At 74.9% G+C, this 57,671-nt stretch carries 54 protein-coding genes (1 of these 54 running past the window's edge); 41 read left to right on the top strand and 13 right to left on the bottom strand.

Annotated features, from left to right (window positions below):
* Both ACRYM6_RS03895 and ACRYM6_RS03890 read right to left on the bottom strand, forming a co-directional pair.
* Positions 1–432: the 5' portion of a carbohydrate ABC transporter permease gene (locus ACRYM6_RS03895; protein ID WP_432541313.1), read on the bottom strand. 489 nt of this gene lie to the left of the window's left edge; 432 of the gene's 921 nt are visible here — the first part of the coding sequence; it begins with the start codon at positions 430–432; its stop codon lies beyond the left edge, outside the window.
* 22 nt (positions 433–454) lie between these two features.
* The gene (locus ACRYM6_RS03890; protein ID WP_432541312.1) at positions 455–1,819 is read right to left on the bottom strand and encodes an extracellular solute-binding protein; all 1,365 of its coding nucleotides are present in this window, start codon (positions 1,817–1,819) and stop codon (positions 455–457) included.
* Between the two features lie 179 nt (positions 1,820–1,998).
* On the opposite strand from ACRYM6_RS03890, the gene ACRYM6_RS03885 reads away from it, so the two are divergent.
* From ACRYM6_RS03885 to ACRYM6_RS03870, 4 genes are all read left to right on the top strand, one after another.
* Positions 1,999–3,276, top strand: a complete 1,278-nt coding sequence (locus ACRYM6_RS03885) for an ROK family transcriptional regulator (RefSeq protein ID WP_432541311.1) — start codon at positions 1,999–2,001, stop codon at positions 3,274–3,276.
* A gap of 90 nt (positions 3,277–3,366) precedes the next feature.
* Entirely contained in the window at positions 3,367–4,833 is a 1,467-nt protein-coding gene (locus tag ACRYM6_RS03880) for an NCS2 family permease (protein WP_432541309.1), read from the top strand.
* Positions 4,834–4,893: 60 nt separating this feature from the next.
* The gene (locus tag ACRYM6_RS03875; RefSeq protein ID WP_432541307.1) at positions 4,894–5,751 is read left to right on the top strand and encodes a M15 family metallopeptidase; all 858 of its coding nucleotides are present in this window, start codon (positions 4,894–4,896) and stop codon (positions 5,749–5,751) included.
* A gap of 90 nt (positions 5,752–5,841) precedes the next feature.
* On the top strand, positions 5,842–6,120 hold the full coding sequence (locus ACRYM6_RS03870) for an acylphosphatase (protein WP_432541305.1): 279 nt from the start codon (positions 5,842–5,844) through the stop codon (positions 6,118–6,120).
* Here ACRYM6_RS03870 and ACRYM6_RS03865 read toward each other — a convergent pair.
* Positions 6,107–7,441, bottom strand: a complete 1,335-nt coding sequence (locus tag ACRYM6_RS03865; RefSeq protein ID WP_432541303.1) for a multidrug effflux MFS transporter — start codon at positions 7,439–7,441, stop codon at positions 6,107–6,109. The two genes, ACRYM6_RS03870 and ACRYM6_RS03865, sit on opposite strands and share 14 nt — an antisense overlap.
* A gap of 182 nt (positions 7,442–7,623) precedes the next feature.
* Between ACRYM6_RS03865 and smc the strand changes: the two genes are divergently transcribed.
* The 23 genes from smc (at position 7,624) to whiG (ending at position 31,727) form a co-directional block, all read left to right on the top strand.
* Entirely contained in the window at positions 7,624–11,190 is a 3,567-nt protein-coding gene (gene smc / locus ACRYM6_RS03860) for a chromosome segregation protein SMC (RefSeq protein WP_432541302.1), read from the top strand.
* Positions 11,191–11,343: 153 nt separating this feature from the next.
* The gene (locus ACRYM6_RS03855) at positions 11,344–11,604 is read left to right on the top strand and encodes a hypothetical protein (RefSeq protein WP_432541301.1); all 261 of its coding nucleotides are present in this window, start codon (positions 11,344–11,346) and stop codon (positions 11,602–11,604) included.
* A gap of 37 nt (positions 11,605–11,641) precedes the next feature.
* Positions 11,642–12,817: a signal recognition particle-docking protein FtsY gene (ftsY, locus tag ACRYM6_RS03850; protein WP_432541299.1), complete on the top strand. Its 1,176-nt coding sequence runs from the start codon at positions 11,642–11,644 to the stop codon at positions 12,815–12,817.
* Between the two features lie 150 nt (positions 12,818–12,967).
* A complete protein-coding gene (locus ACRYM6_RS03845) occupies positions 12,968–14,305 on the top strand; it encodes an ammonium transporter (protein WP_432541297.1) in 1,338 nt (445 codons plus the stop codon).
* On the top strand, positions 14,302–14,640 hold the full coding sequence (locus tag ACRYM6_RS03840) for a P-II family nitrogen regulator (protein ID WP_432511723.1): 339 nt from the start codon (positions 14,302–14,304) through the stop codon (positions 14,638–14,640). The genes ACRYM6_RS03845 and ACRYM6_RS03840 overlap by 4 nt, the downstream gene beginning before the upstream one ends.
* 93 nt (positions 14,641–14,733) lie before the next feature.
* Positions 14,734–17,052, top strand: a complete 2,319-nt coding sequence (locus ACRYM6_RS03835; protein ID WP_432541296.1) for a [protein-PII] uridylyltransferase — start codon at positions 14,734–14,736, stop codon at positions 17,050–17,052.
* Between the two features lie 20 nt (positions 17,053–17,072).
* Positions 17,073–18,644, top strand: coding sequence for a signal recognition particle protein (ffh, locus tag ACRYM6_RS03830; protein WP_432541295.1), 1,572 nt, complete (start codon positions 17,073–17,075; stop codon positions 18,642–18,644).
* A gap of 7 nt (positions 18,645–18,651) precedes the next feature.
* Positions 18,652–19,743 (top strand): amidohydrolase family protein, encoded by a 1,092-nt coding sequence (locus ACRYM6_RS03825; RefSeq protein WP_432541293.1) that lies wholly within the window; start codon positions 18,652–18,654, stop codon positions 19,741–19,743.
* A gap of 127 nt (positions 19,744–19,870) precedes the next feature.
* Positions 19,871–20,269: a 30S ribosomal protein S16 gene (rpsP, locus tag ACRYM6_RS03820; RefSeq protein WP_432541291.1), complete on the top strand. Its 399-nt coding sequence runs from the start codon at positions 19,871–19,873 to the stop codon at positions 20,267–20,269.
* A gap of 4 nt (positions 20,270–20,273) precedes the next feature.
* Positions 20,274–20,513, top strand: a complete 240-nt coding sequence (locus ACRYM6_RS03815; protein ID WP_432511718.1) for an RNA-binding protein — start codon at positions 20,274–20,276, stop codon at positions 20,511–20,513.
* Positions 20,514–20,590: 77 nt separating this feature from the next.
* Positions 20,591–21,112, top strand: coding sequence for a ribosome maturation factor RimM (gene rimM / locus ACRYM6_RS03810; RefSeq protein WP_432541289.1), 522 nt, complete (start codon positions 20,591–20,593; stop codon positions 21,110–21,112).
* Positions 21,112–21,954, top strand: a complete 843-nt coding sequence (trmD, locus tag ACRYM6_RS03805) for a tRNA (guanosine(37)-N1)-methyltransferase TrmD (protein ID WP_432541288.1) — start codon at positions 21,112–21,114, stop codon at positions 21,952–21,954. Before rimM ends, trmD begins: the two co-directional genes overlap by 1 nt.
* Positions 21,955–22,086: 132 nt before the next feature.
* Positions 22,087–22,449: a 50S ribosomal protein L19 gene (gene rplS, locus ACRYM6_RS03800; protein WP_432541287.1), complete on the top strand. Its 363-nt coding sequence runs from the start codon at positions 22,087–22,089 to the stop codon at positions 22,447–22,449.
* A 138-nt stretch (positions 22,450–22,587) separates the two neighbouring features.
* Positions 22,588–23,244, top strand: coding sequence for a signal peptidase I (gene lepB, locus ACRYM6_RS03795; RefSeq protein ID WP_432541285.1), 657 nt, complete (start codon positions 22,588–22,590; stop codon positions 23,242–23,244).
* Complete coding sequence (gene lepB / locus ACRYM6_RS03790; protein WP_432541283.1) at positions 23,241–23,996, top strand: signal peptidase I; 756 nt, start codon at positions 23,241–23,243, stop codon at positions 23,994–23,996. Before lepB (ACRYM6_RS03795) ends, lepB (ACRYM6_RS03790) begins: the two co-directional genes overlap by 4 nt.
* Positions 23,993–24,802 carry a ribonuclease HII gene (locus ACRYM6_RS03785; protein WP_432541282.1) on the top strand — a complete coding sequence of 270 codons (810 nt, stop codon included), beginning with the start codon at positions 23,993–23,995 and terminating at the stop codon, positions 24,800–24,802. The genes lepB (ACRYM6_RS03790) and ACRYM6_RS03785 overlap by 4 nt, the downstream gene beginning before the upstream one ends.
* A gap of 7 nt (positions 24,803–24,809) precedes the next feature.
* Entirely contained in the window at positions 24,810–25,136 is a 327-nt protein-coding gene (locus ACRYM6_RS03780) for a DUF2469 domain-containing protein (protein ID WP_432541280.1), read from the top strand.
* Between the two features lie 239 nt (positions 25,137–25,375).
* Positions 25,376–25,744 (top strand): YraN family protein, encoded by a 369-nt coding sequence (locus ACRYM6_RS03775; protein WP_432541279.1) that lies wholly within the window; start codon positions 25,376–25,378, stop codon positions 25,742–25,744.
* Positions 25,744–27,297: a YifB family Mg chelatase-like AAA ATPase gene (locus ACRYM6_RS03770; protein WP_432541277.1), complete on the top strand. Its 1,554-nt coding sequence runs from the start codon at positions 25,744–25,746 to the stop codon at positions 27,295–27,297. Before ACRYM6_RS03775 ends, ACRYM6_RS03770 begins: the two co-directional genes overlap by 1 nt.
* Entirely contained in the window at positions 27,294–28,475 is a 1,182-nt protein-coding gene (gene dprA / locus ACRYM6_RS03765; RefSeq protein ID WP_432541275.1) for a DNA-processing protein DprA, read from the top strand. Before ACRYM6_RS03770 ends, dprA begins: the two co-directional genes overlap by 4 nt.
* Before the next feature lie 97 nt (positions 28,476–28,572).
* On the top strand, positions 28,573–29,742 hold the full coding sequence (locus tag ACRYM6_RS03760) for an RtcB family protein (protein WP_432541274.1): 1,170 nt from the start codon (positions 28,573–28,575) through the stop codon (positions 29,740–29,742).
* Between the two features lie 58 nt (positions 29,743–29,800).
* Entirely contained in the window at positions 29,801–30,730 is a 930-nt protein-coding gene (locus ACRYM6_RS03755) for a tyrosine recombinase XerC (RefSeq protein WP_432541273.1), read from the top strand.
* Positions 30,731–30,881: 151 nt separating this feature from the next.
* Entirely contained in the window at positions 30,882–31,727 is an 846-nt protein-coding gene (whiG, locus tag ACRYM6_RS03750) for an RNA polymerase sigma factor WhiG (protein WP_432541429.1), read from the top strand.
* Positions 31,728–31,759: 32 nt separating this feature from the next.
* Here whiG and ACRYM6_RS03745 read toward each other — a convergent pair whose 3' ends face one another.
* From ACRYM6_RS03745 to ACRYM6_RS03715, 7 genes are all read right to left on the bottom strand, one after another.
* A complete protein-coding gene (locus ACRYM6_RS03745; protein WP_432541271.1) occupies positions 31,760–32,290 on the bottom strand; it encodes a murein hydrolase activator EnvC family protein in 531 nt (176 codons plus the stop codon).
* Between the two features lie 90 nt (positions 32,291–32,380).
* Positions 32,381–33,616, bottom strand: a complete 1,236-nt coding sequence (locus tag ACRYM6_RS03740; protein ID WP_432541270.1) for an alpha-hydroxy acid oxidase — start codon at positions 33,614–33,616, stop codon at positions 32,381–32,383.
* A gap of 23 nt (positions 33,617–33,639) precedes the next feature.
* On the bottom strand, positions 33,640–35,085 hold the full coding sequence (locus ACRYM6_RS03735; protein WP_432541268.1) for a rhamnulokinase: 1,446 nt from the start codon (positions 35,083–35,085) through the stop codon (positions 33,640–33,642).
* The gene (locus ACRYM6_RS03730) at positions 35,082–37,121 is read right to left on the bottom strand and encodes a bifunctional aldolase/short-chain dehydrogenase (protein WP_432541267.1); all 2,040 of its coding nucleotides are present in this window, start codon (positions 37,119–37,121) and stop codon (positions 35,082–35,084) included. The genes ACRYM6_RS03735 and ACRYM6_RS03730 overlap by 4 nt, the downstream gene beginning before the upstream one ends.
* Entirely contained in the window at positions 37,109–38,353 is a 1,245-nt protein-coding gene (rhaI, locus tag ACRYM6_RS03725; protein ID WP_432541266.1) for an L-rhamnose isomerase, read from the bottom strand. Before rhaI ends, ACRYM6_RS03730 begins: the two co-directional genes overlap by 13 nt.
* Positions 38,354–38,479: 126 nt before the next feature.
* Positions 38,480–38,845 (bottom strand): TraR/DksA family transcriptional regulator, encoded by a 366-nt coding sequence (locus ACRYM6_RS03720; protein WP_432541265.1) that lies wholly within the window; start codon positions 38,843–38,845, stop codon positions 38,480–38,482.
* A gap of 18 nt (positions 38,846–38,863) precedes the next feature.
* The gene (locus ACRYM6_RS03715) at positions 38,864–40,018 is read right to left on the bottom strand and encodes a pyridoxal phosphate-dependent aminotransferase (protein ID WP_432541427.1); all 1,155 of its coding nucleotides are present in this window, start codon (positions 40,016–40,018) and stop codon (positions 38,864–38,866) included.
* Positions 40,019–40,315: 297 nt separating this feature from the next.
* Here ACRYM6_RS03715 and rpsB point away from each other — a divergent pair, with 297 nt between their 5' ends.
* The 7 genes from rpsB to ACRYM6_RS03680 all read left to right on the top strand — a co-directional run bounded on the left by rpsB (position 40,316) and on the right by ACRYM6_RS03680 (position 46,388).
* Positions 40,316–41,218, top strand: coding sequence for a 30S ribosomal protein S2 (rpsB, locus tag ACRYM6_RS03710; protein ID WP_432541263.1), 903 nt, complete (start codon positions 40,316–40,318; stop codon positions 41,216–41,218).
* A 135-nt stretch (positions 41,219–41,353) separates the two neighbouring features.
* On the top strand, positions 41,354–42,181 hold the full coding sequence (gene tsf / locus ACRYM6_RS03705) for a translation elongation factor Ts (protein ID WP_432541262.1): 828 nt from the start codon (positions 41,354–41,356) through the stop codon (positions 42,179–42,181).
* 155 nt (positions 42,182–42,336) lie between these two features.
* On the top strand, positions 42,337–43,098 hold the full coding sequence (gene pyrH, locus ACRYM6_RS03700; protein WP_432541260.1) for a UMP kinase: 762 nt from the start codon (positions 42,337–42,339) through the stop codon (positions 43,096–43,098).
* Positions 43,099–43,159: 61 nt separating this feature from the next.
* Complete coding sequence (frr, locus tag ACRYM6_RS03695) at positions 43,160–43,717, top strand: ribosome recycling factor (RefSeq protein ID WP_432541258.1); 558 nt, start codon at positions 43,160–43,162, stop codon at positions 43,715–43,717.
* A gap of 7 nt (positions 43,718–43,724) precedes the next feature.
* Positions 43,725–44,594, top strand: coding sequence for a phosphatidate cytidylyltransferase (locus tag ACRYM6_RS03690; protein ID WP_432541257.1), 870 nt, complete (start codon positions 43,725–43,727; stop codon positions 44,592–44,594).
* A gap of 31 nt (positions 44,595–44,625) precedes the next feature.
* A complete protein-coding gene (gene rlmN / locus ACRYM6_RS03685) occupies positions 44,626–45,807 on the top strand; it encodes a dual-specificity RNA methyltransferase RlmN (RefSeq protein ID WP_432541255.1) in 1,182 nt (393 codons plus the stop codon).
* Positions 45,804–46,388, top strand: a complete 585-nt coding sequence (locus tag ACRYM6_RS03680; RefSeq protein WP_432541254.1) for a DivIVA domain-containing protein — start codon at positions 45,804–45,806, stop codon at positions 46,386–46,388. The genes rlmN and ACRYM6_RS03680 overlap by 4 nt, the downstream gene beginning before the upstream one ends.
* Positions 46,389–46,397: 9 nt before the next feature.
* Here ACRYM6_RS03680 and ACRYM6_RS03675 read toward each other — a convergent pair whose 3' ends face one another.
* Both ACRYM6_RS03675 and ACRYM6_RS03670 read right to left on the bottom strand, forming a co-directional pair.
* Positions 46,398–46,799 carry a pyridoxamine 5'-phosphate oxidase family protein gene (locus ACRYM6_RS03675; RefSeq protein ID WP_432541252.1) on the bottom strand — a complete coding sequence of 134 codons (402 nt, stop codon included), beginning with the start codon at positions 46,797–46,799 and terminating at the stop codon, positions 46,398–46,400.
* 23 nt (positions 46,800–46,822) lie between these two features.
* Entirely contained in the window at positions 46,823–48,205 is a 1,383-nt protein-coding gene (locus tag ACRYM6_RS03670) for a helix-turn-helix domain-containing protein (protein WP_432541250.1), read from the bottom strand.
* Positions 48,206–48,289: 84 nt separating this feature from the next.
* On the opposite strand from ACRYM6_RS03670, the gene gabT reads away from it, so the two are divergent.
* Together gabT and ACRYM6_RS03660 are read left to right on the top strand one after the other, a co-directional pair.
* Positions 48,290–49,660, top strand: a complete 1,371-nt coding sequence (gabT, locus tag ACRYM6_RS03665; RefSeq protein ID WP_432541248.1) for a 4-aminobutyrate--2-oxoglutarate transaminase — start codon at positions 48,290–48,292, stop codon at positions 49,658–49,660.
* Between the two features lie 31 nt (positions 49,661–49,691).
* Positions 49,692–51,158 carry an NAD-dependent succinate-semialdehyde dehydrogenase gene (locus ACRYM6_RS03660; RefSeq protein ID WP_432541247.1) on the top strand — a complete coding sequence of 489 codons (1,467 nt, stop codon included), beginning with the start codon at positions 49,692–49,694 and terminating at the stop codon, positions 51,156–51,158.
* Between the two features lie 67 nt (positions 51,159–51,225).
* Here ACRYM6_RS03660 and ACRYM6_RS03655 read toward each other — a convergent pair whose 3' ends face one another.
* Complete coding sequence (locus ACRYM6_RS03655; RefSeq protein ID WP_432541245.1) at positions 51,226–52,323, bottom strand: trypsin-like serine peptidase; 1,098 nt, start codon at positions 52,321–52,323, stop codon at positions 51,226–51,228.
* A 120-nt stretch (positions 52,324–52,443) separates the two neighbouring features.
* Here ACRYM6_RS03655 and dxr point away from each other — a divergent pair, with 120 nt between their 5' ends.
* From dxr to ACRYM6_RS03630, 5 genes are all read left to right on the top strand, one after another.
* The gene (dxr, locus tag ACRYM6_RS03650; RefSeq protein ID WP_432541244.1) at positions 52,444–53,619 is read left to right on the top strand and encodes a 1-deoxy-D-xylulose-5-phosphate reductoisomerase; all 1,176 of its coding nucleotides are present in this window, start codon (positions 52,444–52,446) and stop codon (positions 53,617–53,619) included.
* Complete coding sequence (locus tag ACRYM6_RS03645) at positions 53,616–54,938, top strand: M50 family metallopeptidase (RefSeq protein ID WP_432541243.1); 1,323 nt, start codon at positions 53,616–53,618, stop codon at positions 54,936–54,938. Before dxr ends, ACRYM6_RS03645 begins: the two co-directional genes overlap by 4 nt.
* Before the next feature lie 63 nt (positions 54,939–55,001).
* Positions 55,002–56,162: a flavodoxin-dependent (E)-4-hydroxy-3-methylbut-2-enyl-diphosphate synthase gene (gene ispG / locus ACRYM6_RS03640; RefSeq protein WP_432513653.1), complete on the top strand. Its 1,161-nt coding sequence runs from the start codon at positions 55,002–55,004 to the stop codon at positions 56,160–56,162.
* Between the two features lie 79 nt (positions 56,163–56,241).
* Positions 56,242–57,129, top strand: a complete 888-nt coding sequence (locus ACRYM6_RS03635) for a GNAT family N-acetyltransferase (protein ID WP_432541241.1) — start codon at positions 56,242–56,244, stop codon at positions 57,127–57,129.
* Between the two features lie 108 nt (positions 57,130–57,237).
* Complete coding sequence (locus ACRYM6_RS03630) at positions 57,238–57,591, top strand: VOC family protein (RefSeq protein ID WP_432541239.1); 354 nt, start codon at positions 57,238–57,240, stop codon at positions 57,589–57,591.
* Positions 57,592–57,671 lie beyond the last annotated feature (80 nt).

Below are 57,671 nucleotides of genomic sequence, written 5' to 3'. Positions count from 1 at the left end.
GAGGTAGCCGGCGACGACCTCGGGGATGACCCAGGCCCCGATGACGGTGATGCCGACGAGGGTGCGCACGACCTTCGCCGCGCGCTTCTGCAGCAGCGCCAGCGCCAGCCCCAGGAGGTTCTGCCCGACGACGGCGGACAGGACGGTGAAGACCAGGGTGAGGACGACGGAGTTGCGGAAGGTGTCGCTGCTGAAGGCGGCCCGGAAGTTGTCCAGGCCGACGAACTGGGTGTTGCCCGATCCCGCGCCGGTGAGCGCCGTGTTGGTGAACGCGGCGTAGATGCACCACAGGATCGGGCCGGCCAGGAACACCAGCAGCAGCAGCACCGCCGGGGTGAGGGGCAGGGCCCGGGCGATGTCGACCTTGACCGGGTGCGTGCGGCGGCGCAGTTCCGGTCTGGTGGGCGGGCCGGGGCGGGTCAGCGTGGCCACGGGTGCTCCTTCCCTCTGCGACTCAGAACGTCGCGGTCTTGTCCTCGCCGACGATGCCCTTCACGGCCTCGTCGTAGGCGTCGGCGGCTTCGGACGGGGTGGCCTGGCCGGTGACGACGGCCTCCATGGCGACCTGGATCTCGTTGGAGACGCGTGGGTACTCGGTGTTCTGCGGCCGGTACTGGGTCACCGGGACGAGGCTGGAGAAGAACTCCAGGGTCGGGTTGGACCCGGTGTACTCGGGGTCCTCGGCGACGTCCTTGCGGACGGCCACGGCGGCGGCGTTGATGTTGTAGCGCAGGTTGTTCTCGAAGGACGTCAGGGTGGACATGACGTTCCAGGCGTCGTCGGCGTTCGAGGCGTTCTTCGTCATGGCCCACGTCCAGCCGCCGGACATCGAGATCCTGCCCTCGCCGGAGCCGTCCTTCGTCGGCATGGGGGCCTGGCCCATGACCTCGTTCCACTCCGGCCACGGCGCCCCGCCGGTCTCCAGCCAGGTGCTGGAGACCCAGGACCCGTCGAGGTTCATCGCGAGCTTGCCGCCGGGCAGGAACTCCTCCTGCATGCGGTTGCCGACCTGGGCGTCCAGGGCGATCGAGGGGTCCGGGGCGAGCTTCTCGTCGAAGATCGTCTTGATGAACTGCAGGGAGTCCCGGAACTCGGGGCTGCCGACGTTCCACTTGTCCTGGTCTACGTCGTACAGGGTGGTCCCGGTGCCGTAGAACAGCATCTCGAAACCCTGCATGGAGGCGGCCTCGCCGGCGGCCTTGCCCGCGTACACGTTCAGCGGGGTGACGTCCGGCAGCTTGCCCTTGATCTCGCGGGCGGCGGCGAGGATGTCGTCCCAGCTGGTGGGGGTCCACTCGGTCGGCAGGCCGGCCTGGGCGAAGAGGTCCCGGTTGTACCAGAGCGCGCGGGTGTCGGTGCCGTCCGGGATGCCGTAGGTCTTGCCGTCGGCGGCCTTCGCGGCGCCCTTGGCGACGTCCTGGAACTGGTTCCACTCCTCCCACTTCCCCAGCCAGGAGTCCAGCGGCTGCAGGTACCCGGCGGTGATGTCGGAGTTGATGAGGAACGTGTCCTCGTACACGACGTCCGGCGAGGTGCGCGGGGAGCGCATCATCAGCTGGAGCTTGGTGTAGTAGTCGTTCTCGGCGGCGACGATCGGGACGAGTTCCATGGTCTTGCCCGAGTTGGCCGACTCGTAGGCCGACTTGACGTTGGTGAGGTAGTCCTTCATCACCGTCCCCGAACCCCACTGCTGGTAGGCGACCTTGATCGCCCCGCCGGCGGAGTCCCCGCCGCCTTCGGAGCTGCCCCCGCAGGCGGCGGTTCCGAGCACTGTTCCGGCGCCGAGGCCGGCGATGGTCAGGAAGTTACGACGACGCACAACCCACTCCCTCGTGGCGGTGTCCGATCTCCAGGGCTCGACGGGCCCGCGCTGCGCCGGCCCGTCAGGCCGTTGCGAGGAACGTAAATCCACTGGATTGACTGTGTCAACGGATGCGTCGCATCATTCTGAGAACGATCCCACAGCGCCCGTCCGGGGCTGAGCGCGAGGAGGCGCGGGTGCGACGAGGCACGAACCTGCCGTGGGTGGGGGACTACAACCAGGCCGTGGTGCTCGACGGCATCCGCCGCCACCCGGGGACGTCCCGCACCGACCTGGCCCTCGCCAGCGGGCTCAGCGTCCAGACGGTGTCCAACATCGTCCGGCGGCTCCTGGACCGCGGGCTCGTCCAGGAGGGCGAGACCCGCGCCCGGGGCGGGCCCCGCGGCGGCGGCAAACCCCGCACCGCCCTCGCGGTGCGCCCCGGTGCGGCCCTGGCGGTGGGGCTGCAGTTCGAGCGCGAGCACGTCGACGCCGTCCTGCTCGACCTCGACGGCACCGTCCTGGACGCCGTCCGCCGGCGGCTGCCCGACCCGGCGCCGTCGGTGCGGACCGCCGTGGAGCACGCCACCGGCGCCGTGCGCGGGCTGGTCGACGGCAGCGCCCACCCCGAGGCCGTCCTCGGGGTGGGCGTCGCCGTCCCCGGCCCCCTCGACTTCGCCGGGCCGGTGCGCACCTCGGCGATCAACCTGCCCGGCTGGCGCGGGGTCGCCATCGCCGACCTGCTCACCACCTCCACCGGCCTGCCGGTCCTGGTGGAGAACGACGCGACGGCCGCGGCCGTGGGCGACCTGTGGCGCTCGCCCCGCGTCGGTCGCAGCTTCCTGCACCTGCACGTCGGCGCCGGCGTCGGCGGCGGCGTCGTCGTGCGCGACGAGGTGCTGCGCGGGGAGTCCGGCAACGCCGGGGAGGTCGGGCACGTCGTCGCCGACCCCGCCGGCCCGCGCTGCACCTGCGGGGCCACCGGCTGCCTGGAGGCCGTCGCCGCCCCCGCCGCCGTCGTGGCCCGCTACGCCGGACGGGTGGGGGAGCGGGCCGCCCGCGCCGCCGGTCTGCGGCTGTCCCCGCGCACCGCCCTGGACGACCACGACCGGCTCAACCTGCTCGCCGCCGCCGGGGACGCGAACGCCGCCGCCGAGCTGGACGCGGCCGCCCGGGCGATCGCGCGGGTCGTCCTCGGGGTCGTCAACGTCGTCGACGTCAGCGAGGTCGTCCTGGGCGGCAGCGGCCTGCGGCTGGCCGGGGACCGGGTCCTGGCCGCCGTGCGCGCGGCGCTGGGGGTCGCCATGACCCGCGAGGTGCACCCCGTCGAGGTGCGCCTGGAGGAGGTGGGGGAGCGGGCCGCCGCGCTGGGCGCGGCCGGGGCCGTCCTGCACGAGGCGCTGTCCTCGACGTGGGTGGGGGTCCACGTGCCGCCCCGGGAGATCGTCATCTCGCCCGTCGCGCCCGTGCACTGAGGGTCGGTCGCACCCCCGTTCTCTGGCAGGATGCCGCTCGGCTCCGAGGGCGTGGCCGGTCCGAACGCTCGACCGACCCCGAAGGTTCCGATGGCCGTCACCGCCTCCCCGTCCGCGATCGACCGCTGGTTCGAGATCAGCGCCCGCGGGTCCACCGTCGGCCGGGAGGTGCGCGGCGGCCTCGCCACCTTCTTCACGATGGCCTACATCGTCGTGCTCAACCCGCTGATCATCGGCACGCAGCCCGACAGCACCGGGCACTACCTCGGGGGCGGCACCAGCCCGAACCTGGCCGCCGTCGCCGCCGGCACCGCCCTGGTCGCCGGGATCGTCACCCTGCTCATGGGTTTCGTGGCGAACTACCCGCTGGCCCTGGCGACCGGCCTGGGCCTCAACGCCTTCCTCGCCTTCGGCGTGGCGAGCCTGCCCGGCATGACGTGGCCCGACGCGATGGGCCTGGTCGTCCTCGAGGGCCTGATCATCCTCGTGCTGGTCCTCACCGGCCTGCGCGAGGCCGTGTTCCGCGCCGTGCCCGCCCCGCTGAAGATCGCCATCAGCGTCGGCATCGGGCTGTTCATCACCATCGTCGGGCTCGTCGACGCCGGCTTCGTCCGCGCCGGCAGCGGGACGCCCCTGGAACTGGGCATCGGCGGGTTCCTCGCCGGCTGGCCCACGCTGGTCTTCGTCGTCGGCCTCGTCCTCATGCTGGTCCTGATGGCCCGCGGCGTCCGCGGCGCCATCCTCGGCGGCATCGTCGCCGCCACCGTGCTGGCCGTCGTCGTCGAGGCGGTCGCCGACCTCGGCCCGCGCACCGGCGCCGACGGGTCGGTGGCCGACCCCCGGGCCTGGGGGCTGAACGTGCCCGCCCTGCCCGGGGACTGGATCTCCACGCCGGACTTCGCCACGCTCGGGCACTTCTCGCTGCTGGGCTCCTTCGAGCGCATCGGCTGGGTCACCGTCGTCCTGCTCGTCTTCACGCTGCTGCTGGCCGACTTCTTCGACACCATGGGCACCGTCGTGGCCATCGGCGCCGAGGGCGACCTGCTGGACGCCGACGGCAACCCGCCGCGCATGCGCCGCATCCTCGTCGTGGACTCCCTGGCCGCCGCCGCCGGCGGCGCGGGCGGGGTCTCCAGCAACACCAGCTTCATCGAGTCGGCCACCGGCGTGGGCGAGGGTGCCCGCACCGGCCTGGCCAGCGTCGTGACCGGGACCGCGTTCCTGCTGACGACCTTCCTGGCCCCCGTCGTCGCGATCGTCCCCTACGAGGCCGCGACCCCCGCCCTCGTCGTCGTCGGGTTCCTCATGATGACCCAGGTCAAGGGCATCGACTGGGCCGACCTGGAGATCGCGGTCCCGGCGTTCCTGACGATCGTGCTCATGCCGTTCACGTACTCGATCAGCGCCGGGATCGGCGCCGGGTTCGTCACCTTCGTGCTGCTGAAGGTCGCCCGCGGCAAGGTCCGGGCGGTGCACCCGGTGATGTGGGTCGTCGCCGCGCTGTTCGTCGTGTACTTCGCGATCGACCCCCTCAAGCAGGTCCTCGGGGTCTCCTGACCCGCCGGCCGCCCCGGCGCGGCGCGTGACCTGCGCGCGCCGCGCTGGGAGCATCGCCGCATGACACCAGCCGGGCCCGGGACCGGAGCGCGACCGCGGCGCTCGCCCTTCGCGCCGCAGGTGCTGCCCGACGGGCGCCGCCGGTTCACCCGCGAGGCCGTCCTCGCCCGCCGCGCGCTGCTCGCCGGGGTCGTCGCGGCCACCGCCGGGGGCGGGGTCCTGCTCACCCGGCCGGGGCCGGCCGACCCCGGCGCGGGAGCGGCCGACCCCGCCGCCCAGGACCCGGTGGCCGTCGCCGCGGCCGAGCCCGCCCCGGCCCCGGCCCCGGCGGCCGCGCCCGACCCCTCCACCACGGACGCCGCGAGCCCGTGGGTCGTCGTCAACAAGCAGCACCCGCTGGACCCCGTGGAGTACGCCCCGGCCCTGGCGGTCGTCGGCGGCAAGGAGGTCGCGGCGCTCGTCGCGCCCGACCTGCGGGCGCTGCTGGAGGCCGCCGACCGCGACGGGGTGTCGCTGAGCATCACCAGCGGGTACCGCTCCCACGCGCGGCAGCGGGCCGTCCACGACGCCGCCGTGCGCCGCGACGGCCTCGAGAGCGCCGAGAGCGTCTCGGCCCGCCCCGGGCACAGCGAGCACCAGACGGGGCTGGCCGTCGACTTCGGCGGCAGCTCCCGGCCCGGGTGCCAGCTGGAGAACTGCTTCGGGCAGACCCCCGAGGCGGCCTGGCTGCAGGCGCACGCGGGGCGGTACGGCTTCCTGCTGCGCTACCCCGAGGGGAAGACGGGGATCACCGGCTACGACCCCGAGCCGTGGCACTGGCGCTGGGTGGGGACCGACCTGCTGGGGCGCATGGCCGACCGCGGCGTCAGCACGCTGGAGGAGTTCTTCGGGATCAGCGGCGGCCCGGTCTACGCCTGAGGGAGGGGGCGCGCGAGCCGCGCGGGCCCGGCCCCGGCAGGATCGTCGTCCAGGATCGTCGCCGAACCCGCCGCACCCCTGGAGCACCCCGTGGAACGCCTCACCGCCCTCGTCACCGGCCGCGTCACCGGCGTCGGCTTCCGCGCCTGGGTCGCCGCGCAGGCCCGCGACCTCGACCTGACCGGCAGCGCGGTCAACACCCCCGACGGGCACGTCGAGGTCGTCGCCGAGGGCGAGCGCCGGGCGCTGCGGTCGCTGCTGGCGCGCCTGCGCGCCGACCCCTCCGAGCACGGCCGCCCCGGGCGGGTCACCCGGGTCGGCGACCACTGGGGGCCGGCCGAGGGCGCCGACGGCTTCACGACGGGCTGAGCCGGTCCGCCCTCCGGGCGCGGGTGGCCGGGCGCGCCACGAGGAACAGGGACACCGCCGCCAGCCCCGTGCACAGCAGCATCATCGAGACCATCGGCACCGCCGAGTGCTCCCCGGCCAGGCCGACCAGCGGGGAGACCAGCGCACCGACGGTGAACTGCAGCGCCCCCTGCAGCGCCGACCCGGTGCCGGAGGCGAAGCGCACCTGGTCGGCCGCCAGCGCCGTCGCGTTGCCGAAGATCAGGCCGCAGCTGAAGACGGTGAACCACAGCAGCACCAGGACGGCGGGCGTCCAGGCGTCCAGCGCCAGCACGGTGACGAACAGCCCGACGGCGCAGGTCAGCTGGAGGAGGACCCCCGCGGTGAGGACCTGGGCGGGGTCGAACCGGCGCAGCGCGCGGGTGGAGACCGCCCCGCCGGCGGCGATGCCGAGCGCGTTCACCGCGAACACCAGCGAGAACGTCCCGGCGGACAGGCCGACGACGTTCTGCAGCACGAACGGCGAGGCCGAGACGTAGGAGAAGACCGTCCCGAAGACCAGCACGAGGGACCCGACGTACCCGACGTACCCGCGGCGGGACAGCACGGCCCGGGCGGTGCGGACGACGTCGCCGACGCCGCCGGCGTGCCGCCGCTCGCGCGGCAGCGTCTCGGGGACGACGAACCAGGCCGCGACGACCATCACGGCGGCGGCGAGGGCGGTGACGGCGAAGATGCCGCGCCAGCCGCCGTGGCCGGCGACGAGGCCGCCGAGCAGCGGCGCGACCACGGGGGCGACCCCGCCGATGACGCCCAGGGTGGAGAAGGCGCGGGCCGCGGCGCGGCCGGTGGCGAGGTCGGCGACGACGGCGCGGCCGATGACGACGCCGGCCGCACCGGCGACGCCCTGCACGAGGCGGGCGACGACGAGGACGGCCAGGGAGGGCGTCAGGGCGCAGACGACACCGGCCAGGAACGTCACGAGGGTGCCGGCCAGCAGCAGCCGGCGGCGGCCGAGGCGGTCCGACAGCGGGCCCAAGACCAGCTGACCGGCCGCCATCCCGAGCATGAACGTGGTGAGCGTCAGCTGCACGCGCGCCGCGCTGGTGGACAGGTCCGCGGCGAGGTCGGGGAACGTCGGCAGGTACATGTCGATGGCGAACGGCCCGATGGCGCACAGCAGCGCCAGGGTCACCAGGAGCCGCAGCGGGACGTCCTGCCCGGGGACGGTCGCGACGAAGGTGCCGGGGGCCCGTCGCGGTCGCGGGAAGGCGCGCGAGCGCGGGGAGTCCGGGCGGGTGGGGCGGGTGGGGCGGGTACGACCGGCGGGGCGGGTCGGCACGGGGGTCCTTCCGGGACGGGGGCGGTTCCACCGTTGTACAACCCCGGGCGGTCACCCACCGAGCGCTTTGCGTGTCGTGGTTCCCGTCATTCCAGGTCGTGATGACCCCGCCGTGACCCGCCACCGGGTGCCGCGGCTCGCCTCACCGGATCACGGCCCCCCGCTCGTTAGGCTCCCACCTCGTGCACCTGAAGACCCTCACCCTCAAGGGGTTCAAGTCGTTCGCCTCGGCGACGACGCTGCGGCTGGAACCGGGGATCACGTGCGTGGTCGGCCCCAACGGCTCCGGGAAGTCGAACGTCCTGGACGCCCTGACCTGGGTCATGGGGGAGAGCAGCGCCAAGAGCCTGCGCGGCGGCAAGATGGAGGACGTCATCTTCGCGGGCACGACCGGCCCGCAGGGGCGCTCCGCCCTCGGCCGCGCCGAGGTGTCGCTGACGATCGACAACACCGACGGGGCGCTGCCCATCGAGTTCGCCGAGGTGACGATCACCCGGACGATGTTCCGCACGGGCGGGTCGGAGTACGCCATCAACGGCCAGACGTGCCGCCTGCTGGACGTCCAGGAGCTGCTGTCCGACTCCGGCATCGGCCGGGAGATGCACGTCATCGTCGGCCAGGGCCAGATCGACGCCGTGCTGCACGCCTCCCCCGAGGAGCGCCGCGCGTTCGTCGAGGAGGCCGCCGGGGTCCTGAAGCACCGGCGCCGCAAGGAGAAGGCGCTGCGCAAGCTCGACGCGATGGAGGCCAACCTCACCCGCGTCGCCGACCTCGTCACCGAGATCCGGCGCCAGCTCAAGCCGCTGGGGCGCCAGGCCGAGGCGGCCCGGCGCGCGCAGGTCGTGCAGGCCGACCTGCGCGACGCCCGGCTGCGGCTGCTGGCCGACGAGCTCGTGCAGGCCAGCAGCTCGCTGCAGCGCGACGAGGCCGACGAGGCCGCGCTCAAGGCCCGCCAGGGCCAGGTCGAGGCCGACCTGGCCGAGGCCGCGGCGCGACTGGAGGCCGCCGGCGCCGCCGCCGCGGCCGCCGCCCCCGACCTGGCCCGGGCCGTGGAGACCCACCACCGGCTGCAGGCCCTGGCCGAGCGGCTGCGCGGCGTGCAGGCGCTGGCCGCCGAGCGGCTGCGCCTGCTGGCCGCCGAACCGGAGGAGCAGACCGGGCGGCGCGACCCCGACGAGCTCCTGGCGCAGGCCCAGCGGGTGCGGGCCGAGGAGGCCGGGCTGACGGCCCGGGTCGCGGCCGACCGCGCCGCCCTCGAGGAGGTCCTCGCCGCCCGCGCCGAGGCCGACCGCGCCGCCCGCGAGGAGGACCAGCGGGTGGCGGCCGCCCTGCGCGCCGCCGCGGACCGCCGCGAGGGGCTGGCCCGGCTCGGGGGGCAGGTCGCGGCCCGCACCAGCCGCGTCGAGGCCGCCGAGGCCGAGCTGGAACGCCTCTCCGGTTCGCTGGCCGACGCCGAGGCGCGCCGGCAGCGGGCCCAGACGGAGTTCACCGCGCTGGAGACCCAGGTCGCCGGCGTCGAGGAGGGCGAGGAGGGGCTGGACGCCGCGCACGAGGCCGCCGCCGCCGCGCTCGAGGCCGCCGACGCCGTCCTGGAGGCCGCCCGCACCGACCTGCAGGCCGCCGAGCGCGACCGGGCCACCTGGTCGGCCCGCAAGGAGGCCCTGGAGATCGGCCTGGCCCGCAAGGACGGGACCGGGGCGCTGCTGGCCGCCGGGCCCGCCCTCAGCGGGGTCCTGGGCTCGGTCGCGGCGCTGCTGAGCGTGGAACCGGGCTACGAGCAGGCCGTCGCGGCCGCGCTCGGCGCCACCGCCGACGCCGTCGCCGTCGCGACCCCCGCCGACGCCGCCCGCGCCATCGAGCACCTCAAGGACGACGACGCCGGCCGGGCCGGGATGCTCGTGGCCACCACCGGACCGGCCCCGGTCCCCGCCGCCCCGGCCGGGACCCGCGCGGCCCTGGACCTGCTCACCGCCCCCGACGACCTGCGCCCGGCGCTGACGCGGCTGCTCGGGCACGTCGTCGTCGTCGACGACCTCCCCGCGGCGCGGGCGGTCGCCGAGTCCTCCCCGGAGCTGGTCGCCGTCACCCGCGACGGGGACCTCATCGGTGCGCACGTCGCCGCCGGGGGCTCGGCGTCCACCCCGAGCCTGCTGCAGGTCCAGGCCGCCGTCGACGAGGCCGCCGACGCGCTGGCCGCCGCCGAGCACCGCGTCCAGCGCGGGCAGTTCGCCCTCCAGCAGGCCCGCACCGGGCGGGCCGGCGCGGCCGAGGAGGTCGAGGCGGCCTTGGACCGGTTGCACGACTCCGACGCCCGGATGAACGCCGTCGCCGAGCAGCTCGGCCAGCTCGGTTCGGCGGTGCGCTCGGCCGCGGCGGAGGCGGACCGGCTGCGCGCCACCCGCGAGCAGGTCACCGCCCGGCTGGAGGCCGACCGCGCCGAGCTGGCCGGGCTCACCGAGCGGTTCGAGGCCGCCTCGGCGGCCCCCGAGCAGGACGGCGACGTCTCCACCGACGAGCGGGACCGGCTCGCCGAGGTCGCCCGCGGCCTCGGCCGCACCGAGACCGAGGCGCGCCTGGCGCTGCGCACCGGCGAGGAGCGCGCGCGGGCCCTGGCCGGGCGCGCCGACGCCCTGGAGCGGCAGGCCGCCGAGGAGCTCGCCGCCCGCGAGCGCGCCGCCGCCCGCCGCGCCCGGCGCGCCGAGCAGTCCCGCGTGGCCGCCACCGTCCGCGACGGGGCGCAGCGGGCGCTCGCGGTCTGGGAGACCTCCAACGCCCAGGCCGCGCGGCTGCGCGAGGCCGCCGAGGTCGCGCGGGCCCGCTTCGAGGAGGAGGTCACCGCCGCCCGCCGCGCGGTGGAGTCCCTCAAGGACGAGCAGCAGCGCCTCGGCGACACCCGGCACGCCGACGAGGTCGCCCGCGCCCAGCAGCGGTGGAAGATCGACCAGCTGCGGCAGCGGTCCCTGGAGGAGCTGGGCACCGACCCCGACGTCCTCGTCGCGGAGTTCGGCCCCGACCAGCCCGTCCCGCCGTCGCCGCCGGCGCCCGGCGACCCCGAGCCCGACGCGCCCCCGCAGCCGCGGCCGTACGTGCGCGCCGAGCAGGACAAGCGCCGCCGCGCGGCCGAGCGGGCCCTGTCGCAGCTGGGGCAGGTCAACCCGCTGGCGCTGGAGGAGTACGCGGCGATGGAGGAGCGCCACCAGTTCCTCGTGACCCAGTCCGACGACCTCAAGAACTCCCGCCGGGACCTGCTGGACATCGTCAAGGAGGTCGACGAGCGCGTCGAGCGGGTCTTCTCCGAGGCGTTCGCCGAGGTTGCCCAGCAGTTCGAGGAGGTGTTCCCGCGGCTGTTCCCCGGCGGGGAGGGCCGCCTGGTGCTCACCGACCCCTCCGACATGCTCACCACGGGCATCGAGGTCGAGGCCCGCCCGGCGGGCAAGAAGGTCAAGCGGCTCTCGCTGCTGTCCGGCGGGGAGCGCTCGCTGGCCGCGGTGGCGATGCTCGTCTCGATCTTCCGGGCGCGCCCCAGCCCGTTCTACGTCATGGACGAGGTGGAGGCCGCGCTCGACGACGCCAACCTGTCCCGGCTCATCACGCTGTTCGAGGAGCTGCGCGCCACCAGCCAGCTGATCATCATCACCCACCAGAAGCGGACGATGCAGATCGCCGACGCCCTGTACGGGGTGACGATGCGCGGCGACGGCATCAGCACGGTCGTCAGCCAGCGGCTGCGGGACGCCCGCCCGGCCTGACGGTGACGCCGCGATGAGCATCCGGTCACGGACCGGCAACGACGGCGTGGCCCCGGTGGTGGGCCCGGGACCAGCGGGGCAAGGTGGACGCGTGGTGAGAGCCACGCTCAGAGCCGTGGTGAGTGGCGCCGTGGAGGCGGAGAGGGTGAACCCGTGATGGTCGCGACCCTGCTGGTGACGTTCGCGCTGACGGTGGGCCTGGCCCTCGTCGTCCTGCTGTCGGTCGCCGCCCCGACCCTGCGCCGCCGGGGCAGCCGGTTCATGGCGCGCGTCGACGCCGCCGCTGAGCGGCTGCTGCCGGTGCTGCGCGAGCACCGCGAGCGCGCGGCCCGTCAGCTCGCCGAGCGGCTGGAGGCCCAGCGCCGCACCGCGCGCGCCGGCCGCGACGAGCACCGGGCGGCCCGCGCCCGCTGACCGCCGCCGGTCCGGGGGTCTGGGAAGATCGGGCCTCGTGGAGACGCTCGAGATCGTCATCGGCCTCGTCGTGGTCATCGCCCTCGCGGCGGTGGGTGCGGTCGTGGGCCTCGTCCGGCCGGGCCGTCGGCGCCGGTCGCTGCCGCCGCGGCCGGGGCAGCAGGCCGGCCTGCGGGACGGGGACGGGCCGCTGCCCGGGGTCGGCGACGACGCCGAGGTCCCGCGCGACAGCCCCACCCGCACCGTCGAGGACGTCGGCCTGCCCGACGGTCCCGTCGTGGAGCGGCCCGCCCCGGTCGGTGGCCGGCTGGTCCGGCTGCGCGAACGGCTCTCCCGGTCCAACTCCGCGCTCGGGCAGGGCCTGCTGGCGCTGCTGTCGCGCGACACCCTGGACGAGGCGACGTGGGAGGAGGTCGAGGAGACCCTCCTGCTGGCCGACATCGGGTTCGAGCCGACCACCCGCATCGTCGACGCGCTGCGCGAGCGGGTGAAGGTCCTCGGCACCCGCGACCCCGAGCACCTGCGGGGCATGCTGCGCGAGGAGCTGCTGGCCGCCATCGGCACCGACGTGGACCGCTCGCTGACCACCGAGCGCCAGGGCGGGCGCCCGGCGGTCGTCATGGTCGTCGGCGTCAACGGCACCGGCAAGACGACCACGGTCGGCAAGATCGCCCGGATGCTCGTCGCCCAGGACAAGGACGTGGTCCTCGGGGCGGCCGACACCTTCCGCGCCGCCGCCGCCGAGCAGCTGGCCACCTGGGGCGACCGCGTCGGCGTCCCCACCGTCCGCTCCGACCGCGACGGGGCCGACCCGGCGGCCGTCGCCTTCGACGCGGTGAAGCAGGGGATCGAGGCCGAGGTCGACGTCGTCCTCATCGACACCGCCGGCCGGCTGCAGAACAAGGTTGGCCTCATGGACGAGCTCGGCAAGGTCAAGCGGGTCGTGGAGCGGCACGGCCCGGTGGACGAGGTGCTGCTCGTCCTGGACGCCACGACCGGGCAGAACGGCCTGCGGCAGGCCGCGGTGTTCTCCGAGGTCGTCGACGTCACCGGCATCGTGCTGACCAAGCTCGACGGCACCGCCAAGGGCGGCATCGTCGTGGCGGTGCAGAGGTCGCTGGGGGTGCCGGTCAAGCTGGTGGGCCTGGGGGAGGGCGCCGACGACCTCGCGCCCTTCGAGCCGGAGGCCTTCGTGGACGCGCTGCTCAGCTGAGCGCGTTACCTGAAGTTCACACCGGGGGTGGGTCCGTCACACGGGCGAAACACGGCGCGACAGGGGCTGTAACGAGGTCCGGTCACCTTTGACCTCGTTCGCCCCGACTCCCCGCCGGCACAGCCCGGCCCTGCGGAAGGCCCGTTGCCCATGGATACCGGTGACACCGCCTGGGTGCTCGTCAGCGCCTCGCTCGTGCTGCTGATGACCCCCGGACTCGCGCTCTTCTACGGCGGCATGGTCCGCGCCAAGAGCGTCCTGAACATGATGATGATGAGCTTCGGCGCGATGGCGCTCATCGGGGTCCTGTGGGTCCTGTACGGCTTCTCGATCGCCTTCGGCGACGACGTCGGCGGCGGGCTGCTCGGCGACCCGTCCGAGTTCTTCGGCCTGACCGGCCTGCTCGGCGCCGACAACCTCATCGGCACCCTGCCCGCCATGGCGTTCGTCGGCTTCCAGTCCGCCTTCGCGATCATCGCCGTCGCCCTGATCTCCGGCGCCATCGCCGACCGCGCCAAGTTCGGCGCCTGGATGGTGTTCGCCGGCGTCTGGGCCACCCTCGTCTACTTCCCCGTCGCGCACTGGGTGTTCTCCTTCGACGGCGTCGTCTCCGAGGTCGGCGGCTGGATCGCCTCCGCCGGGGCCATCGACTTCGCCGGCGGGACCGCCATCCACATCAACGCCGGCGCCGCCGGTCTGGCCCTGGCCCTCGTCCTGGGCAAGCGCCGCGGGTTCGGCCGCGAGCCGATGCGCCCGCACAACCTGCCGCTGGTCATGCTCGGCGCCGGGATCCTGTGGTTCGGCTGGTTCGGGTTCAACGCCGGGTCGGCCACGGCCGCCAACGGCACCGCCGCCGTCGCCTGGGTCAACACCCTCGCCGCCACCTGCGCCGCCGTCCTCGGCTGGCTGCTCACCGAGAAGGTCCGCGACGGTCACGCCACCTCCCTGGGCGGCGCCTCCGGTGCCGTCGCCGGCCTGGTCGCCATTACCCCGGCCTGCTCCGCGCTGAACCCGGTGACGTCCACCGTGGTCGGCCTCGTCGCCGGTGTCCTGTGCGCCCTGGCCGTGGGCCTGAAGTACAAGCTCGGCTACGACGACTCCCTCGACGTGGTCGGCGTCCACCTCGTCGGTGGCCTCTGGGGCACCCTGGCCATCGGCCTGTTCGCCACCGCCGACGCCCCCGCCGGCGTCGACGGCCTCTTCTACGGCGGCGGCGCGGGCCAGCTCTGGATCCAGTTCTACTCGGCGATCGCCGTCATGGTCTTCTCCTTCGTCGTGACCCTGGTCATCGGCACGGTCATCCAGAAGACGATGGGCTTCCGCATCGACGAGGAGGACGAGGTGGCCGGCATCGACCAGGTCGTCCACGCCGAGTCCGGCTACGACTGGGGCACCCTCACCGGGGGCGGCGGCCGCGTCGCCGGCTCGCCCGCCCGCCCGACCGACGCCCGCCACGCCACCACCGGTTCCTCGGAGGTCTCCGCATGAAGCTGCTCACCGCCATCATCAAGCCGCACAAGCTCGACGACGTGAAGTCCGCGCTGGAGGCCTACGGCATCCAGGGGCTCACCATCTCGGAGGCCTCCGGCTACGGCCGCCAGCGCGGCCACACCGAGGTCTACCGGGGCGCGGAGTACACCGTGGACCTGGTGCCGAAGGTGCGCGTGGAGGTCCTCGTCGACGACGTGGACGCCCACGACGTCGTCGAGGTGGTCGTCAAGAGCGCCCAGACCGGGCGGATCGGGGACGGCAAGGTCTGGACCGTGCCGGTCGACGACGTCGTCCGGGTCCGGACCGGCGAGCACGGTCCCGACGCGCTCTGACCCCGCAGCAGAACGGAGCAACCCCGTGGTGAACGCTCCCGTGGCGGGTCGGCCCTGAGCGCCGACCTGCGCACCGAGCGACTCGCGCTGGCGGTGCGGGCCGGCAGGCCCGGTCCGCACCGCCGCGCCGAGCTGGTCCAGCTCGTGGAGTCCCGGTTGCGCGACGTGTGGGACCGGGCCGTCCAGCCGCTGGGCCCGCTCGGCGACGGCGTGGCCCTGGCGTGCGTGGGCTCGCTGGCCCGCCGCGACGCCGGACCGGCCAGCGACGTCGACCTCGTCCTCCTGCACGACGGCCGGGCCCTGGGCCGCGACGACGTCGCCGAGCTCGCCGACCGCATCTGGTACCCGTTGTGGGACACCGGGTTGCGCCTGGACCACTCGGTGCGCACCGCCAAGGAGTGCCGCGAGGTCGCCGCCGCCGACCTCGCCGCCGCGACCGGCCTGCTGGACCTGCGCGTCGTCGCCGGGGACGGCGGTCTCGTCGCCCGCACCCGCGGGCACCTGCTCGACGACTGGCGGGCCGGGGCCCGCCGCCGACTGCCGCAGGTCCTCGAGGCCCTCGCCGAGCGGTCCGCCCGCTTCGGCGAGCTGGCCTACCTGCTGGAACCGGACCTCAAGGAGGCCCGCGGCGGGCTGCGCGACGCCGTCACCCTGCGCGCGCTCGCGGCGAGCTGGCTGACCGACCGCCCGCACGGCGCCGTCGACGAGGCGCACACGGTCCTGCTGGACGTCCGCGACGGCCTGCAGGCCTCCTCCGGGCGGCCGGGGGACCGGCTGATCCTGCCCGAGCAGGACGCCACCGCCGTCGTCTGCGGGTACGCCGACGCCGACCTCATGCTGGCCGCGGTGGCCCAGGCCGCCCGCACGATCTCCGCGGCGGTCGACCTCACGACCCGGCGGGCCCGCCAGTCCACCCCGACCCGCCGCCTGCGCGCCCAGGGCAAGCGGCCGCGGCTGCGGTCCCTGGGGCACGGGCTCGTCGAGCACGACGGCGAGGTCGTCCTCGGTGCCGGCGTCAGCCCCGCCGACGACCCCGTCCTGCCGCTGCGCGCCGCGGCCACGGCCGTGCGGGTCGGGCTGCCGCTGTCCCCGGTCACGCTCGACCACCTCGTCACCACCTGCCCGCCGCTGCCGGACCCGTGGCCGGTCCCGGCCCGCGAGGCCCTGCTGGAACTGCTGGCGGCGGGCCCCGCGCAGGTGCCGGTGTGGGAGTCCCTGGACATGGTCGGCCTCGTCGAGCGGTGGGTCCCGGAGTGGACCGCCATCCGCAACCGGCCCCAGCGCAACGCCGTCCACCGCTGGACGGTGGACCGGCACCTCATCGAGACGGCCGTCGCGGCGCAGCCGTTCCTGCGCGAGGTCGAGCGACCGGACCTGCTGCTGCTGGCCGCCCTCACCCACGACCTCGGCAAGCTGCCCGGCGCGCAGGACCACGCCCGCACGGGTGCCCCGCTGGCCCGGGCCGTGGCCGCGCGGATCGGCCTCGACGCCGCCGACGTGGAGGTCGTGGGCCGGCTCGTCGCCGAGCACCTGACCCTCGTCGACCTCGCCACCCGCCGCGACCCCGACGACCCGCAGACCGTCGCCGCGCTCGTCGAGGCCACGGGCGGCCGGCTGGAGACGCTGCAGGAGCTGCGCGCCCTGACCGAGGCCGACGCCCGCGCGGCCGGGCCCGCGGCCTGGTCGCCGTGGCGCGCGCGCCTGGTCGACGACCTCGTCGCCCGCGCCACCAAGTCCCTGGCGGGGGAGCAGGCCCCCGGCCCGGCGCCGTTCGACGCCTCCGAGCAGGCGCTGGCCGCCGCGGTCGCCACCGACGGGCGCACCCGCGTCGACGTCCGCGAGGTCGACGGGTTCTTCGTCGTCACCGTCGTCACCCCCGACCGCACCGGCCTGTTCGCCGACCTCGCCGGGCTGCTGGCCGGGCACCGGTTCCTCGTGCGGTCGGCGCTGGTGCGCACCCTCGACGGGGTGGCCGTGGACTCCTGGTGGGTGGAGTCGCCCACCGGCGAACCGCCGTCGGCGGTCCTGCTGCGGCAGGGCCTGGACCGGATCGTCGCCGGGGACGTCGCGCTGCTGGAGCGGCTGAGCGCGCGCGACGCCCAGGCCCGCCGCCCCGGCGGCGGCGCGCGCTCGCTCGTCGCGCACCCCCGGGTGGTGATCCTGCCCGGCGCCTCCGAGCGCGCGACCGTGCTGGAGGTGCGCTGCGCCGACCGGCCCGGGCTGCTGCACGCCCTGGGGCGGGCGCTGGCCGTGGAGGGCATCGACATCCGGTCCGCGCACGTCGCGACGTACGCGGCGCAGGCCGTCGACGTGCTCTACCTGGCCGAGCCGTCGGGGGAACGGCTGAGCCCGCCGCGGGTCGCGATGGCGATCCAGGCGCTCTCGGACGCGGCGGAGGTCCCGGGCCGGTAGCGCCGGTTAGGCTGTCGGACGTGTTCGCCACGCTCTCCGACCGCCTCACCGCCACGTTCAAGTCGCTGCGCGGCAAGGGGCGGCTGACCGAAGCCGACGTCGACGCGACCGTGCGGGAGATCCGCCGGGCGCTGCTGGACGCCGACGTCGCGCTGCCCGTCGTGCGGGACTTCACCACCCGCATCCGCGAGCGGGCCACCGGCGCCGAGGTCGTGGGGCACCTCAACCCCGCCCAGCAGGTCGTCAAGATCGTCAACGAGGAGCTCGTCGGCATCCTCGGCGGGGAGACCCGACGGCTGCGGTTCGCCAAGAACCCCCCGACCGTGATCATGCTCGCGGGTCTGCAGGGGGCCGGGAAGACGACGCTGGCCGGCAAGCTCGGCCGCTGGCTGAAGGGCAACGGCAACCGCCCGCTGCTGGTGGCCTGCGACCTGCAGCGCCCCAACGCCGTCAACCAGCTGCAGATCACCGGTGAGCGCGCCGGCGTCGACGTCTTCGCCCCCGAGCCGGGCAACGGCGTGGGCGACCCGGTCTCGGTCGCCCGCCGCGGCATCGAGCACGCCCGGCACCACCACTACGACGTCGTCGTCGTCGACACCGCCGGCCGCACCGGCGTCGACGCCGAGATGATGCAGCAGGCCATCGACATCCGGGCCGCCGTCCAGCCCGACGAGGTGCTGTTCGTCCTGGACGCCATGATCGGCCAGGACGCCGTCGCCACGGCCGAGGCGTTCCGCGACGGCGTCGGCTTCGACGGCGTGGTGCTCACCAAGCTCGACGGCGACGCCCGCGGCGGTGCGGCGCTGTCGGTGCGGCACGTCACCGGCCAGCCCGTCATGTTCGCCTCCACGGGCGAGAAGCTCGACGACTTCGAGCCGTTCCACCCCGACCGGATGGCCTCGCGCATCCTCGACATGGGCGACGTCCTGTCGCTGATCGAGCAGGCCGAGAAGGCGTTCGACGCCGACCAGGCGCAGGCCATGGCGGCGAAGTTCGCCGCCGACGAGGACTTCACCCTCGACGACTTCCTGCAGCAGCTGCAGGCGGTCCGCAACATGGGCTCGCTGAAGAAGATGCTCGGGATGCTGCCGGGCATGGCGCAGATGCGTCAGCAGCTCGACGCCTTCGACGAGCGCGAGTTCGACCGCATCGAGGCGATGGTGCGCTCGATGACGCCGCTGGAGCGCCGGCAGCCGAAGATCATGAACGGTTCGCGGCGCGCGCGCGTGGCGGCCGGCTGCGGCCAGAGCGTGTCCGCGGTCAACGACATGCTCGAGCGGTTCGGGCAGGCGCAGAAGATGATGCGCTCGCTGAAGAACGGCCTCGGCGGGGGCGGGCTGCCCGGCATCCCGGGCATGCCCGGCGGGGCCGGCGGCGGCGCGTCGAAGAAGCAGAAGGCGCGCATCGCGGCGGCCAAGGGCAAGAAGGGCAAGAGCGGCAACCCCGCCAAGCGCGCCCAGCAGGAGGCCGCGGCCGCCGAGAAGGCCACCTCCCAGCCGGGGTCGGCCTTCGGGCTGCCCGACCCGTCCAAGGGCTTCGACCCGGCCGATCTGAACCTGCCGAAGGGGTTCGACAAGTACCTGGGCCAGTGAGGACCCGGTGAGCGCGACCCACCTGCCCGGCCCGGTCCTCCTCGGCCCGGACGAGGTGGCCGGGCAGGCCTGGATCGTCGGGGGGCGCCTGACCTTCTCGAAGCCCGCCCGGGTCGGGTCCACCCTCCCCGGCTGGGTCCTGCCCGGGCTGGTCGACGCGCACTGCCACGTGGGGATCGGCCCGGACGGCCGGGTCCCCGACGAGGTCAGCGAGGCTCAGGCGCTCACCGACCGCGCGGCCGGGGCGCTGCTGCTGCGCGACGCGGGGTCGGCGTCGGAGACGCGCTGGATCGACGAGCGCGAGGACCTGCCGCGGATCGTACGCGCGGGACGGCACCTGGCCCGCACCCGGCGCTACCTGCGGGGGCTGGCCCACGAGATCGAACCCGAGGACCTCGTCGAGCACGTGCGCGTCGAGGCCCGGCGCGGTGACGGCTGGGTCAAGCTCGTCGGGGACTGGATCGACCGCACCACCGGTGACCTCGCGCCGTGCTGGCCCGCGGACGTCCTCGCCGCCGGGGTCGCCGCCGCCCACGAGGTCGGCGCGCGCGTCACCGTCCACCAGTTCGGCGAGGACGGCGTCGAGGACCTGCTCGCCGCCGGGGTCGACGGGATCGAGCACGGCACGGGGCTGCGGCCGGAGCTGCTGCCGCGGCTGGCCGCCGCCGGGGTCGCCGTCGTCCCCACGCTGGTGAACATCGCCACGTTCCCCGGCATCGCCGACCGGGGGGAGCCGAAGTTCCCCGCCTACGCCGCGCACGTGAGGGCGCTGCACGCCCGGCGGTACGAGAACGTCGCCGCCCTGCACGACGCGGGCGTCCCGCTGTTCGCCGGCACCGACGCCGGCAGCGTCCTGCCGCACGGGCTGATCGTCGACGAGCTGTTCGAGCTGGTCGCCGCCGGGCTGAGCCGCACCGCCGCCCTCGACGCCGCGGCGTGGTCGGCGCGGCGCTGGCTGGGGCACCCCGGGCTGGTCGAGGGCGCGAGCGCCGACCTGCTGGTCCTGGACGGCGACCCGCGACGCGACCTGCGGGTGCTGCGGGCCCCGCGGGTGGTGCTGCGCGGCCGTGTCGTGGACGGTGGGCGACCTCTGGCATGATGGACGGGCACTCGTTCGCCCAGGGACCCTCTCACCCGGGGCGCGCGTGTCCATGGACTGATCGTCCCGGCGTCCCCACACCGGAACGCTCCGTCCGACACTCCAGAACCGGGAGACACCCCACACCGTGGCTGTCAAGATTCGCCTCAAGCGCATGGGCCAGATCCGTGCGCCGTTCTACCGCGTCGTCGTCGCCGACTCCCGCAACAAGCGCGACGGGCGTGCGATCGAGGAGATCGGGATCTACAACCCGATGACCGACCCCTCGACCATCGAGATCAAGTCCGACCGGGCGCAGTACTGGCTCGGCGTCGGCGCGCAGCCGACCGAGCAGGTCGCCGCGCTGCTGAAAGTGACCGGCGACTGGCAGAAGTTCAAGAACCTGCCCGGCGCCGAGGGCACCTACCGCGTCCCGGCCACCAACACCAAGCCCCCGCGCGTTCCCGCCGGTGGTGTCGTGAAGGCTGCCGAGACCCCGGCCGAGGCGCCCGCCGCCGACGCCGAGACCCCGGCCGAAGAGTCCTGACCCGGTGCTCGCGGACGCTCTCGAGCACCTCGTGCGCGGCATCGTCGGTCACCCCGACGACGTGCAGGTGACGTCGAAGACGTTGCGGCGCGGTGCGTTGCTCGAAGTTCGCGTGCACCCGGACGACCTGGGCCGGGTCATCGGCCGTGCGGGTCGCACGGCCAAGGCGCTGCGCACCGTCATCGGTGCGCTCGCCGGCGGCAAGTCCGTGCGCGTCGACCTCGTCGACGTGGACCGCCGCTGAGGACCAGCAGTTCCCGGGACGCCGGGGTCGCTCCGGCGGCCCCGGCGTTCCGCCGTTCCCACCCTTGGAGCCGTTTCGTGGAGTACGTCGTCGCCCGCATCGGGCGCCCGCACGGGGTGCGCGGTGAGGTCACCGTCGAGCTGCGCACCGACGACCCCGACCAGCGCCTGGCCCCCGGGGCCGTCCTGCGCACCGAGCCGCCGGCCGGCCCGCTGACCGTCGCCTCGGCGCGCTGGCACAACCAGACGCTGCTGCTGACGTTCGCGGAGGTCGCCGACCGGACGGCCGTCGAGGCGCTGCGGGACACGCTGCTGCTCGTCGACGTCGACGAGGAGGCCGACGAGACCGACGACGCCTGGTACCCGCACCAGCTGCGGGGGCTGGCCGCCGTGACGGTCACGGGGACGCCGCTGGGCGTGGTCGCCGACCTGCTCACCGGTGCGGCGCAGGACGTCCTCGTCGTGACCGGCACCGACGGCCGCGAGGTGCTGGTGCCCTTCGTCCGCGCCCTCGTGCCGACCGTCGACGTGCGCCGGCGCAAGGTCGTGCTGAACCCGCCGGGTGGGCTGTTCGTCGAGCTGCCGGGGGACGAGCAGTAGTGCGCCTGGACGTCGTCACGATCTTCGCCGACTACCTGGCGCCGCTGCGGTTGTCCCTCATCGGCAAGGCGCAGGCGCAGGGGCTGCTGGACGTGCGGGTCCACGACCTGCGCGAGCACACCCACGACCGGCACCGCACGGTCGACGACACCCCCTACGGCGGCGGCGCCGGGCTGCTCATGAAGCCCGAGCCGTGGGGTGAGGCCCTCGACGCGCTGCTGGCCGATCCGCCGGCGGACGCGCGCGAGGACGGGCCCGTCCTGGTGGTCCCCTCCCCGGTGGGGGAGGTCTTCAGCCAGCGCGCGGCCGTGGAGCTGGCCGCCGAGCCGTGGCTCGTCTTCGCCTGCGGCCGCTACGAGGGCATCGACGCGCGCGTCGTGGAGCACTACCGCACCCGGGTCCGGGTCCGGGAGGTGTCCCTGGGCGACTACGTCCTCAACGGCGGGGAGGTCGCCGTCCTGGCGATCACCGAGGCCGTCGTGCGGCTGGTGCCGGGGGTCGTCGGCAACGCGGCGTCGCTGACCGAGGAGAGCCACGCCCCCGAGCACGACGGGCTGCTGGAGTACCCGGCCTACACCAAACCGGCCAGCTGGCGGGGGCTGGACGTGCCGGCCGTGCTCGCCGGCGGCAACCACGGCGCGGTCGAGCGGTGGCGCCGCGACGAGGCGTTGCGCCGCACCGCGTCCCGGCGCCCCGACGTGCTCGGGCGGCTGGACCCGGCGCGCTGCGACCGGCGCGACCTGGCCGTGCTGGCCGAGCTGGGGTGGGTCCCCGGTGATCACGGATTCTCGCCCACGGCCGCTGCTGTGGCAGACTCGTCGGTTGAAACCACCACGCCGTGACGGCCGGTGACCGCTGCCTCCGGGCCGCGGGGGGCACGCCCGCCACAGGGGGCCGCCCCGCCGGGCCACCGTCGCGGGACCGACACCTGCGCCGATGACCTGTGGCGTCCTGCAGGAGGAGAGAGCAGAGCCGTGAACGTGCTCGACAGCATCGACGCAGCATCGCTGCGCAACGACATCCCGGAGTTCCGCGCCGGCGACACCCTCAAGGTGCACGTCAAGGTCATCGAGGGCAGCCGCTCCCGTGTCCAGGTCTTCCAGGGCGTCGTCATCCGCCGCACCGGCGGCGGCATCCGCGAGGCCTTCACGGTCCGCAAGGTCAGCTTCGGCGTCGGCGTGGAGCGCACCTTCCCGCTGCACACCCCGGTCATCGAGAAGATCGAGGTCGTCACCCGCGGTGACGTGAAGCGCGCCAAGCTGTACTACCTGCGCGACCTGCGCGGCAAGGCCGCCAAGATCAAGGAGCGTCGCGACACGACGACCGCCCGCGGCTGAGACCGACGGACCGCGCACGAGCCGGGTTCCCCCGCGGGGAGCCCGGCTCGTGTCGTCCCGCCCCGCCCGCCGGGGTCCTGACTAGACTCACCCAGCCGCGCGGTCCGCGGTGAGCAGTCCCCGCGAGGCAGGAGTTCCGTGACGACCACCCCACCGCGGCCGTCCACCCGGCGCAGCCCGACCGGTGCCCGGGCCGTCCTGGTCCTGGCCATCGCGCTGCTGCTGGTCCTGCTGGTGCGCACCTTCGTGGTGCAGACCTTCTCGATCCCCTCCGACTCCATGCGCCCCACCCTCGAACCCGGCGAGCGCGTGCTCGTCTGGCGGGTCGACGCCGACGACGTCCGGCGCGGGGACGTCGTCGTCTTCGACGGCACCGGCACGTTCGCCGACGCCCCGCCGCCGCCGGAGGGCCTGGCCCGGCTCGGGGCCGCCGCAGCCGGGTTGCTCGGGTTCCGCCCCGGGGAGGCCGACTACGTCAAGCGCGTCGTGGGACTGCCCGGGGACCGGATCACCTGCTGCGACGAGCAGGGCCGGCTCCTCGTGAACGGCGAGCCGCTGGCCGAGCCGTACGTGTTCCCCGGTGACGCCGCCAGCGACGTCGAGTTCGACATCGCCGTGCCGCAGGGGAGACTGTGGTTGATGGGCGACCACCGCAGCGACTCCGTCGACTCCCGGTCCCACCTCGGCTCGCCCGGCGGCGGCACCGTGTCGGTGGACGACGTGATCGGGCGCGTGGTGGCCGTCACCTGGCCGCTGGGCGCGGTCGGGACCGTCGAACGGGGGAACGGGTCGTGAGCACCGAGCGCGAGGCGGAGCAGGACGTGGACGCACCCGGGGACCCCGCACCGCGCAGGCGGTCCGCCGCCGGCGGCTTCTTCGCCGCCGTCCGCGAGACCGTCCTGGTCGTCGCGGTCGCTCTGGTCGTCTCCCTCGTGGTGAAGACCTTCCTGCTGCAGGCCTTCTTCATCCCCTCGCAGTCCATGGAGCAGACCCTGGACATCGGCGACCGGGTCATCGTCAGCAAGCTCGCGCCGGGCCCCTTCGACCTGCACCGCGGTGACGTCGTCGTCTTCTCCGACCCCGGCGGCTGGCTCGACCCGACCGTCCCCACCCAGCGCGGTGCGGTCGGGACGGTCGTCGCCGACGTCCTCACGTTCGTGGGCCTGCTGCCGGAGGACTCCGACGACCACCTCATCAAGCGGGTCGTCGGCCTGCCCGGCGACCACGTCGTCTGCTGCGACGCGAACGGCCTGCTCACGGTGAACGGCACACCGGTCGACGAGTCCGCCTACCTGGCCGAGGGCGTGGTGCCGAGCGCCACCCAGTTCGACGTCACCGTCCCCGAGGGGATGCTGTGGGTGATGGGCGACAACCGCGCCGAGTCCGCCGACTCCCGCTACAACCGCGACAAGCCGCACGGCGGTTTCGTGCCGGTCGACCTCGTCGTCGGGCGGGCCTACGCCGTCGTCTGGCCCCTGTCGCACTGGTCGTGGCTGGGGACCCCGGACGACTTCGACTCCGTCAGCGGGCCGTCGGGGGTCTCGTGAGCCCCCGCCCCACCCGCAGGGTCCCCTCGTCCTCGGTGGCGCCCTCGCTGCGCCTGGAGCGGCAGTTCCTGCGGGCGGGCCACACCCTCGTCGCCGGCGCGGACGAGGTCGGCCGCGGGTCGCTGGCCGGGCCCGTCAGCATCGGCGTGCTCGTCGTCGACGCGTCCACCCCGACCGCGCCGCTCGGGCTGCGCGACTCCAAGCTGCTCACCCCCGCCGCGCGGGAGGCGCTGGCGCCCAAGGTGCGGCGCTGGGCCGTCGCCTGGGCCGTCGGGCACGCCGAGCCCGCCGAGATCGACGCCGTCGGCATCACGGCCGCGATGCGCCTCGCCGGCCGCCGCGCGCTCGCCCAGCTGCCCGTCCTCCCGGACCTGGTCGTCCTCGACGGCAACCAGGACTACCTCAGCGACCCGCGCGAGCCGTCGCTGCTGGACGAGCTCGACGGCGCCGTCCCCGCGCTGCCGTGCGCGGCGCCGCCGGTGACCACGCGCATCAAGGCGGACGTGACCTGCGCGGCCGTCGCCGGGGCCAGCGTCCTGGCCAAGACCACGCGCGACGCCCTGATGACGGCCCGGCACGCCGACTTCCCCCGGTACGGGTGGGCCGGCAACAAGGGCTACAGCGCCCCCGACCACCTCCAGGCCCTGGCCGAGCACGGCCCCTGCGAGCAGCACCGGCGCAGCTGGCGGCTGCCCGGGGTCGCGCTGCCCGCACCCCGGGCCGTGGAGGTGCCGGCGGAGGCGCCGGGCCCGGGCGACGCGCTCGCGGACCTCACCTCCGACACCTCGGTGGCACGACGGGCATGATGGTCCCGTGAGCGCAGAGGACCTCGAGAACTACGAGACCGAGATGGAGCTGCAGCTCTACCGCGAGTACCGCGACGTCGTGTCGCTGTTCTCCTACGTGGTGGAGACCGAGCGGCGCTTCTACCTCGCGAACTCGGTGGACCTGCAGGTGCGGACGGCGGACGGCGAGACCTACTTCGAGGTCACGCTGCACGACGCGTGGGTGTGGGACGTCTACCGCCCCGCCCGGTTCGTGCGGGACGTGCGCGTCGTGACGTTCAAGGACGTCAACGTCGAGGAGCTGCAGAAGCGCGACATCGAGGTGCCGGACACCCCCGAGCTCCGCGAGCGCTGAGGACGGCGCCGCCCATCCAGCCCCTGGATGACGCGATGCGTAACGCTTCTCGGCCGTGCGACGATGCACCCCGGGGACGCGCCCCACTGCCGGGGGGTCGCTGGGGCGCGTCCTCGCTGTGGACGACGGCCCGACGACGACGTCGCCGTCTCCACAGGGCCCGCTGAGCCCACCCGCCGTCCACAGCCCCTCCCGCCGCGCCCGGTCGCCGCCGCGCCCGCCGCAGGCTGGGCGCGGAGGTGGTGCACGTGCGTGCGCAGGACGCGGTGGGACGGTACGGGGAACGGGTGGCCGCGCGGTGGCTGACCGAGGCCGGCATGACGGTCGTGGAGCGGAACTGGCGGTGCCGGCACGGCGAGATCGACATCCTCGCCCGCGACGGGGACGTCCTGGTCGTCTGCGAGGTCAAGACCCGCCGCAGCGCCCGGGCGGGGACCGCGGCCGAAGCCGTCACGCCCGCCAAGCTGGCCCGGCTGCACGACCTCACCGCCGAGTGGCTCAAGACCCGGCCCGACGTCGCTCCCGCCGGGGTCCGCGTCGACGTCGTCGCCGTCGTCCCCGCCGAGCGCGGCCCGGCCCGCGTCGAGCACCTGCGCGGGGTGCTCTGATGGCGCTGGCCCGGTCCCTGGCCGTGGGGCTGGTCGGCCTCGACGGGCACCTCGTGGAGGTCGAGGCCGACATCTCCGCCGGTCTGCCCGCCTTCGTCCTCGTCGGGCTGCCCGACGCCTCGCTCAACGAGGCCAAGGACCGCGTGCGCGCGGCCACCGCGAACTCCGGCTTCCCGCTGCCCTCGCAGCGCATCACGGTCAACCTGTCCCCGGCGACGCTGCCCAAGAACGGCTCGGCGTTCGACCTGAGCGTGGCCGTCGCCACCCTCACCGCCGCCGGCGTCCTGCCCCCGCAGGCCTCGGCCGAGACCGCGCACCTCGGCGAGCTCGGCCTGGACGGCAGCGTCCGCGCCGTCGACGGCGTCCTGCCCGCCGTGCTGGCCGCCGCCCGGGCCGGGGTCCGCAGCGTCGTGGTGCCCGAGAGCACCGCCGAGGAGGCCGCCCTCGTGCCCGGCATCGCCGTCCGCGGGGTGCGCTGGCTGGCCGAGCTCGTCGCCGACTACCGCGGTGACCCGCCGCTGGACCTGCCCGACCCGCCGCGCGCGTTCGTCCCACCCCCGCGCACCGGCGCCGGGCGCCCCCTCGACCTCGCCGACGTCGTCGGGCAGGCCGAGGCCCGCTCCGCGCTGGAGGTCGCCGCCGCCGGCGGCCACCACCTGCTCATGAACGGGCCGCCGGGGGCCGGCAAGACGATGCTCGCCGCCCGCCTGCCCGGCCTGCTGCCCGACCTGGAGGAGGAGGCCGCCCTCGAGGTGACGGCCGTGCACTCCGTCGCCGGCACCCTGCGCGGGCGGCCCGGGACGGCGCTGATCACCCGGCCGCCGTACGAGGACCCGCACCACACCGCCTCGGTCGCCTCCCTCGTCGGCGGGGGCAGCGGCGTGCCGCGACCCGGAGCGGTCTCCCGCGCCCACCGCGGCGTGCTGTTCCTCGACGAGGCCCCCGAGTTCGAGGCCCGCGTCCTGGACGCCCTGCGCCAGCCCCTCGAGCACGGCGAGCTGGTCCTGCACCGCGCCCGCGGCACCGCCCGCTACCCCGCCCGGTTCCAGCTGGTGCTGGCCGCCAACCCCTGCCCGTGCGGCCGGGCCGTCGGCAAGGGCGTCGACTGCACCTGCACCCCGCAGGCCCGCCGCCGCTACGCCACCAAGCTGTCCGGCCCCCTGCTCGACCGGGTCGACGTGCAGCTGCAGGTCCACGCCGTCACCCGCGCCGAGGTCGCCGAACCCCGGGCCGGGGAGTCGACGGCCGTCGTCGCCGCCCGGGTCGCCCAGGCCCGCGGCGTGCAGCGGGAACGGTTACGGCGGCACGGGATCGACACCAACGGCGAGCTCAGGGGCCCGCTGCTGCGCGGCCCGCTGCGCCTGCCGGGCCAGACCACCCGCGACCTCGACCGGGCGCTGGACCGCGGCGCCCTCACCCTGCGCGGCCTCGACCGCGTGCTGCGGCTGGCCTGGACCGTCGCGGACCTGCGCGGCGCCACGACCCCCGACCGCGACGACGTGGGCCGCGCCCTGGCGCTGCGCGGGGCCGCCGCGACGGGGGTGGGCGCGTGACCCGGCGCCCCGTCCCCGCCCAGCGGCCCGTGCCCCCGGCCCTGCGCGCCGCCCTGGACGACGACCGCCTCGCCCGCGCTGCCTGGAGCCGCCTGGCCGAACCCGGTGACGGCGCCGCGGCCCGGCTCGTCGCCGAGGTCGGGGCCCCGCTCGCGCTGGAGGCGGTCGTCACCGGCCGCGGCCCCGAGCGGTGGCAGACCCGGCTGCACGAGACCGACCCCGCCGGCGACGTCGCCGCCGTCCGCGCCGCCGGTGGCCGCCTCCTCGTCCCCGGCGACGCCGAGTGGCCCACCACCCTGGCCGACCTCGACGTCGACACCACGGGCGAGCGCCCCCTCGGGGCGCCGTTCTGCCTGTGGGTGCGCGGCCCGGCCGACCTGGCCGACGCCACCCGCCGCAGCGCCGCCCTCGTCGGCTCGCGGGCCGCGACCGCCTACGGCCAGCACGTCGCCGCCGAGCTCGCGGTGGGCCTGTCCGACCGCGGGTTCGCCGTCGTCAGCGGCGGGGCGTTCGGCATCGACGCCGCCGCGCACCGCTCGGCGCTCGCGGTCGAGGGGGTGAGCGTCGCGGTCCTGGCCTGCGGGGTGGACCGCAGCTACCCCGCGGGGAACGCGGCGCTGCTGGCGCGGCTGGCGCGCACGGGTGCGCTGGTCTCGGAGGTCCCGCCCGGGGCGACGCCCACGCGGTGGCGGTTCCTGGAGCGCAACCGGCTCATCGCGGCGCTGACCCGCGGCACCGTCGTGGTGGAGGCGGCCTGGCGCTCCGGGGCGCTGTCGACGGCCGACCGGGCCGAGCGCCTGCTGCGGCCGGTGGGGGCGGTGCCCGGGCCGGTGACGTCGGCGGCCTCGGCGGGCTGCCACCGGCTGCTGCGCGAGCGCGGTGCGGTGTGCGTCACGAGCGCGGACGAGGTCGCCGAGCTCCTGGGCGACCTCGGCCGGGAACCGGTGCGGGCACCCCGGGTGCGGGCCCGCCCCTTCGACGGCCTCGAACGCGACGAGCTGCGGGTGGCCGAGTGCCTGCCGCGCCGGGGCGGCGGGGGGCTGGAGCAGCTCGCGCGGGACAGCGGGCTGGACGTGCCGGGGGTGCAGGCGATCCTGGGCCGGCTGGAGCTGTCCGGTCACGCCGTGCGGGTCGAGGACGGGTGGCGACGGGGGGCGGCGACGGAGGTGGTGGCGTGAAAAGCGGTGGGCACCGCGGCGGGGCGTGCGTATCGTCGTCCCTCGTGCCTGGCGCGGGAACCGTTGCCGCGCAGGCTGAGCGGAGAGAGGGCGAGTCGTGGAGCGGCTGACGGACAAGCTGGTGAACTGGGCGTCGATCCTGGAGGAGAAGACGCGCCGGCAGGCCGAGACGGCCGCCACCATGCCGTTCATCCACCCGCACATCGCCTTGATGCCCGATGCCCACCTGGGCAAGGGGGCGACCGTCGGGTCGGTCATCCCGACCGACGGGGCGATCATCCCGGCGGCCGTGGGCGTCGACATCGGCTGCGGCATGATCGCCGTGCGGACGCAGTTCACGGCGGCCGACCTGGTCGGCCGGGACCTGTCGGTGCTGCGGGAGGCCATCGAGCGCTCGGTCCCGCTGTCGGCCGGCGCCGCGAACCGGGACGTGTCGGCGACCGCCGCACCGCGGGTGGCCGAGCTCGAGGCGCTCGAACCGCACCGCGCGCCGTTCCGCGAGCAGCTGGTCCCGAAGTGCCGGACGGCCCTGGGCACCCTGGGGTCGGGCAACCACTTCATCGAGGTGTCCCTGGACGAAGCGGACGCGGTCTGGCTGTTCCTGCACTCCGGTTCCCGGGGGCCGGGCAACAAGCTGGCCACCCACCACATCGCGGTGGCCCAGCGGCTGTGCGCGCAGTGGTTCGTGCCGCTGCCGGACCGGGACCTGGCCTACCTCGTGGAGGGCACGCCGGAGTTCGACGAGTACGTCGCGGACCTGCGCTGGGCCCAGCACTTCGCGCTGCTCAACCGCGAGGAGATGATGGACCGCGTCGCCGCGCGGCTCGGGGAGTTCCTCGGGGCCGACGTGGAGGACCGCGAGCGCATCAACTGCCACCACAACTACACCTCCCGCGAGCGGCACTTCGGCCGCGAGGTGTGGCTGTCGCGCAAGGGCGCCATCCGGGCCGACGCGGGGCGCCCGGGTCTGGTGCCCGGGTCCATGGGCACGGCCAGCTACGTGGTGGTGGGCAAGGGGAACCGGATGTCCCTGGACTCCTCCCCGCACGGCGCCGGGCGCGAGTACAGCCGGTCCGCGGCGCGCCGCACGTTCACCCGCGAGCAGCTGCGGGAGTCGATGCGGGGCATCGAGTACCGCGACACCGACGCCTTCCTCGACGAGATCCCGGCCGCCTACAAGGACATCGACCGGGTCATGGCCGACGCGGCCGACCTGGTGGAGGTGCGGCACACGCTGCGCCAGGTCGTGAACGTCAAGGGCGACTGACCCGTCCCGACCGGCGCGGCGGCTTGCGCCGCGCCGGTGGGCGGGCGACGGTGCGGGGGTGGGGCGCGAGGACCTGACCGGGCTGCTGTCGGCGTTCGCCACCCACCTGCGCGCCGAGCGCAACCGCTCCGAGCACACCGTGCGCGCGTACTGCGCGGACGTGCGCGACCTGCTCACCACGACGGTCCCCGCGGCCGACGACGGGACGCTGGACCTGGACCTGCTGGGGCTGGCCGACCTGCGGGCCTGGCAGACGCGGGGGGCGGGCGACCTGCGGCGCTCGACGCTGGCGCGCCGGGCGGCCGCGGTGCGCACGTTCACGGCGTGGGCGCACCGCACGGGGCGGGCCGCCGCGGACCCGGGGCTGCGGTTGCAGGCGCCGAAGCGGTCCCGGGAGCTGCCCCGGGTGCTGGCGCAGTCGCAGGTGCGGGCGGCGCTGGAACCGGCGGTGCGGGCGCGAGAGGAGGGCCCGGGCGCCGACCCGGTCGCGCTGCGGGACGGCGCGGTCCTGGAGCTGCTGTACGCCACGGGGTGCCGGGTGGCCGAGCTGGTGGGCCTGGACGTGCCGGACCTGGACGTGGAGCACCGCACGGCGCGGGTGCTGGGCAAGGGGGACCGGCAGCGGACGGTCCCGTTCGGGACGCCGGCGCTGCGGGCGGTGCAGGCGTGGCTGGATCACGGGCGACCGCACCTGACCGGGCCGGGGTCGGGGGAGGCGTTGTTCCTCGGGGTGCGGGGGCGCAGGATGGACCAGCGGCAGGTCCGCACCGTGGTGAACCGGGCGGTGGCCGCGGTCCCGGGTGCCCCGCACACGTCCCCGCACGGTCTGCGGCACGCGGCCGCGACGCACATGCTGGACGGGCGAGCTGACCTTCGTAGCGTACAGGAGTTGCTCGGTCACGCTACGCTGTCAACGACGCAGATCTACACGCACGTCTCCGTGGAGCGACTGCGGAGTTCGCACCGTCAGGCCCACCCACGGGCCTGAGGTCCGGGGGAGGAGCACGGTGGAAGCAGCAGCGGGGAACGAGCGCGCCTCCACGGTCCCGTCCGACCTGCGCGTGGTCGACGACGGTCAGGAGCGCGGCATCGACACCACCGGCACGACCGAGCAGCAGTCCACCCCGCCCGCGGACGAGGTGCAGCCGGCGGGCCGGCCACAGGCCAACGCCCGCTTCACCAGCCGCAAGGGCAAGGGTCCCTCGACGCCGGAGCAGGAGGCCGCCGAGGCCGCGCTGCGGGCGATGTGGGAGGAGTTCAAGGCCACCGCGGACCCGTACGTGCGCGAGAAGCTGATCATGCACTACTCGCCGCTGGTCAAGTACGTGGCCGGGCGCGTCGGCGTGGGCCTGCCCCCGAACATCGAGCAGGCCGACCTCGTCTCCTACGGCATCTTCGGGCTCATCGACGCCATCGAGAAGTTCGACATCGAACGCGCCATCAAGTTCGAGACCTACGCCATCTCCCGCATCCGCGGCGCCATCATCGACGAGCTGCGCGCCATCGACTGGATCCCGCGGTCGGTGCGCAGCAAGGCCCGCGAGGTCGAGCGCACGTACGCCACCCTCGAGGGGGAGCTGCACCGCACCCCCACCGAGGCGGAGGTGGCCGACCGGATGGGCATCGCCCTGTCCGACCTGCACCACATCTTCAGCCAGGTCTCCTACGTCAACGTCGTCGCGCTCGACGAGCTGCTCAGCGTCTCGGGGGAGAAGGGCGACAAGCTCTCCCTGGTCGACACCCTCGAGGACACCAAGGCCGAGGACCCCGTCGCCGCGTTCGAGAGCGAGGAGACGAAGTTCCTGCTGTCCCGGGCGATCAACCAGCTGCCCGAGCGCGAGAAGATCGTCGTGACGCTCTACTACTACGAGGGCCTGACGCTCGCCGAGATCGGGCGGGTCCTGGGGGTCACCGAGTCGCGCATCTGCCAGATGCACACCAAGGCCGTCCTGCAGCTGCGCGGCAAGCTGGCCGACGCCGGCTGACCCGGCCGGCTCACGGCCGGCTCACGGCCGGCTCACGACCGACCCAGCGGCAGCAGGACGGGCGCGGCGGCACGCAGCCGCGCCAGCGGGTCGAGGTAGGTCTCGCCGGCGCGCAGCCCGAGGTGCAGGCAGGGGACGGCGCAGTGCCGCGGTGCGGCGGCCAGCGCGCCCAGCACCTCTCCGGCCCGCACCTGCTCGCCCGGGCGGACGGCCGCCTCGAGCGGTTCGTACGTCGTGCGCGTGCCGTCGGGGTGCAGGACCACCACGACCCCGCGCCCGGCCACCGGCCCGGCGAAGGACACCGTCCCGGCGGCGACCGCTACCACCGCCCGGCCCGGGTCGGCGGCGAGGTCGACGCCGCGGTGACCGGCCTCGTACCGGCCCACGTCCTCGAAACCGCGCAGCACTCGCGGCGGGTCGACCGGCCAGCCCCACGACGGGGTGCCCGCGGCCGCCGGCGGCGGTGCGGGAGGGGGCGCGGGGGCGGGGGCGGCCACCGTCGCGGCGGCCACCCCCGCCGCCGCGAGAGCGACCACACCCGTCGGCAGCAGCGAGCTCAGCACCCCGTCAGCCTCGCCCGCGCAAGCGTCGGCGCCGCCCCGGGCGGTTCCCCTCGGTGGACGCGGGCGACCTGTGGAGCCCGGGGCGGCGGATCAGGGCAGGGGACGCGGGGCGAGCCGTTGCAGCTGGGTGACGTGGGCCGGGGTGAGTTCGGCGAGGCTGGTGACCTCGAGGAGCTTCATGGTGCGGACGACCTGGTCGGACAGGATGGAGATGGCCTTGTCCACCCCGGCCCGGCCGCCGGCCATCAGGCCGTAGAGGTAGGCCCGCCCGATGAGGGTGAACCTGGCGCCCAGGGCGATGGAGGCGACGATGTCGGCGCCGTTCATGATGCCGGTGTCGATCGCGATCTCGGTGTCGCGCCCGACCTCGCGGACCACCTCGGGCAGCAGGTGGAACGGGATGGGGGCGCGGTCGAGCTGACGACCGCCGTGGTTCGACAGGATGATCCCGTCGACCCCGAGGTCGGCCAGCTTGCGCGAGTCCGGGACGTTCTGGACGCCTTTCACGACGAGCTTGCCCGGCCACATCGCGCGGATCTCGGCGAGGTCGTCGTAGGAGATGGAGGGGTCCATGGCGTAGTCGAGCAGTTCGCCGACGGTGCCCCCGGTCTCGGTGAGGGAGGCGAACTCCAGCTTGCGGGTGGTGAGGAAGTCGAACCACCAGGCGGGGCGGATCGCGGTGTCCAGCACGGTGGTCAGGCTGATCTGCGGGGGGATGGAGAACCCGTTGCGCTTGTCCCGCAGCCGGGCTCCGGCCACGGGGGTGTCGACGGTGAACATGAGGGTGTCGAACCCGGCGCGGGCGGCGCGCTCGACGAGGCCGTAGGAGATCTCGCGCTTGCGCATGACGTAGAGCTGGAACCAGTTGCGGCCGGTGGGGTTGGCCGCCTTGACGTGCTCGATGGTGGTGGTGCCCAGGGTGGAGAGGGTGAAGGGGATCCCGGCGGCACCGGCGGCCCCGGCGCCGGCCTCCTCGCCCTCGGTCTGCATGAGGCGGGTGAAACCGGTGGGGGCGATGCCGAACGGCATCGCGGACGGGCCGCCGAAGATCGTGGTGGAGGTGTCGACCTTGGAGACGTCCTTCAGGATGGAGGGGTGGAACTCGACGTCGCTGAAGGCCTGGCGGGCGCGGGCCAGGGAGACCTCGCCCTCGGCGGAGCCGTCGGTGTAGTCGAAGGCGGCCTTGGGGGTGCGCTTCTTCGCGATGCGGCGCAGGTCCTCGATCGTCAGGGCCGCGTCGAGCCGTCGCTTCCGGCCGTTGAGCTCGGGTTTCTTGAAGCTCACCAGGTCCAGCACCTCGGCCGGGTTCGGGACTTGTCGTTTCACGGGGTCTCCTCGGGGGCGGCGGATCAGCGGGGGAGGTGGCGGACGACGTCGGCGGACCGTCGCGCGACGGCGCGCAGCTCCTCCAGGTCCGGGCCGAGCCGGCCGGCGGCGCGGGCCTGCACGAGCAGGTTGCCCATGGCGGTGGCCTCGACGGGACCGGCGAGCACGGGCAGCCCGGTGCGGTCGGCGGTCGCCTGGCACAGCAGGGTGTTCAGCGACCCGCCGCCGACGAGGTGGACCACCGAGACCTCGTGGTCGGCGATCCGGACGGCGTCGGCGACCGCCCGCGCGAACGCCGCGGCCAGGCTCTCGACGATGCTGCGCACCGTCTGCGCCGGGGACTGCGGGACGGGTTCACCGTGGGCGCGGCACCAGTTCCGGATGCGGGCCGGGACGTCCCCGGGCGCCAGGAACGCCGGGTCGTCCACGTCGAACACCGCCACCGGCTCGGTGATGGCGGCGGCCTCGGCGAGCAGGTCCGACAACCGGCTGGAGCGCTGGGCGTCGGTCGCCGCGGGGTCCCAGTGCCGCAGCGACTCGCTCAGCAGCCACAACCCCATGACGTTGCGCAGGAACCGGGTGCGGCCGTCGACCCCGCCCTCGTTGGTGAAACCGGCCTCGCGGGCGTCGTCGGTCAGGACGGGGTCCTTCAGCTCCAGCCCCACCAGCCCCCACGTCCCGCAGGAGATGTACGCGAAGTCGGTCCCGGTGGCCGGGACGGCGACGACGGCCGAGGCGGTGTCGTGCGAACCCACCGCCACCACCTCCAGGTCGCGCCCCACGACGTCGGCGACCTCGGGCGACAGCCGCCCGACGCGCGTGCCGGGGTCGACCAGCGGCGGCAGCAGGTGCGGCCGGATCCCCAGGGTGCGGGCGAGGTCGACGTCCCACTCCCCGGTGCGCGCGTCGAGCAGCCCGGTGGTGGAGGCGTTGGTGCGCTCGGCCACCACGGCCCCGGTGAGCCAGAACCCGAGGAGGTCGGGGATCAGCAGGAACCGGTCGGCCAGTTCCAGCAGCGGCCCCTCGGTGGCCAGCTGGAACACCGTGTTGAAGGGCAGGTGCTGCAGGCCGTTGCGGGCGAACAGGTCCGCGGCCGGGACCTCGGCGTGGACGGCCGCGACCCCGGCCTCGTTGCGCGCGTCGCGGTAGTGGAACGGCACGCCCAGCAGCCGCTGCCCGGCCAGCAGGCCGTAGTCCACGGCCCAGGAGTCCACCCCGACGCTCGTGATCTGCCCGGGGTGGGCCCGCTCGGCCGCGGCCAGCCCCGCCAGGACCTGCCGGTACAGCTCCAGGACGTTCCAGTGCAGCTGGTCGCGGGTGCGCACCGGGCCGTTGCCGAACCGGGACACGTGCCGCAGCCGCAGCTCGGCGCCGTCGGGGCCGTCCTGGAGGTGACCGAGGATGACGCGGCCGCTGGTCGCCCCGAGGTCGACGGCCGCGAACGCCTGTTCCTCCGCCGCCGGGCTCATCGCAGGAAGGCGGCGGCGACGCCGGCGTCGACCGGGACGTGCAGGCCGGTGGTGTGCGACAGTTCCCCGCCGGTCAGGACGAACACCGCGTTGGCGACGTGCTCGGGCAGGACCTCGCGCTTGAGCAGGGTCCGCTGGGCGTAGAACTTCCCGAGGTCGTCCTCGGCGATGCCGTACGTCTTGGCGCGCTGGGCGCCCCAGCCGCCGGCGAAGATCCCCGACCCGCGCACGACCCCGTCGGGGTTGACGCCGTTGACCTTGATGCCGTGCTCGCCGAGCTCGGCGGCCAGCAGCCGGACCTGGTGGGCCTGGTCGGCCTTGACCGCGGAGTAGGCGATGTTGTTCGGCCCGGCGAACACGGAGTTCTTCGAGGCGATGTAGACGATGTCCCCGCCCAGACCCTGGGCGATGAGGACCCGCGCGGCGGCCTGAGCGACGAGGAAGGAGCCCTTGGCCATGACGTCGTGCTGCAGGTCCCAGTCCTTCTCGGTGGTCTCCAGCAACGGTTTGGAGATCGACAGCCCGGCGTTGTTGACGACGAGGTCCAGCCCGCCGAAGGCCAGCACGGCCTCGTCGACCGCGGCGCGGACGGCCTCGGGGTTCGACACGTCGGCGGCGACGCCCACCGCGACGTCGGTGGAGCCGAGTTCGGCCGCGGCGGCCCGCGCCGTGGCCAGGTCCAGGTCGGCCACGACGACGCAGGCGCCCTCGGCGGCCAGGCGGGTGGCGATGGCCTTGCCGATGCCGGAGGCGGCGCCGGTGACCAGCGCGATCCGCGTCGCCAGGGGTTTCGGCTTCGGCATCCGGGCGAGCTTGGCCTCCTCCAGCGCCCAGTACTCGATGCGGAACTTCTCCGCCTCGTCGATGGGGGCGTAGGTGGAGACGCCTTCGGCGCCGCGCATGACGTTGATGGCGTTGACGTAGAACTCACCGGCGACGCGGGCGGTCTGGGCGTCCTTGCCGTAGGAGAACATCCCCACGCCGGGGACCAGGACGATCAGCGGGTCCGCACCGCGGATGGCGGGGGAGTCCGGGCTCGCGTGGCGGTCGTAGTAGGCCTGGTAGTCGGCGCGGTAGGCCTCGTGCAGCGTCTTCAGCCGCTCGACCTGCTCCTCGACGGTGGCGGTGGCGGGCAGGTCCAGCACGAGGGGTTTGACCTTGGTGCGCAGGAAGTGGTCGGGGCAGGAGGTGCCCAGCGCGGCCAGGCGGGAGTGCTCGGCGCGGGCGAGGAAGTCCAGCACCGCCTCGGAGTCGGTGAAGTGCCCGACCTGCGGCTTGTCGTGGCTGGCGATGCCGCGGATGACCGGGGCCAGGGCGGCGGCCCGGGCCCGGCGCTGCTCCGGCGGCAGGGCCTGGTAGCCGTCCAGGACGGCCCCGAACGGTTCGGGCGCGGAGTTCTCGGCGAGGTACGCCTCGGCGGTCTCGATGATCCAGCGGGAGTTCGCCTCCGCTTCGGCGGAGGTGTCGCCCCAGGCGGTGATGCCGTGACCGCCGAGGATCGTGCCGACGGCCTGCGGGTTCGCGTCCTTGAGCGCGGCGATGTCGAGGCCGAGCTGGAACCCCGGACGGCGCCAGGGCACCCAGACGACCTTGTCGCCGAACACCTTCGACGTCAGTTCCTGCCCGTCGGCGGCGCAGGCGAGGGCGATGCCGGCGTCGGGGTGCAGGTGGTCCACGTGCGCGGCGTCGACCAGGGCGTGCATGGCGGTGTCGATGGACGGTGCGGCACCACCCTTGCCGTGCAGGCAGTAGTCGAACGCGGCGACCATCTCGTCCTCGCGCTCCACGCCGGGGTAGACGTGCTTCAGGGCCCGCACGCGGTCCAGGCGCAGCACGGCCAGACCCTGCTCGGTCAGGGTGCCGAGGTCACCGCCGGAACCCTTCACCCACAGCAGTTCCACGTCCTCGCCGGTGACGGGGTCGACGGCGGTGCCCTTGGCGGAGGTGTTCCCGCCGGCGTAGTTGGTGAACCGCGGATCCGCCCCGAGGGCGTTCGACCGCGCGATCAGGTCGTCGACGGTGCTCATGCTCCCCATCCAGCCTGCTGGCCGCCGATGCGCTCGGCGGCGGTCCGTTCGAGGTACCCCGAGGCCTTGAAGGCGGCCATCGGGTCGGCGTCCAGGCCCATCGACTCGCGCAGCTCGGCGAGCAGGGGGCGGACGTCGGTGTGGAAGGCGTCCATGAACACGTCGTGCGCGCCCAGGACGTCCCCGGCGCGCTGGGCCGCGGTGAGCGCCTCCCGGTCCACCAGCAGGGCCTTGGCGGTGGCCTGCTGGATGTTGGTGACCGAGCGGATCTGACCGGGGATCTTCTCCTCGACGTTGTGGCACTGGTCGAGCATGAAGTTCACGCCCGGTCCGGCCGGGTCCCACGCGACGCCGGGTCCGTGCGCGGGTTCCAGCGCCCCCGAGCGGACGATCTCGTACGTGATCCGGAACAGCTGGAACGGGTCGGCGGCGCCGGCCATGAGGTCGTCGTCGGCGTAGAACCGGGAGTTGAAGTCGAACGCGCCCAGGCGCCCGGCGCGCAGCAGCTGCACGACGATGAACTCGATGTTCGTGCCCGGCGCGTGGTGGCCGGTGTCGAGGACGACCTTCGCGCGCTCACCCAGGGCCAGGCAGTGCAGCAGCGAGGTGCCCCAGTCGGGGATGTCGGTGTGGTAGAACGCCGGCTCGAAGAACTTGTACTCCAGCACCAGCCGGTGGTCGTCGTCGAGCAGGGCGTAGACCTGCTGCAGGGACTCGGCGAGGCGTTCCTGGCGGTCGCGCAGGTCGTCCTGGCCAGGGTAGTTGGTGCCGTCGGGCAGCCACAGCTTCAGCTCCTTCGAGCCGGTGGCGCGCATGACGTCGACGCACTGCGCGTGGTGGGCCACGGCCTTGGCGCGGACCGCGGCGTCGGGGTGGGTCAGGGACCCGAACTTGTAGTCGTCGTCCTGGAACAGGTTCGAGTTGATCGTGCCGATGCGCACGCCGGCGTCGGCGGCGTGGGCGGCGAGCTTGCCGTAGTCGTCGACCAGGTCCCACGGGATGTGCAGCGACACCCGCGGGGCGATGCCGGTGAAGCGGTGCACCTGGGCAGCGTCGCTGATCTTCTCGAACGGGTCGCGGGGGGTCCCGGGAGTGCCGAACACCTTGAACCGGGTGCCGGAGTTCCCGAACGCCCACGACGGCAGTTCGATGGTCTGGGTGCGCAGCGTCGCCAGGGCCCGCTCGCGCAGGGTGGCGGAGGTCGGGGGGGTCGGGGGGACCGGCGCGGTCGCGTCGTTCATCAATCACTCCACTCCGTCGGGGTGGCTGCAGCGTACGCAGCTTTTGACACGTTTCACAAGCGCCTCGGAGCGCCTGGGTGAATCGTGTCAACGACGGGTCCGGCGGGAGCCCGCCGGCCGCGGGTATCAGCGGCCGGCGCACCCCACGCACGTCGTCGCCCACGGCCGGGCCGCCAACCGCTCGGCGGGGATCGGCGAACCGCAGCGCGCGCAGGTGCCGAACCCGGGGTCGTCCAGGCGGTCCAGGGCGTCCTGCAGCGCCGCCAGGCGGGTGCGCACCTGGTCCAGCACCGCCGCGACCTGGGCGCGCTCGAAGGCCGTGGTCGAGCCCTCGGGGTCGTGCTCGTCGTCGGCGGTGCCCTCCGCGGCCACCTCCAGGGCGCTGGCCAGCTCGCGCTCCAGCCCGGCGACCCGCACCACCGCGTCGGCCCGCTCGGCCTCCAGCGCCGCCCGCAGGTCCTCCCGCCCGCCGCCGGGGCCGCTCGCGCTCACGACCGGCTCACGGCCGGATCACGCGCGCAGGGCCTGCAGCCGGTCGCAGGCCTCGTGCAGCACCGCGTCGGACTTGCAGAAGGTGAACCGGACCAGCGGCTCGACGGCTCGCGCCGCCTCGCCCCCGGGGGTGCAGAACGCCGACATCGGCACCCCGACGACCCCGGCCAGCTCCGGCAGCCGGCGGCACAGGTCCGTGCCGTCGGAGAAGCCCAGCGGCCGGGGGTCGGCCGCGACGAAGTACGTCCCGGCGGGCGCCGCGACGGCGAACCCCGCCGACCGCAGGCCCTCCAGCAGCAGGTCCCGGCGGCGCTGCAGGTCCGCGGCCAGGCCGGCGAAGAACTCGTCGGGCAGGTCCAGCGCCGCGGCCACGGCCGGCTGGAACGGGCCGGCGTTGACATAGGTGAGGAACTGCTTGACGGTCCGGACCGCGGCCACCAGCGCAGCCGGGCCGCTCACCCAGCCGACCTTCCAGCCGGTCACCGAGAAGGTCTTGCCCGCCGAGGAGACCGTCAGCGTGCGCTCGGCCATCCCCGGCAACGTCGCCACCGCGGTGTGCGCGCGCCCGTCGAAGACCAGGTGCTCGTACACCTCGTCGCTCACCACGACGGCGTCGTGCCGGACCGCGAGCTCGGCCACCACGGCCAGGTCCTGCGGGCCCAGGACGGTGCCGGTCGGGTTGTGCGGGGTGTTGAGCAGCACCAGCCGGGTGCGCTCGCCGAAGGCGGCCTCCAGCCGGGCGCGGTCGAGGGTGAAGCCGTCCGGGCCCGGCAGCAGCGGCACCGACCGCTGCACGGCCCCGGCCAGGGCGATGACGGCGGGGTAGGAGTCGTAGGCCGGTTCCAGGACGACCACCTCGTCGCCGGGCTCGCACAGCGCCAGGACGCTCGCGGCGATCGCCTCGGTGGCCCCGGCCGTCACCAGCACCTGCGAGGCCGGGTCCACCCGCAGGCCCCGGAACCGCTCCTGGTGACGGGCCACGGCTTCCAGCAGGGCGGGCACCCCGACGCCCGGCGGGTACTGGTTGCGCCCCGAGCGGATGGCCGCCACCGCGTCCTCGAGCAGCGAGGACGGGCCGTCGGCGTCCGGGAAGCCCTGCCCCAGGTTCACCGCCCCGGTGCGCAGGGCCAGCGCCGACATCTCCGCGAAGACCGTCGGCCCGAACCGCCGCATCCGCGAGGTGAGGCCGGCGGCGGGCGCGGGCGGGGTGCTGCGGTCGAGGCCGGTGCTCACGCGTCGTAGGATAGGCGGGCACCCGGTGCGTGTCCCTCGCCGATCCCTCGGCGACGGCCCGGTCCGGGTGACATCGCGTCCCCCTTCCCTGCCCCGCGCAGGGGGGAGCACCCTCTCGGTCCACCGGGTCACCCCGGCGGTCGGGTGCGCTCGGGGGGCCAGGCGCGGCGAGCCGACCGGCACGCTGCGGGACAACCGATCGGCCCCACCAGGGGGCCGGCGCGAGGAGGACCACCCATGGCCGTCGTGACGATGCGCCAGCTGCTCGAGTCCGGTGTGCACTTCGGGCACCAGACCCGCCGCTGGAACCCCAAGATGAAGCGCTTCCTCTTCACCGAGCGCAACGGCATCTACATCATCGACCTGCAGCAGTCGCTGTCGTTCATCGACCGCGCCTACGACTTCGTCAAGGAGACCGTCGCCCACGGCGGCACCATCCTGTTCATCGGCACGAAGAAGCAGGCCCAGGAGTCCATCGCCGAGCAGGCCAGCCGCGTCGGCATGCCCTACGTCAACCAGCGCTGGCTCGGCGGCATGCTGACCAACTTCCAGACGGTCAACAAGCGCATCTCCCGCATGCGCGAGCTCGAGGAGGTCGACTTCGACGACGTCGCCGCCTCCGGCCTGACCAAGAAGGAACTGCTCGTCCTGCGTCGCGAGTACGACAAGCTGACCAAGACGCTCGGCGGCATCCGGGACATGACCAAGGTCCCCTCCGCGGTGTGGATCGTCGACACCAACAAGGAGCACCTCGCCGTCGACGAGGCGAAGAAGCTGAACATCCCGGTCGTCGCGATCCTGGACTCCAACTGCGACCCGGACGACGTCGACTACCGCATCCCCGGCAACGACGACGCGATCCGCTCCGTCACGCTGCTGACCCGGGTCATCGCCGACGCCGTCGCCGCCGGCCTGCAGGTCCGCCACGGCGGCAAGACCGACGACGCCGAGCCGCTGGCCGCCTGGGAGCAGGACCTGCTCGCCGGCAGCGAGGGTGAGCAGTCCGGCGGCTCCGAGTCCCCGGCGACCGCCGAGGGCTCCACCGCCCCCGAGGCCGCGCAGGCGCAGGCCGCCGAGGGCCAGCCCGCCGAGGCCGCGGCCGAGGTCGGCGAGCCGGCCGAAGCCGCCGCGCAGGCCTGACCTCCCTCAGGTACGAACACAGGACGCCTGTGGTGACGCCCCGGGCCCTCCCAGGCCCGGGGCGTCCGTGCGTCCGCCCCCAGACACCCCCGCTGTCCCCGGGCACCGGGTACGGAACCGACGAGAGGAACGACCGTGGCTGCGTACACCGCCGCTGACGTCAAGGCGCTGCGCGAGAAGACCGGCGCCGGCATGCTCGACTGCAAGAACGCGCTCGTGGAGACCGAGGGCGACGTCGAGAAGGCCATCGAGCTGCTCCGCATCAAGGGCCAGAAGGGCGTCGCCAAGCGCGCCGACCGCGACGCGTCCAACGGCCTGGTGGCCGTGCACGTCGACGGCGGCCTCGGCGTCATGGTCCAGGTCAACTGCGAGACCGACTTCGTCGCCAAGTCCGAGGGCTTCGTGACCCTCGCCAACCAGGTGCTGGCCCAGGCCGTCGCCGTCGGCGCGACCGACTCCGCGACGCTGCTCGCCTCCGAGCTCGACGGCAAGACCGTCCAGACCGTCCTCGACGAGGCCAACGCCACCATGGGCGAGAAGATCCTCGTCCCGAACGTGGCGCGCGTCGAGGGCACGCACGTCTCGGCGTACCTGCACCGCACCGCCACCGACCTGCCGCCGACCATCGGCGTCCTCGTCGCCCTCGACGTCGACAACGACGCCCTGGGCAAGGACATCGCCATGCACACCGCGGCGATGAGCCCGACGTACCTCACCCGCGACGAGGTCCCGGCCGAGAAGGTCGAGTCCGAGCGCCGCATCGCCGAGGAGACCGCGCGCGAGGAGAAGAAGCCCGAGGCCGCGCTGCCCAAGATCATCGAGGGCCGCGTCAACAGCTTCTTCAAGGACAACGTGCTGCTGGAGCAGCCGTTCGCGAAGGACCAGAAGGTGACGATCACCAAGCTGCTGGCCGACGCCGGCGCCCAGGTGACCGCCTTCGCCCGCTTCCGCGCCGGCGTCTGAGCACCACCCGCGTGAGCTGACGGGGTGGGGGGACCACGGTCCCCCCACCCCGTCCGCACGTCCGGACCAGTCGCGGGTGCACGCAGCGTGACCCCCACCACCCCGCTGGGGCAGACTGCCCCAGACCGCAGAGCAACCACCCGAGGAGCCACCGCGTGAGCGAGCCCAGCCTGACCGTCGACCTCGAAGCCGGGACCGTCGAACCGCGACCGGCCTACGAGCGGGTCCTGCTCAAGCTCTCGGGGGAGTTCTTCGGCAACGGCCGGGTCGGCGTCGACCCCGACGTCATCGCGCAGGTCGCCCGCGAGATCGCCGGGCCGGTCAAGCAGGGCGTGCAGGTCGCGATCGTCGTGGGTGGCGGCAACTTCTTCCGCGGGGCGGAGCTGTCCCAGCGCGGGATGGAGCGCAGCCGCGCCGACTACATGGGCATGCTCGGCACCGTCATGAACGCCCTGGCCCTGCAGGACTTCCTGGAGCAGGCCGACGTCTCCACCCGCGTCCAGACGGCGATCACGATGGGCCAGGTCGCCGAGCCGTACATCCCGCGGCGCGCCATCCGGCACATGGAGAAGGGCCGGGTCGTCATCTTCGGCGCCGGGGCCGGCATGCCGTACTTCTCGACCGACACCGTCGCCGCGCAGCGGGCGCTGGAGGTCCGCGCCGACGCGGTCCTGATGGCGAAGAACGGCGTCGACGGCGTCTACACGGGCGACCCGCGCCGGGACCCGGACGCGACGAAGCTCGACACCATCACCTACTCCGAGGCGCTGCGGAAGAACCTGCGCGTCGTCGACACCACCGCCTTCAGCCTGTGCATGGACAACCGCCTGCCCATGATCGTCTTCGGGATGGAGGGGCAGGGCGTGGCGCGCGCGCTGCGGGGTGAGAGGATCGGCACGCAGGTGATCGCGGACTGACCTCGTCCGCGGGCCAGCAGGGCGGACACGACGCGCCGGGACGAAGGACGAAGGGACCACCGTGATCGACGACACCCTCCTCGAGGCCGAGGAGAAAATGGAAAAGGCCGTCGAGGTCGCCAAGGAGGACTTCAGCGCGATCCGCACCGGCCGGGCGAACGCCGCGATGTTCTTCAAGATCATGGTGGACTACTACGGCGCACCCACTCCGCTGCAGCAGCTGGCGAGCTTCCAGATCCCCGAGGCCCGCTCGGTGCTCATCACCCCGTTCGACCGCGGGGCCATGAGCGAGATCGAGAAGGCGCTGCGCAACTCCGACCTCGGCGTCAACCCCGGCAACGACGGCAACGTCATCCGGATCGTGCTGCCGCAGCTGACCGAGGAGCGCCGCAAGGACTACATCAAGCTGGCCCGCTCCAAGGCCGAGGACGCCCGCGTCTCCCTGCGCAACGTGCGCCGGCGCGCCAAGGACGAGATCGACCGCCTCGTGAAGGACGGCGAGGTCGGCGAGGACGAGGGCGGCCGCGCCGAGAAGGAGCTGGAGTCGGTCACCAAGAAGCACGTCGACGCCGTCGACGAGCTGCTGAAGAACAAGGAAGCCGAGCTCCTCGCCGTCTGAGGCCCCCGTGACCAGCGACACGACCCCCACCACGCGCAAGCCGCCGCGCAAGGCCGGGCGCAACCTGCCCGCCGCGATCGGCATGGGCGTGGCCATGGGGGGTGTCCTGGTCGCGAGCCTGTTCGTGCGCCGGGAGGCCTTCGGCGTCCTGGCCTGCGCCGCGGTCCTGTACGGCACCGTCGAGATGGTCCGCGCCTTCCGCGCGCGGCACCTGCGCATCCCGGTCCTGCCGCCCGTGGTGGGCACCCTGGCCATGCTGCCCGGGGCCTACCTGGGCGGTGGCGAGACGCTGTTCGTCGCCTACGCCCTCACGGTCCTCGCGGTGGTCGTCTACCGCCTCGTCGACGACGGGGGCGACCACGGGGGACCGGTCCGCGTCCCCGCCGTCCGCGACGTCGCCGGCGGTGTCTTCATCGTCACCTACGGCCCCCTGCTGGCCGGGTTCGCGATGCTCATGCTCGCCGCCTCCGAGGGCGCCTGGCGGGTGCTGGTGTTCGTGCTGCTCGTCGTCGCCAGCGACGTGGGCGGGTACGCCGTCGGGGTGCTGTGGGGCCGGCACCCGATGGCCCCCTCCGTCAGCCCCAAGAAGTCCTGGGAGGGCACGGCCGGGTCGGTCGTGGTCGGCGCCCTCGCCGGCGGGATCGCGCTGCCGCTGGCCCTGGGTGGCCACTGGTGGCAGGGCGTGGTCCTCGGCGTGGTCACCGTGGTGATCGCCATCGGCGGCGACCTGTCGGAGTCGATGCTCAAGCGCGACCTCGGCATCAAGGACATGGGCACGCTCCTGCCCGGGCACGGGGGCGTCATGGACCGCCTCGACTCGCTGCTGCCGGCCGCACCGGTCGTGCACCTGCTGCTGGTCTGGTTCGTCGGGCCCTGACGTCCCGGGACGCCCTTACCATGGAGTCACGATGTCGACTCCCACTGACCTCCCGACGCCCCCTCGCGAACCGCTCCCGCTGGCCCCGGCCGGCCCCGGCAAGCTCGTGATGGCGGCCCCCCGCCGCGGCAAGCCGCCGCGGCACTTCGTCGACCTCGAGCCCGCCGAGCGCGGCGAGGCGATGGTGGCGCTGGGGGAGAAGGCGTTCCGCGGCAAGCAGCTCGCCACCCAGTGGTTCGAGCGGCTCGAGGACGACCCCGCGAAGATGACGGACCTGCCCGCGGCGAGCCGGGCGAGGATCGCCGAGGCCCTGCTGCCGACGCTGCTGACGAAGGTCCGCACCCTGACGGCCGACCGCGGCACCACGGTCAAGACGCTGTACCGGATGCACGACGGCGCCCTCGTGGAGTCGGTCCTCATGCGCTACCGGAACCGCGACACGATCTGCATCTCCAGCCAGGCCGGCTGCGGGATGAACTGCCCGTTCTGCGCCACCGGCCAGGCGGGCCTGACGCGCAACCTGTCCACGGCCGAGATCGTCGAGCAGGTGACGGCCGCCTCCCGGGCGCTGTCGCGCGGGGAGGTCCCCGGCGGCGAGGGCCGCGTCAACAACGTCGTCTTCATGGGCATGGGCGAGGCGCTGGCCAACTACAAGTCGGCCGTGGCCGCGGTGCGCCGGCTCACCCAGCCCGCCCCGGACGGCCTCGGGATCTCCGCGCGCGGGATCACGATGTCCACCGTCGGGCTGGTGCCGGCCATCGACAAGTTCGCCCAGGAGGGCATCGCGGCGACCCTCGCGCTGAGCCTGCACGCCCCCGACGACGAGCTGCGCAACGACCTCGTGCCGATCAACCAGCGCTGGAACGTCGGTGAGGCCCTCGACGCGGCCCGCCGCTACTTCGAGGCCACCGGCCGCCGGGTCAGCATCGAGTACGCGCTCATCAAGGACATCAACGACCAGGCCTGGCGCGGGGACCGCCTCGGCAAGCTGCTCAACGCCCGCGGCCGCGGCTGGGTCCACGTCAACCCGATCCCGCTGAACCCCACGCCGGGCTCGAAGTGGACCGCCAGCGACCCGGCCGTGGAGAAGGCGTTCGTCGCCGCCCTGGAGGCCCGCGGCATCCCGACGACCGTGCGCGACACCCGCGGCAGCGAGATCGACGGCGCCTGCGGCCAGCTGGCCGCCATCGGCCCCGAGCAGCCGACGGCGTGAGCGCCGGGCTCGAGGGCGTCTCGCTCACCCGCCTGCTGGCCGAGCGCCCGGCCCGGGCCCCCCGGCTGCGGCGCGGCTACCGCGTCGCCGACGTCGACCTCTTCTTCGACCACCTGCGCACGGCCGTCCCGGCCGGCCGGGTCGCCTCCGCGCAGGTCCGGGCCGTCGGCTTCGGGGCGCAGTTCGGCGGGTACGACGTCGCCGACACCGACGACCTGCTCGCCGACGTGGAGGACGTCCTGGCCCGCCGCGAACGCGCGCAGGCCCTGGCCCAGGCCGACCAGCGTCCCTACACCGAGCGCCGTGCGGCGCTGGGCGCGGCGATCGCCGGGCGGCTGCGGGAGGGCCGCGGGGACCGCTTCCCCCGCGCGCGGGGCCTGCGCCGCGGGTACCGCCCCGGCGACGTCGACGACCTGTGCGAGCTGCTGGCCGACCACTTCCGCGGCCAGGTGCGGCTGAGCGCCGCCGACGTCCGCGGGGCGCTGTTCCGGCCCCGCCGCGGCGGCCGCGGCTACCGCGAGGCGCCCGTCGACGCCTTCCTGGACCGCGTGGTCGAGCTCATGGTCACCTTCGACCGCTGACCGCCGCGGTCAGTCCCACGGCGGGACGGACCCGAGCACCCGGTCGACGCTGAAGACCACCACGACCCGCTGCGGGTTCTCCCGCGGGGTCCGGTACCGCGCGGCGTAGCGCTCCTCGGCGTCGCGCACCGACGCGGGGTCGTCCAGGACGCGCGCGACGCCCTCCAGGGACAGCCAGCGGCGGCCGTCCACCTGCGCCACCACGCACCGGGAGCCGCGGCGGGCGTGCACGGCCTTGCGGCTCGTGCCGGAGGTGATGACCCGGACCTCGCCGGTCGCGGGGTCGAAGGTGAACCCGACGGGCACGACGTGCGGGGAGCCGTCGCGGCGCAGGGTCGTCATCGTCGCCAGGTGCCGTTCGGCGAGGAACTCCAGGGCGGAGGCGGGCAGGTCGGCGGGGTCGAGGGCCACGGGGGCAGTGTGTCAGCGCCGGCTCAGCCCGCTGCGCCGGTCCCCGGGTGCTGCACCGGGGGCGCCGGAGGCGGGGTGGCGCCCAGTGCCAGCCACAGCTCGGCCCGGTCGGTGGGGTCGTCGAGCCGGACCCCGAGGACCTCCTCGACGTGCCGCAGCCGCTGCCGCACGGTGTTGCGGTGCACGCCGAGCGCGTCGGCGGCCTGCTGGCGGGCGCCGTGGTGGGCCAGGAACGCCGCCAGCGTCGGGCGCAGCCCGTGCTCGTCCAGCCCGGCCAGCCGCTGCCGCGCCCACCCGGCCAGCGCGCCGGGGTCCAGCAGCGCCGGCAGCGATCGCGCGTCGGCGTGCACGACCGGGCGCTGCGCGCTGGTGCGGGCGAAGGCCCCGTCGGCGTCGGAGGGGTCGGCCGCGGCGAGCGGACCGGGGCGCCCGACCCCGGCCCGGCCCGGCCACCCCTCGGTCCGCACCCCCGGCGCCGCCAGGGCGTACCGGTCGCCGACCAGCAGCCCCGGCGGGGCGGTCCCGGACCAGCGGACGACGACGACGGGGTCGGGCACGGCGGTGCCGGTCGCGGCGGCCAGGCGCACGGCCAGGTCGGCCTGGCCGGTCACGACGAGCTCGACGACGCAGGCCCGCACCTCCTGGCCGACCTCCGGGCGGGTCGTCAGGAGCCCCAGCAGCGCCGCGGCGGTGCCGATGCCGGCCCGCGCCGCGCGGGGCAGGTCGGGCGCCCCGGCCACCAGCAGCCAGCGGGACCCGCCGCCGGCGCGCAGGACCAGCGAGCCGGTGGCGCTCACCTCCGTCCACGCCGCCCGCGCCCCCTGGGCCCGCACCCGCTGCAGCCCCTCCAGCGCCGCCGCCGGCGGGGCGACCGGGGCGCTGGCGGCCAGGACCGCGCCGTCGTCGTCCAGCAGCCACGCCGTCCCGGCGACCGCGCGCGCGGTGCGGCGCAGGACGGCCGTGGTGCCGTCCGGGCCGGCGGCGGCGGCGGTCAGGTCCCGGCCCACGCGGGCGGCGGCCGCCTCCGCGTCGTGCTCGTGGCGCCGGAGCAGGTCCGCCAGGCGCCGGGAGACGGCGATGAACGGCGTGGGGACGGGGACCTCCACCAGGGGCAGGCCCGCGGCGGCGGCGGCGCTCACCAGGGTGCGGGGCACGTGGGCGTGGGACAGCCCGACGCCGAAGCCGACCCCGGCCGCGCCCGCGGCGACCAGCCGCCCGACCCAGCGGGCCCAGCCGGCGCGCGGCGTGCGCAGCCCGGTGGTGAGCAGCAGCTCGCCGCCCTCCAGGAACGGGGTGGGGTCGTCCAGCTCGCTCGTCGCGACCCAGCGCACCGTCACCGCCGGGTCACCGCCGACCAGGCGCAGGTGCAGCGCGTCGGTGGCCAGGAGGTCGGCGAGCTGCACCACGCAGTGCAGTATGCACCGCCCCGCGGGCCCGGACTGTGCGTCCGCGGCGCAGACGCGGGGGCTGCGGAGCCCTACCGTCGCGGCATGACGACGCTCAGCCCCGACGCGCAGCAGCGCCCCGCCGACCAGGGCGGGCCCTCCCTCCCGCAGGAGATCCGGCTCGTCACCGAGGTCCCCGGGCCCCGGTCGCGCGAGCTCGCCGCCCGGCGCAGCGCCGCCGTGTCCGCCGCGGTCGGGTCCTCGATGCCGTTCTACGCCCAGGCCGCGGGCGGGGGCGTCGTCGTCGACGTCGACGGCAACTCCTACGCCGACCTCGGCTCCGGCATCGCCGTCACGACCGTCGGGAACGCCGCCCCCGCCGTCGTCGCCGCCGTCACCGAGCAGGTCGCCCGCTTCACCCACACCTGCTTCATGATCACGCCGTACGACTCCTACGTGGAGCTGGCCGAGCGCCTCGCCGCGCTGACCCCCGGCGACTTCGCCAAGAAGAGTGCGTTCTTCACCTCCGGCGCCGAAGCCGTCGAGAACGCCGTGAAGATCGCCCGCGCGCACACCGGGCGGCAGGCCGTCGTCGTCTTCGACCACGCCTACCACGGCCGCACGAACCTCACCATGGCCATGACGGCCAAGAACATGCCGTACAAGAACGGGTTCGGGCCGTTCGCGCCCGAGGTGTACCGCGCCCCGCTGAGCTACCCGTTCCGCGACGGCCTCGACGGGCCCGCCGCCGCCGCCCGCGCCATCGCCGTCATGGAGAAGCAGGTCGGCGCGCAGAACCTCGCCGCCATCGTCGTCGAGCCGATCCAGGGCGAGGGCGGGTTCATCGTCCCGGCCCCCGGGTTCCTGCCCGCCATCGCCGCCTGGGCGAAGGACAACGGCGTCGTCCTCGTCGCCGACGAGGTCCAGACCGGCGTCGCCCGCACCGGCGCCTGGTTCGCCAGCCACCTCGAGGGCGTCGAGCCCGACCTGGTCACCATCGCCAAGGGCGTCGCCGGCGGGCTGCCGCTGTCGGCCGTCACCGGCCGCGCCGAGATCGTCGACGCCCCCGTCACCGGCGGCCTCGGCGGCACCTACGGCGGCAACCCGCTCGCCACCGCCGCCGCGCTCGCGACCCTGCGCACCGTCGAGGAGGAGGACCTCCTCGGCCGCGCCCGGCAGATCGAGGACCTGCTGCTCACCCGCCTGCGGGCCCTGGCCGGGCGCGACCCGCGCGTCGGGGACGTCCGCGGCCGCGGCGCGATGATCGCCGCCGAGCTCGTGCGGCCCGGCACCACCGAACCGGACGCCGCGCTGGCCAAGCAGGTCGCGACCGAGGCGGCCCGGCAGGGCGTCATCGTCCTGACCTGCGGCACCGACGGCAACGTCCTGCGCTTTCTGCCCCCGCTGAGCATCGGCGACGACCTGCTGCACCAGGCGTTCGACGTGCTGGACCGCGTCTTCGCGGCCTCCCGCTGACCCCCGCCGCCGACCCGAGAGGACCGACCCCGTGAGCACCAGCACCCGCGAGAAGGAACTGCTCGCCGCCGTCCCCACCGGCCTGTTCATCGGTGGGCGGTGGCGCGAGGCGACCGCCGGGAAGCGCGTCGCCGTCGAGGACCCGGCCACGGGCCGGACCCTCGTCGAGATCGCCGACGGCACGGTCGAGGACGGCACCGCCGCCCTCGACGCCGCCGTGGCCGCCGCCCCCGCCTGGGCGAAGACCCCCACCCGGGTGCGCGCCGAGATCCTGCGCAAGGCGTTCGACCTCGTCGCCGAGCGCGCCGACGACTTCGCCCTGCTCATGACGCTGGAGATGGGCAAACCCCTGGCCGAGGCCAAGGGCGAGGTCGCCTACGGCAACGAGTTCTTCCGGTGGTTCTCGGAGGAGGCCCCGCGCATCGCCGGCCGCTACTCGCAGAACCCCGTCGGCGGGTCGCGGCTGCTGACCATGAAGCAGCCCGTCGGGCCGGTCCTGGCGATCCTGCCGTGGAACTTCCCGCTCGCCATGGGCACCCGCAAGATCGCCCCGGCGCTCGCGGCGGGCTGCACCATCGTCGTCAAGCCCGCCACCCAGACGCCGCTGACGACCCTGTACCTGGCGCAGACCCTCGCCGACGCCGGGGTCCCCGACGGGGTCGTGAACGTCATCACGACGTCCACCACGAGCGAGGTCGTCGCCCCGCTCATCGCCGACCCGCGCCTGCGCAAGCTGACCTTCACCGGGTCCACGCCCGTGGGCAAGAAGCTCGTCGAGCAGTCCGCCCAGCAGCTGCTGCGGATCTCGATGGAGCTGGGCGGCAACGCCCCGTTCCTGGTGTTCGACGACGCCGACGTGGACAAGGCCGTCGACGGCGCGATGCTGGCCAAGATGCGCAACCAGGGCGAGGCCTGCACGGCCGCGAACCGGTTCTACGTCCAGCGCCCGGTGGCCGAGGAGTTCTCCCGCAAGCTCGCCGAGCGCATGGGGTCCCTCGTCGTGGGCCGCGGCACCGAGGAGGGCGCGCAGGTCGGCCCGCTCATCGACGGCCGGGCCCGCGACGACGTCGCCCGCCGCGTCAGCGAGGCCGTCGCCGCCGGGGCGCGGGTCGTCGTCGGCGGCGGGCCGGTGGGGGACCAGGGCTACTTCTACGCCCCCACCGTCGTCACCGACGTGCCCGCCGGGGCCCGGCTGCTGACCGAGGAGACGTTCGGCCCGGTCGCCCCCGTCGTGGTGTTCGACACCGAGGAGGAGGGCATCGCGCTGGCCAACGACACCGAGTACGGGCTCATCGGGTACGCCTTCACCCAGGGCCTGGACCGCGCGATGCGCGTCGCCGAGGCGCTGGAGACCGGCATGGTGGGGCTCAACGCCGGCGTCGTGTCCAACGCCGCCGCCCCGTTCGGCGGGGTCAAGGCCAGCGGCTTCGGCCGCGAGGGCGGCGCGGAGGGCATCGAGGAGTACCTCGAGACGAAGTACGTGAACTTCCCGCTCTGACCCGGGGACGACCGGGTGACGACGCAGGGCCCCGCCGCACCGCGGCGGGGCCCTGCGTCGTCCCGCCTCAGGCGGTGCTGGCCTCGGTGTAGACCGCCTTCGCGACCTCGCCCAGCAGCGGCCCGTACAGCACGCTGGCGTTGTTGTCGTAGCTGAAGCTCACCACCGACGTCACCGTCCCGGCACCGGTGACCGGGTCGAGGTCGCGCAGCCACGGCCCGCCGCTGGACCCGCCGGCGAGGTCGCACAGCGTCGCGCGGTCCGTCGTCGACCCCGGCCCGGAGTCGGTGAACTGCCAGCCCGTGCAGTACTGCAGGGTGGAACCGTCGACCTTGACCGAACCGTCGGGGTTCAGCGCCTTGCCCGGGTACCCCAGCACGGTGACGCGCGAGAGCGTGTCGGTGAAGTCGATGCCGTAGGCGCCGACGGTGTCCTTCAGCGACCTGCCGTCGCGGGGGGAGGCGACCGCGAAGCCGACGTCGAAGTTCAGCGCGGCCGGCGAGGACTGGTCCTGGGTCCGCCACTGCGTCGTCGTGAACAGCTTGCCGATCGAGAACCGGCCCAGGGGTTCCTCGGTCCCGTCCAGCCCCGGCACGAACACCACGTTCGTCGAGGGCTTCCCGTTCTCGGTGAGGCAGTGCCCCGCGGTGACGACGACGTTCCCCTTGGGGGAGTCGACGCTGCTGGCCGTGCACTCGAACTTCCCGGCGCCCTGGGTGAAGTACAGCCGGCCCACCCGCGACTGCGTGCCGCCGGTCCAGTCCGTGGCCCGGCTCACCGCGTCGCCGGTGACCGTCCCCGCCGCCGTCCGGGCCGAGCGGGTCAGCGTGGGCGGCTGCTGCGGGGTCGCCGCCGTCGAGCGCGTCGAGGGGACCGGGGTCGCCGGGGAGGCGGCCGCCTCGGCCGGGGCCCCGCCCGCGTCGCCGCCCGCGCCGCCCGCGGCGATGGTCCGGTCCAGCGGGGTCGCCTCGGCGATCCGCTCCGCCGTCCAGTAGTCGAGCGCCTCCTGCTGGGCCGCCTCGTCCACGGAGGACAGCAGCGAGACCCCCGCGCCGGACTCCCCGGCGGGGACCGCCGCCGCGGACGAGGCGGCGGCGAGGCCGCCGAACGTGACGACGGCGGCCGATGACGCGGCGATCAGCCTCCGCGTGAGGTGCTGGCGCATGGCGGGTGTCCCTCCGAGTTCGCGTGCTGCTGGGGGTCATCCTTGCCGATCCCGTGCAGATCCGCCGCCACCGGCCGGTCACGGGGCGTCGCGGTCCGGGGCGCAGGACATGATGGCCGCGTGAGCTCTCCCGACCCCCGCCAGGTCGTGCTGCTGGGCAGCACCGGATCGATCGGCACCCAGGCCCTCGACGTCGTGGCCGCCGCCGGCGGCGCGTTCGACGTCGTCGCGCTCGCCGCGGGCGGGGCCGACGTGGCGACGCTGGCCCGGCAGGCGCTCGACCACGGCGTCGCGCTCGTGGGGGTCGCCCGCACCGAGGCCGAGCGCCCCCTGCGCGAGGCCCTGCGCGCGCAGGCCGCCGGCCGCCCCCTGCCGCGCGTCGTCGCCGGCCCCGACGCCGCGACCGAGGTCGCCGCGCACCCCTGCGACGTCGTGCTCAACGGCATGACCGGCTCGGTCGGGCTGCGGCCCACCCTCGCCGCGCTGGCCACCGGCCGCACCCTGGCCCTGGCGAACAAGGAGTCCCTCGTCGCCGGCGGCCCGCTGGTCACCCGCGCCGCCGCCCCCGGGCAGATCGTCCCGGTCGACTCCGAGCACTCCGCCCTGGCCCAGTGCCTGCGCGGGGGCCGCGCGCAGGAGGTCGCCCGGCTCGTCCTGACCGCCAGCGGCGGCCCGTTCCGCGGCCGCACCCGCGCCGAGCTGGCCGACGTCACCCCGCAGCAGGCCCTGGCGCACCCCACCTGGTCAATGGGCCCGGTCGTCACGACGAACTCGGCGACGCTGGTCAACAAGGGCCTGGAGGTCATCGAGGCGGCGCTGCTGTTCGGGTTCGACTACGACCGCGTCGACGTCGTGGTCCACCCGCAGTCGGTCGTGCACTCGATGGTCGAGTTCACCGACGGCTCCACCCTCGCCCAGTGCTCCCCGCCGGACATGCGGCTGCCCATCGCCCTGGGCCTGTCCTGGCCCGCGCGGGTCCCCGGCGCCGCCGCGGCGGTCGACTGGACGCGGGCCGCGACCTGGACGTTCGAGCCCGTCGACGCGCAGGCCTTCCCCGCCCTCGACCTCGCCCGGGAGGCTGGCCGGCGCGGGTCGACCGTCCCGGCCGTGTTCAACGCCGCCAACGAGGAGTGCGTCGCCGCCTTCCACGCCGGCCGGCTGCCGTTCCTCGGCATCGTCGACACCGTCGCCCGGGTCGTCGCCGAGCACGAACCCGGGGGCGACCCCCGCGACGTCGAGGACGTCCTGGCGGCCGAGGAGTGGGCCCGCGCCCGCGCGAACGAGCTCGCCGCGTGAGCGAGGTGCTGCTGTGGGTCGTCGGCATCCTCGCCGCCGCCGTCGGGGTCGCCGTCTCCATCGCCCTGCACGAGGTCGGGCACCTGCTGCCGGCCAAGCGGTTCGGGGTGAAGGTGACCCAGTACATGGTCGGCTTCGGGCCCACGCTGTGGTCCCGGCGCCGGGGGGAGACCGAGTACGGCGTCAAGGCGATCCCCCTCGGGGGCTACATCCGCATGGTCGGGATGTTCCCGCCCGGCCCCGACGGCCGGGTGCGGGCCAGCTCCACCGGCCGCTGGGCGCTCCTGGCCGAGGAGGCCCGGCAGGCCAGCGCCGTGGAGGTCGAACCCGGCCAGGAGCACCGCGCCTTCTACCGGCAGGCCGTGTGGAAGCGGCTCCTCATCATGTTCGGCGGCCCGCTCGTGAACCTCGTGCTGGCCCTGGTCCTGACCGCCGTCGCGGTCAGCGGCATCGGGCGGCCGGGGTTCGTGCCGACCCTGTCGGCGGTCTCCCAGTGCGTCCTGCCGGCCACCAGCACGGCCACCACCTGCACCGACGCCGACCCGGCCGCCCCCGGCGCCGCGGCCGGCCTGCGCGCCGGCGACGAGGTCGTCGAGTTCGACGGGGCACCCGTGCGGGACTGGGAGTCGCTCTCGGCCGCCATCCGCGAGCGCGGCGGGCGGAGCGTCGACCTCGTCGTCCTGCGCGAGGGGCAGCGGGTCCCGCTGACCGTCACCCCCGTCCTGACCCAGCGCGCCGTCCTGGACGCCCGGGGCGAGCCCACCGGCCGGACCCGCGAGGTCGGCTTCCTCGGCGTCTCGCCGTCCATCGCCGTCGTCCGCACCGACCTCACGGACGTCCCCGCCGTCGTGGGGGAGCAGGTCGGCCAGGTCGCCGGCATCGTGCTGCGGCTGCCGCAGCGGCTCTACGACGTCGCGCAGGCCGCGTTCGGGTCGGCCCCGCGCGACCCCGACGGCCCCATCGGCGTCGTCGGCATCGGCCGGCTCGCCGGGGAGCTCAACGCGCAGCCGGCGGTCATCCCCGGCGACGAGCTGGCCGAGCGGACCTCCCGGCTGGTCTCCCTGCTCGCCGGGCTCAACGTCGCGCTGTTCGTCTTCAACATGGTCCCGCTGCTGCCCTTCGACGGCGGTCACATCGCCGGCGGGCTGTGGGAGGTCGTCAAGAAGGGCCTGTTCCGGCTGCGGCGCCGTCCCGACCCCGGGCCCGTCGACGTGGCCAAGGCCATGCCGGTGGCCTACGGCGTCTCGATCCTGCTCGTGGGGATGAGCGTGCTGCTGCTGTACGCCGACATCGTGCGGCCCGTCACGCTGAACCAGTGAACTCCCCGTGAAGAGCACCGCCCCTGGTCGTCGGCCGGCGGCGGCGGGTTGATACTTGACCCCGTGAGCGTCAGCCTCGGTCTCCCCGCCCTCCCGCCGCCCGTCCTGGCCCCGCGCCGCAAGACCCGGCAGATCCAGGTGGGCCGCGTCGGCGTCGGCAGCGACCACCCCGTGTCGGTGCAGTCGATGACGACCACGCCGACGACGAACATCAACGCCACGCTCCAGCAGATCGCCGAGCTGACCGCGACCGGCTGCGACATCGTCCGCGTCGCCTGCCCCAGCGCCGACGACGCCGAGGCGCTGCCGATCATCGCGCGCAAGTCGCAGATCCCGGTCATCGCCGACATCCACTTCCAGCCCAAGTACGTCTTCGCGGCCATCGAGGCCGGCTGCGGCGCGGTCCGCGTGAACCCGGGCAACATCCGCAAGTTCGACGACCAGGTCAAGGACATCGCCCAGGCCGCCAAGGACCACGGCGTCTCGATCCGCATCGGCGTCAACGCCGGGTCCCTGGACCCGCGGCTGATGCAGAAGTACGGCAAGGCCACCCCCGAGGCCCTCGTGGAGTCGGCCGTCTGGGAGGCGTCGCTGTTCGAGGAGCACGACTTCCACGACTTCAAGATCTCGGTCAAGCACAACGACCCCGTCGTCATGGTCCGCGCCTACGAGCTGCTCGCCGAGCGCGGCGACTGGCCGCTGCACCTGGGCGTCACCGAGGCCGGCCCCGCGTTCCAGGGCACCATCAAGTCCGCGACCGCGTTCGGCGCCCTGCTGTCCAAGGGCATCGGCGACACCATCCGCGTCTCGCTGTCCGCCCCGCCGGCCGAGGAGGTCAAGGTCGGCCTGCAGATCCTGCAGTCGCTGAACCTGCGCCCGCGCAAGCTGGAGATCGTCTCCTGCCCCTCCTGCGGGCGCGCCCAGGTCGACGTCTACTCCCTGGCCGACGCCGTCACCGAGGGCCTGGAGGGCCTGACGGTGCCGCTGCGGGTGGCCGTCATGGGCTGCGTCGTCAACGGCCCGGGAGAGGCCCGCGAGGCCGACCTCGGGGTCGCCAGCGGCAACGGCAAGGGGCAGATCTTCGTCAAGGGCGAGGTCATCAAGACCGTCCCCGAGCACGCGATCGTCGAGACGCTCATCGAGGAGGCCAACCGGCTGGCCGCCGAGATGGGCGAGCCGGCCGACGACGCCGCCGCGGGGGCCCCGGTCGTCACCGTCGGCTGACCGCCGCCGGCCCGCCGCCGGCCGCGACTCGCCGCCGGCTCGCCTCGACCAGCGGCGGTTCAGCGGGCAGGATGCCGGGGTGTCCCTGACCAACTCCGCTGCGCGAGGCTCGGCCACGTCGGGGACCCTGCGCGTGCTCGGCGGCGCCGACGCCCCGGCCCTGCTGCGCCTGTGCGAGCGCGACCCGGTCGCCAACCTCTTCGTCTCCGCGCGCCTGCTCGGGCTCCTGGCCCGGCCCGGCACCGACCTCGGCGGCCAGGTCTGGGGCTGGTTCGAGGACGGCCGGCTCGTCTCGGCCTGCTGGGCGGGGGCCAACCTCGTCCCCGTGGAGGCCACCCCCGCCGCACTGGACGCCTTCGCCGCCCAGGCCCGCGCCGAGGGGCGCCGCTGCTCGTCGCTGGTCGGGCCCGCGGAGTCGGTGCTCGCGCTGTGGCGCCGGCTGGAGCCGTCCTGGCGCGGGGTGCGGGAGGTGCGGGCCCACCAGCCGCTCATGGTCTGCGACACCGAGCCCGCCGTCCGGCCCGACCCGGCCGTGCGGCGCGCCACCCTGCGCGAGCTCGACCTCGTCGTGCCCGCCTGCGTCGCGATGTTCACCGAGGAGATCGGGTACGCGCCCGCCCCGCCCGACGGCGGGGGCGCCTACCGCGCGCGCATCGCCGAGCTGGTCTCCACCGGCCGCTCCTTCGTGCGGATCGACGCCGGCCCCGGCGGCCCCGAGGTCGTCTTCAAGGCCGAGCTCGGCGCCGTCTCACCCAAGGTCGTGCAGGTCCAGGGCGTCTGGGTCCCGCCGCACCGCCGCGGCGAGGGGCTGTCCGAACCGGGGATGGCCGCCGTCGTGGAGGCCGCCCGCGCCGACGGCGTCCAGCACGTCTCCCTCTACGTCAACGACTACAACGCCCGGGCGCTCGCGGCCTACCGCCGCGTCGGGTTCCGCGAGGTCGGCTCCTTCGCGACGGTGCTCTTCTAGGGACCGGTCCCGGGGTGCGCCCGGGCCGTCCGCGGGAGACGGTGCGAGCGGCAGCGCGGGTCGACGGGCCGACGGCCCGCCCGCGGGCCGGACGACGAGGAGGCGGACGTGGCGAACGGTGTGGCAGCGGTGTGGGTCCCGGTGGACGACATGGACCGGGCGGTGGGGTTCTACGGCCGGACGCTGGGGCTGGAGGTGACCTCGACCTCGCCGGACTGGAGCGAGATCGACGCCGGCGGGCTGATGATCGGCCTGAACGCCCGGGAGGGGACCTCGCGCGGGGCCGGCGGCGGTGCCGTCGTGACGTTCCAGCCCGAGGGCGGCATCGACGCCGAGGTGGCCCGGCTGCAGGACGCGGGCGTGGAGTTCACCGGCGGCATCAGCGACCACCCGTGGGGCCGGATCGCGCCGTTCCGGGACAGCGAGGGCAACGACCTGCAGTTCTACGCCCCGCCCGCCTGAGGGCGGTGGGGGGGGGGGGGGGGGGGGGGGGGGGGGGGGGGGGGGGGGGGGGGGGGGGCGGGGGGGGGGGGGGGGGGGGG

Origin of the sequence: Kineococcus rugosus, assembly GCF_050871975.1 — a bacterium.
In the GTDB taxonomy this organism is placed as follows: domain Bacteria; phylum Actinomycetota; class Actinomycetes; order Actinomycetales; family Kineococcaceae; genus Kineococcus.
This window is presented reverse-complemented; position numbering and strand designations above follow the sequence as displayed.

What these genes read in the sequence shown, in the direction of transcription:
- rlmN (WP_432541255.1), top strand. Translation starts at nt 44,626, where the DNA reads ATGTCGACTCCCACTGACCTCCCGACGCCCCCTCGCGAACCGCTCCCG.
- gabT (WP_432541248.1), top strand. Translation starts at nt 48,290, where the DNA reads ATGACGACGCTCAGCCCCGACGCGCAGCAGCGCCCCGCCGACCAGGGC.
- ACRYM6_RS03840 (WP_432511723.1), top strand. Translation starts at nt 14,302, where the DNA reads ATGAAGCTGCTCACCGCCATCATCAAGCCGCACAAGCTCGACGACGTG.
- ACRYM6_RS03845 (WP_432541297.1), top strand. Translation starts at nt 12,968, where the DNA reads ATGGATACCGGTGACACCGCCTGGGTGCTCGTCAGCGCCTCGCTCGTG.
- rhaI (WP_432541266.1), bottom strand. Translation starts at nt 38,353, where the DNA reads ATGAACGACGCGACCGCGCCGGTCCCCCCGACCCCCCCGACCTCCGCC.
- ACRYM6_RS03875 (WP_432541307.1), top strand. Translation starts at nt 4,894, where the DNA reads ATGACACCAGCCGGGCCCGGGACCGGAGCGCGACCGCGGCGCTCGCCC.
- ACRYM6_RS03730 (WP_432541267.1), bottom strand. Translation starts at nt 37,121, where the DNA reads ATGGGGAGCATGAGCACCGTCGACGACCTGATCGCGCGGTCGAACGCC.
- ACRYM6_RS03655 (WP_432541245.1), bottom strand. Translation starts at nt 52,323, where the DNA reads ATGCGCCAGCACCTCACGCGGAGGCTGATCGCCGCGTCATCGGCCGCC.
- ACRYM6_RS03715 (WP_432541427.1), bottom strand. Translation starts at nt 40,018, where the DNA reads ATGCGGCGGTTCGGGCCGACGGTCTTCGCGGAGATGTCGGCGCTGGCC.
- rpsB (WP_432541263.1), top strand. Translation starts at nt 40,316, where the DNA reads ATGGCCGTCGTGACGATGCGCCAGCTGCTCGAGTCCGGTGTGCACTTC.
- ACRYM6_RS03735 (WP_432541268.1), bottom strand. Translation starts at nt 35,085, where the DNA reads ATGAGCCCGGCGGCGGAGGAACAGGCGTTCGCGGCCGTCGACCTCGGG.
- ACRYM6_RS03770 (WP_432541277.1), top strand. Translation starts at nt 25,744, where the DNA reads ATGGCGCTGGCCCGGTCCCTGGCCGTGGGGCTGGTCGGCCTCGACGGG.
- ACRYM6_RS03880 (WP_432541309.1), top strand. Translation starts at nt 3,367, where the DNA reads ATGGCCGTCACCGCCTCCCCGTCCGCGATCGACCGCTGGTTCGAGATC.